Origin of the sequence: Pseudomonas sp. KnCO4 (assembly GCF_045344305.1) — a bacterium.
GTDB lineage: Bacteria > Pseudomonadota > Gammaproteobacteria > Pseudomonadales > Pseudomonadaceae > Aquipseudomonas > Aquipseudomonas anuradhapurensis.
This window is the reverse complement of sequence record NZ_CP174199.1, coordinates 337,332-395,002: the sequence shown is the minus strand read 5'-3', so window position 1 is coordinate 395,002 and position 57,671 is coordinate 337,332. Positions and strand designations below refer to the sequence as shown.

At 63.5% G+C, this 57,671-nt stretch carries 44 protein-coding genes and 3 pseudogenes (2 of these 47 cut by a window edge); 19 read left to right on the top strand and 28 right to left on the bottom strand.

Annotated features, from left to right (window positions below):
- The 8 genes from ACJA3S_RS01745 to ACJA3S_RS01710 all read left to right on the top strand — a co-directional run.
- A protein-coding gene (locus tag ACJA3S_RS01745) for a DUF294 nucleotidyltransferase-like domain-containing protein (protein WP_406820666.1) crosses the window boundary here: on the top strand, positions 1-1,602 show its 3' portion. It extends 336 nt beyond the left edge of the window; 1,602 of the gene's 1,938 nt are visible here — the last part of the coding sequence; its start codon lies off the left edge, out of view; the stop codon is at positions 1,600-1,602.
- Positions 1,599-2,309: a PolC-type DNA polymerase III gene (locus ACJA3S_RS01740; RefSeq protein WP_406820665.1), complete on the top strand. Its 711-nt coding sequence runs from the start codon at positions 1,599-1,601 to the stop codon at positions 2,307-2,309. Before ACJA3S_RS01745 ends, ACJA3S_RS01740 begins: the two co-directional genes overlap by 4 nt.
- Before the next feature lie 198 nt (positions 2,310-2,507).
- Positions 2,508-3,026 carry an RNA polymerase sigma factor gene (locus tag ACJA3S_RS01735; protein WP_170027905.1) on the top strand — a complete coding sequence of 173 codons (519 nt, stop codon included), beginning with the start codon at positions 2,508-2,510 and terminating at the stop codon, positions 3,024-3,026.
- Positions 3,023-3,979, top strand: a complete 957-nt coding sequence (locus ACJA3S_RS01730; protein ID WP_406820664.1) for a FecR domain-containing protein — start codon at positions 3,023-3,025, stop codon at positions 3,977-3,979. The genes ACJA3S_RS01735 and ACJA3S_RS01730 overlap by 4 nt, the downstream gene beginning before the upstream one ends.
- A 197-nt stretch (positions 3,980-4,176) precedes the next feature.
- On the top strand, positions 4,177-6,606 hold the full coding sequence (locus ACJA3S_RS01725) for a TonB-dependent siderophore receptor (protein ID WP_406820663.1): 2,430 nt from the start codon (positions 4,177-4,179) through the stop codon (positions 6,604-6,606).
- Between the two features lie 56 nt (positions 6,607-6,662).
- Positions 6,663-7,775 carry a PepSY-associated TM helix domain-containing protein gene (locus tag ACJA3S_RS01720; protein ID WP_406820662.1) on the top strand — a complete coding sequence of 371 codons (1,113 nt, stop codon included), beginning with the start codon at positions 6,663-6,665 and terminating at the stop codon, positions 7,773-7,775.
- Complete coding sequence (locus tag ACJA3S_RS01715) at positions 7,772-7,948, top strand: hypothetical protein (RefSeq protein ID WP_406820661.1); 177 nt, start codon at positions 7,772-7,774, stop codon at positions 7,946-7,948. Before ACJA3S_RS01720 ends, ACJA3S_RS01715 begins: the two co-directional genes overlap by 4 nt.
- A gap of 70 nt (positions 7,949-8,018) precedes the next feature.
- On the top strand, positions 8,019-11,042 hold the full coding sequence (locus ACJA3S_RS01710) for a dermonecrotic toxin domain-containing protein (protein ID WP_406820660.1): 3,024 nt from the start codon (positions 8,019-8,021) through the stop codon (positions 11,040-11,042).
- Here the strand turns inward: ACJA3S_RS01710 and ACJA3S_RS01705 are convergent.
- From ACJA3S_RS01705 to glnE, 8 genes are all read right to left on the bottom strand, one after another.
- Positions 11,003-12,445 (bottom strand): lipopolysaccharide kinase InaA family protein, encoded by a 1,443-nt coding sequence (locus ACJA3S_RS01705; RefSeq protein ID WP_406820659.1) that lies wholly within the window; start codon positions 12,443-12,445, stop codon positions 11,003-11,005. The two genes, ACJA3S_RS01710 and ACJA3S_RS01705, sit on opposite strands and share 40 nt — an antisense overlap.
- Positions 12,445-13,197, bottom strand: coding sequence for a lipopolysaccharide kinase InaA family protein (locus ACJA3S_RS01700; protein WP_406820658.1), 753 nt, complete (start codon positions 13,195-13,197; stop codon positions 12,445-12,447). The genes ACJA3S_RS01705 and ACJA3S_RS01700 overlap by 1 nt, the downstream gene beginning before the upstream one ends.
- Positions 13,194-13,928, bottom strand: coding sequence for a lipopolysaccharide kinase InaA family protein (locus tag ACJA3S_RS01695; RefSeq protein WP_406820657.1), 735 nt, complete (start codon positions 13,926-13,928; stop codon positions 13,194-13,196). The genes ACJA3S_RS01700 and ACJA3S_RS01695 overlap by 4 nt, the downstream gene beginning before the upstream one ends.
- Positions 13,928-14,734, bottom strand: a complete 807-nt coding sequence (rfaP, locus tag ACJA3S_RS01690; protein WP_406820656.1) for a lipopolysaccharide core heptose(I) kinase RfaP — start codon at positions 14,732-14,734, stop codon at positions 13,928-13,930. The genes ACJA3S_RS01695 and rfaP overlap by 1 nt, the downstream gene beginning before the upstream one ends.
- Complete coding sequence (locus tag ACJA3S_RS01685; RefSeq protein WP_170027895.1) at positions 14,731-15,855, bottom strand: glycosyltransferase family 4 protein; 1,125 nt, start codon at positions 15,853-15,855, stop codon at positions 14,731-14,733. Before ACJA3S_RS01685 ends, rfaP begins: the two co-directional genes overlap by 4 nt.
- Positions 15,855-16,913 carry a lipopolysaccharide heptosyltransferase I gene (gene waaC / locus ACJA3S_RS01680; protein ID WP_170027894.1) on the bottom strand — a complete coding sequence of 353 codons (1,059 nt, stop codon included), beginning with the start codon at positions 16,911-16,913 and terminating at the stop codon, positions 15,855-15,857. The genes ACJA3S_RS01685 and waaC overlap by 1 nt, the downstream gene beginning before the upstream one ends.
- Positions 16,914-17,963, bottom strand: a complete 1,050-nt coding sequence (gene waaF / locus ACJA3S_RS01675; RefSeq protein WP_406820655.1) for a lipopolysaccharide heptosyltransferase II — start codon at positions 17,961-17,963, stop codon at positions 16,914-16,916. It abuts the gene before it with no gap.
- Between the two features lie 203 nt (positions 17,964-18,166).
- Positions 18,167-21,100 carry a bifunctional [glutamate--ammonia ligase]-adenylyl-L-tyrosine phosphorylase/[glutamate--ammonia-ligase] adenylyltransferase gene (gene glnE, locus ACJA3S_RS01670; RefSeq protein ID WP_406820654.1) on the bottom strand — a complete coding sequence of 978 codons (2,934 nt, stop codon included), beginning with the start codon at positions 21,098-21,100 and terminating at the stop codon, positions 18,167-18,169.
- A 383-nt stretch (positions 21,101-21,483) separates the two neighbouring features.
- Between glnE and aceE the strand changes: the two genes are divergently transcribed.
- From aceE to ACJA3S_RS01645, 5 genes are all read left to right on the top strand, one after another.
- Positions 21,484-24,129, top strand: a complete 2,646-nt coding sequence (gene aceE / locus ACJA3S_RS01665; RefSeq protein ID WP_170027891.1) for a pyruvate dehydrogenase (acetyl-transferring), homodimeric type — start codon at positions 21,484-21,486, stop codon at positions 24,127-24,129.
- A 13-nt stretch (positions 24,130-24,142) separates the two neighbouring features.
- On the top strand, positions 24,143-25,783 hold the full coding sequence (aceF, locus tag ACJA3S_RS01660) for a dihydrolipoyllysine-residue acetyltransferase (protein WP_406820653.1): 1,641 nt from the start codon (positions 24,143-24,145) through the stop codon (positions 25,781-25,783).
- 316 nt (positions 25,784-26,099) lie between these two features.
- Positions 26,100-28,790 (top strand): putative bifunctional diguanylate cyclase/phosphodiesterase, encoded by a 2,691-nt coding sequence (locus tag ACJA3S_RS01655; protein WP_406820652.1) that lies wholly within the window; start codon positions 26,100-26,102, stop codon positions 28,788-28,790.
- 165 nt (positions 28,791-28,955) lie between these two features.
- The gene (gene msrA / locus ACJA3S_RS01650) at positions 28,956-29,621 is read left to right on the top strand and encodes a peptide-methionine (S)-S-oxide reductase MsrA (protein ID WP_406820651.1); all 666 of its coding nucleotides are present in this window, start codon (positions 28,956-28,958) and stop codon (positions 29,619-29,621) included.
- A gap of 2 nt (positions 29,622-29,623) precedes the next feature.
- On the top strand, positions 29,624-30,247 hold the full coding sequence (locus ACJA3S_RS01645) for a glutathione S-transferase (protein ID WP_406820650.1): 624 nt from the start codon (positions 29,624-29,626) through the stop codon (positions 30,245-30,247).
- A 76-nt stretch (positions 30,248-30,323) separates the two neighbouring features.
- Here ACJA3S_RS01645 and ACJA3S_RS01640 read toward each other — a convergent pair whose 3' ends face one another.
- A complete protein-coding gene (locus tag ACJA3S_RS01640; RefSeq protein WP_170027886.1) occupies positions 30,324-30,824 on the bottom strand; it encodes an ATP-dependent zinc protease in 501 nt (166 codons plus the stop codon).
- Between the two features lie 182 nt (positions 30,825-31,006).
- Between ACJA3S_RS01640 and ACJA3S_RS01635 the strand changes: the two genes are divergently transcribed.
- On the top strand, positions 31,007-31,894 hold the full coding sequence (locus tag ACJA3S_RS01635; protein ID WP_406820649.1) for an acyltransferase: 888 nt from the start codon (positions 31,007-31,009) through the stop codon (positions 31,892-31,894).
- A 139-nt stretch (positions 31,895-32,033) separates the two neighbouring features.
- Here ACJA3S_RS01635 and ACJA3S_RS01630 read toward each other — a convergent pair whose 3' ends face one another.
- From ACJA3S_RS01630 to ACJA3S_RS01585, 10 genes are all read right to left on the bottom strand, one after another.
- Positions 32,034-32,489: a hypothetical protein gene (locus ACJA3S_RS01630; protein WP_406820648.1), complete on the bottom strand. Its 456-nt coding sequence runs from the start codon at positions 32,487-32,489 to the stop codon at positions 32,034-32,036.
- 665 nt (positions 32,490-33,154) lie between these two features.
- Positions 33,155-33,607, bottom strand: a complete 453-nt coding sequence (locus ACJA3S_RS01625) for a hypothetical protein (protein WP_406820647.1) — start codon at positions 33,605-33,607, stop codon at positions 33,155-33,157.
- Between the two features lie 338 nt (positions 33,608-33,945).
- Positions 33,946-34,515: a DUF2780 domain-containing protein gene (locus ACJA3S_RS01620; protein WP_406820646.1), complete on the bottom strand. Its 570-nt coding sequence runs from the start codon at positions 34,513-34,515 to the stop codon at positions 33,946-33,948.
- Between the two features lie 133 nt (positions 34,516-34,648).
- Positions 34,649-35,848, bottom strand: a complete 1,200-nt coding sequence (fdhA, locus tag ACJA3S_RS01615) for a formaldehyde dehydrogenase, glutathione-independent (protein WP_186687513.1) — start codon at positions 35,846-35,848, stop codon at positions 34,649-34,651.
- Positions 35,849-36,150: 302 nt separating this feature from the next.
- Positions 36,151-37,008: a formyltetrahydrofolate deformylase gene (purU, locus tag ACJA3S_RS01610; RefSeq protein ID WP_186674975.1), complete on the bottom strand. Its 858-nt coding sequence runs from the start codon at positions 37,006-37,008 to the stop codon at positions 36,151-36,153.
- 11 nt (positions 37,009-37,019) lie between these two features.
- Complete coding sequence (locus ACJA3S_RS01605) at positions 37,020-37,652, bottom strand: sarcosine oxidase subunit gamma (protein WP_013970521.1); 633 nt, start codon at positions 37,650-37,652, stop codon at positions 37,020-37,022.
- A gap of 182 nt (positions 37,653-37,834) precedes the next feature.
- The gene (locus ACJA3S_RS01600) at positions 37,835-40,852 is read right to left on the bottom strand and encodes a sarcosine oxidase subunit alpha (RefSeq protein ID WP_170027882.1); all 3,018 of its coding nucleotides are present in this window, start codon (positions 40,850-40,852) and stop codon (positions 37,835-37,837) included.
- Positions 40,849-41,184 carry a sarcosine oxidase subunit delta gene (locus ACJA3S_RS01595; protein ID WP_170027881.1) on the bottom strand — a complete coding sequence of 112 codons (336 nt, stop codon included), beginning with the start codon at positions 41,182-41,184 and terminating at the stop codon, positions 40,849-40,851. Before ACJA3S_RS01595 ends, ACJA3S_RS01600 begins: the two co-directional genes overlap by 4 nt.
- Before the next feature lie 14 nt (positions 41,185-41,198).
- Positions 41,199-42,449 carry a sarcosine oxidase subunit beta family protein gene (locus tag ACJA3S_RS01590; RefSeq protein WP_225780064.1) on the bottom strand — a complete coding sequence of 417 codons (1,251 nt, stop codon included), beginning with the start codon at positions 42,447-42,449 and terminating at the stop codon, positions 41,199-41,201.
- A gap of 15 nt (positions 42,450-42,464) precedes the next feature.
- Positions 42,465-43,718, bottom strand: a complete 1,254-nt coding sequence (locus tag ACJA3S_RS01585; protein WP_406820645.1) for a serine hydroxymethyltransferase — start codon at positions 43,716-43,718, stop codon at positions 42,465-42,467.
- Between the two features lie 340 nt (positions 43,719-44,058).
- On the opposite strand from ACJA3S_RS01585, the gene ACJA3S_RS01580 reads away from it, so the two are divergent.
- Positions 44,059-45,099 carry a low specificity L-threonine aldolase gene (locus ACJA3S_RS01580; protein ID WP_186674971.1) on the top strand — a complete coding sequence of 347 codons (1,041 nt, stop codon included), beginning with the start codon at positions 44,059-44,061 and terminating at the stop codon, positions 45,097-45,099.
- A 90-nt stretch (positions 45,100-45,189) separates the two neighbouring features.
- Here the strand turns inward: ACJA3S_RS01580 and ACJA3S_RS01575 are convergent.
- Positions 45,190-45,669, bottom strand: a pseudogene (locus ACJA3S_RS01575) (methyl-accepting chemotaxis protein); the annotation flags it as partial.
- A 320-nt stretch (positions 45,670-45,989) separates the two neighbouring features.
- On the opposite strand from ACJA3S_RS01575, the gene ACJA3S_RS01570 reads away from it, so the two are divergent.
- Positions 45,990-46,430 (top strand): hypothetical protein, encoded by a 441-nt coding sequence (locus tag ACJA3S_RS01570; protein WP_406820644.1) that lies wholly within the window; start codon positions 45,990-45,992, stop codon positions 46,428-46,430.
- Positions 46,431-46,538: 108 nt separating this feature from the next.
- On the opposite strand, the gene ACJA3S_RS01565 is transcribed toward ACJA3S_RS01570, so the two are convergent.
- The 4 genes and pseudogenes from ACJA3S_RS01565 to ACJA3S_RS01550 all read right to left on the bottom strand — a co-directional run bounded on the left by ACJA3S_RS01565 (position 46,539) and on the right by ACJA3S_RS01550 (position 49,218).
- Complete coding sequence (locus ACJA3S_RS01565) at positions 46,539-47,243, bottom strand: methyl-accepting chemotaxis protein (RefSeq protein ID WP_406822188.1); 705 nt, start codon at positions 47,241-47,243, stop codon at positions 46,539-46,541.
- A 207-nt stretch (positions 47,244-47,450) separates the two neighbouring features.
- Positions 47,451-48,293, bottom strand: a pseudogene (locus ACJA3S_RS01560) (cache domain-containing protein); the annotation flags it as partial.
- 395 nt (positions 48,294-48,688) lie between these two features.
- Positions 48,689-48,991 (bottom strand): cell division protein ZapA, encoded by a 303-nt coding sequence (locus ACJA3S_RS01555; RefSeq protein WP_170027875.1) that lies wholly within the window; start codon positions 48,989-48,991, stop codon positions 48,689-48,691.
- Positions 48,988-49,218, bottom strand: a complete 231-nt coding sequence (locus tag ACJA3S_RS01550) for a hypothetical protein (RefSeq protein ID WP_170027874.1) — start codon at positions 49,216-49,218, stop codon at positions 48,988-48,990. The genes ACJA3S_RS01555 and ACJA3S_RS01550 overlap by 4 nt, the downstream gene beginning before the upstream one ends.
- Positions 49,219-49,492: 274 nt before the next feature.
- On the opposite strand from ACJA3S_RS01550, the pseudogene ACJA3S_RS01545 reads away from it, so the two are divergent.
- Positions 49,493-50,215 (top strand): annotated as a pseudogene (locus ACJA3S_RS01545) (MCP four helix bundle domain-containing protein); the annotation flags it as partial.
- Between the two features lie 30 nt (positions 50,216-50,245).
- On the top strand, positions 50,246-51,118 hold the full coding sequence (locus ACJA3S_RS01540) for a methyl-accepting chemotaxis protein (RefSeq protein ID WP_406822187.1): 873 nt from the start codon (positions 50,246-50,248) through the stop codon (positions 51,116-51,118).
- A gap of 122 nt (positions 51,119-51,240) precedes the next feature.
- On the opposite strand, the gene gbcB is transcribed toward ACJA3S_RS01540, so the two are convergent.
- Positions 51,241-52,341 carry a glycine-betaine demethylase subunit GbcB gene (gbcB, locus tag ACJA3S_RS01535; protein WP_170027872.1) on the bottom strand — a complete coding sequence of 367 codons (1,101 nt, stop codon included), beginning with the start codon at positions 52,339-52,341 and terminating at the stop codon, positions 51,241-51,243.
- 293 nt (positions 52,342-52,634) lie between these two features.
- Between gbcB and gbcA the strand changes: the two genes are divergently transcribed.
- Complete coding sequence (gene gbcA / locus ACJA3S_RS01530) at positions 52,635-53,927, top strand: glycine-betaine demethylase subunit GbcA (RefSeq protein ID WP_170027871.1); 1,293 nt, start codon at positions 52,635-52,637, stop codon at positions 53,925-53,927.
- 705 nt (positions 53,928-54,632) lie between these two features.
- Here the strand turns inward: gbcA and ACJA3S_RS01525 are convergent.
- The 3 genes in view from ACJA3S_RS01525 to dgcB are tightly spaced (at most 10 nt apart) and all read right to left on the bottom strand, a layout consistent with a single transcriptional unit that may run on beyond the window.
- The gene (locus tag ACJA3S_RS01525) at positions 54,633-55,403 is read right to left on the bottom strand and encodes an electron transfer flavoprotein subunit beta (RefSeq protein WP_170027870.1); all 771 of its coding nucleotides are present in this window, start codon (positions 55,401-55,403) and stop codon (positions 54,633-54,635) included.
- A gap of 10 nt (positions 55,404-55,413) precedes the next feature.
- A complete protein-coding gene (locus ACJA3S_RS01520) occupies positions 55,414-56,646 on the bottom strand; it encodes an electron transfer flavoprotein subunit alpha/FixB family protein (RefSeq protein WP_406820643.1) in 1,233 nt (410 codons plus the stop codon).
- Positions 56,646-57,671 carry the 3' portion of a dimethylglycine demethylation protein DgcB gene (gene dgcB, locus ACJA3S_RS01515; protein ID WP_186687525.1) on the bottom strand. It continues 927 nt past the right edge of the window, so only the last 1,026 of its 1,953 coding nucleotides appear in the window; its start codon lies off the right edge, out of view; its stop codon occupies positions 56,646-56,648. Before dgcB ends, ACJA3S_RS01520 begins: the two co-directional genes overlap by 1 nt.

The window sequence follows — 57,671 nt, the reverse complement described above, 5'->3', positions numbered from 1 at the left end:
CGCACGGAGCACCTGGCCGGTGAGGACACCTTCTGCCTGCAATTGAACAAGGCAGCGTTCATCCGCGTGTTCTCGATGTCGGAAGTGTTTCGCGATTTTGCCCTGCGCGGCGTCAGCAGCCTGCTCGACCAGGTCAACCAGCAGGTGCGCCAGCGTGCGGTGGAAACCCTCGGCACCCAGTACTCATTGAACACACCCTTGGGTGAACTGGCCATGCGCCACCCGGTGGTGTGCAGCGCCGACACCCCGCTGCGCGATGCCGTGCGGCTGATGCACGAGCAGCAGGTCGGCAGCATCGTGGTGGTCGATGCGCAGCGCTACCCGACCGGCATCTTCACCCTGCGCGACTTGCGCCAGGTGGTGGCCGCCGCCGATGCCGAGCTGGGCGCACCGATCGAACGACACATGACCGCCCAGCCGTTCTACCTCAGCCCCCAGGCCAGCGCCTTCGACGCGGCCATGGCAATGACCGAGCGGCATATTGCCCATGTGTGCCTGGTGGAAAACCGCCGCCTGTGCGGAGTGGTTTCGGAGCGCGACCTGTTTTCCCTGCAGCGGGTCGACCTGGTACACCTGGCGCGCACCATCCGCCATGCGCCACGGCTGGAGACCCTGGTCTCGCTGCGCGGCGAAATCAGCCAGCTGGTCGAACGCATGCTGGCGCATGGCGCGTCATCCACGCAGATAACCCAGATCATCACCCTGCTCAACGACCACACCGTGTGCCGGGTAATCGAGCTGGCGCTGGCCGAGCGCGGCGACCCCGGCGTGCCGTTCAGCTGGCTGTGCTTTGGCAGTGAAGGACGCCGCGAGCAAACCCTGCACACCGACCAGGACAACGGCATCCTCTTCGAGGCAGCCGACAGCGCCGAAGCCGACGCCATCCGCACCCGCCTGCTGCCGCTGGCGCAGTACATCAATCAGTGCCTGGCCCAATGCGGCTTCACCCTGTGCAAGGGCAATGTCATGGCCGGCAACCCCGAGCTCTGCCTGTCACGCAGCGAATGGGCACGGCGCTTCGCCGCTTTCGTCCGCGAAGCCAGCCCGGAAAACCTGCTGGGTTCGAGCATCTACTTCGACCTGCGGGTGGTGTGGGGCGACGAACAGGGTTGCGAGCAACTGCGCCAGGGCTTGCTCGAACAAGTGGCCGACAACCGCCTGTTCCAACGCATGATGGCTGACAACGCGCTGCGCCAGCGCCCGCCGGTTGGCCGCCTGCGCGAGTTCGTGCTGACCCGCCAGGGTAACGACAAGGCCGCCACCCTCGACCTCAAGGTGCAGGGCCTGACGCCCTTCGTCGATGGTGCCCGGCTACTGGCCCTGGCCAATGGCATTGCTGCCTGCAATACCCTGGAGCGCCTGCGCCAGCTGGTGGCCATGGGCATCATCGAGGCGCAGGACGGCGCCGCGTATGAGGAGGCCTACCACTTCATCCAGCAAACCCGCATGCAGCAGCACCAGCGCCAGACCCGCGATAACCTGCCCTACTCCAACCGGCTCGACCCGGACAGCCTCAACCACCTTGACCGGCGCATCCTGCGCGAATCCCTGCGCCAGGCCCAGCGCCTGCAGAGCAGCCTGGCGCTGCGGTACCAGTTATGAGCCTGTTCGCCTGGCTGCGCCCCAGCGCGCCCGAGCTGGATGCGGCCAGCCGCCAGCGCCTGGCCCGGCTGCCCAAACCCGCACCATTGGGGGTGTGTACCCTGCGTGAGCAGCGCTGGGTGGTGCTGGACCTGGAGACCAGCGGCCTCAACCTCAACCGTGATCAGGTGCTGTCGATCGGCGCCGTGGCGATCGAAGACGGCGCCATCGACTTTGCCCAGCAGTTCGAACGCACCCTGCACCGGCCAACGCAGAAGACCAACGCCAGCGTGCTGATCCACGGCCTGGGCCCAAGTGCCTTGGCTGCCGGTTGCGACCCGGCCGAAGCCTTGCTCGATCTGCTCGACTTCATCGGCAATAGCCCGGTGCTGGCATTCCACGCCCCCTTCGACCAGCGCATGCTGGCCCGCGCATTGAAGGACAGCCTGGGCTATCGCCTGCAGTCGCCGTTCCTCGACATCGCCGAACTGGCCCCCATGCTCAACCCCGACACGGTACTGCGCGAAGCCGGTCTCGATGACTGGGTAGCGCGCTTCGGCCTGCAGGTGGAAGAGCGCCATCATGCCAGTGCCGATGCGCTGGTGACCGCCGAACTGGCGCTGATCCTGTTCAGCCAGGCCCGGCGCCAGCAGCTGGATAGCCCGTTGCAGCTGGAACAGCGGCTGCGCGGATGGCGGCGGCGCAAGGTGCAGAGTCACGGCTTGTGAGGTTTGAGTAGTGCGGCGCCTGTGAGATCGCGCGCCGCCCGCGCGCGATCACACAGGCGCTGCACCACTCACGCCCAGCCCCTGCGAGCCCCAGCCATACTGGCCATCCGATAAGCGCCCATTGCACCCTCCCCTTGCCTCTGCAACAATCGCGAATAATTATCGTTAGTTAATGCATACGTTCCGGGGGGACGCTGCTTGTCTTCTGCACAGAGCCCACACGCCGATCTGGTCGGTGCACTGTACCGCGACCATCGCGGCTGGCTGCTCGCCTGGCTGCAGCGCAGCATGGCCTGCCGCCAGCGTGCCGAAGACCTGAGCCAGGACACCTTCGTGCGCCTGCTCGGCCGCGAGCGACTGGACACCCCACGTGAGCCACGCGCCTTCCTCGCCGCGGTGGCCAAGGGGCTGCTGTTCGATCACTTCCGCCGCGCCGCGCTGGAGCAGGCCTACCTGGCCGAGCTGGCCCTGATGCCGCAAGCCGAGCAACCTTCTGCGGAACTGCAACACCTGATCCTCGAAGACCTCAAGGCCATCGACCGCCTGCTGGGCAAGCTGTCGAGCAAGGCCCGCGCAGCCTTCCTGTACAACCGCCTGGATGGCATGGGCCATGCCGAAATTGCCGAGCGCCTGGGCGTTTCGGTGTCGCGCGTGCGCCAGTACATCGCCCAGGGCCTGCGCCAGTGCTACACAGCCCTGTATGGGGAGCCGACGTGAGCAGTGCCCCGGTTTCGTCCCGCGTGCTGGAAGCCGCGATTGCCTGGAAACTCAGCCTCGACAGTGGCAGCAGTACGGCCGATGAGCGCAGTGAATTCATGCGCTGGCATGCTGCCAGCGAAGAGCATGCCCGCGCCTGGCGCCAGCTGGGCGCGATGGACCAGCGTGTCGGCAGCGCCGTTGGCCCGGCACGCCAGGCCCTGCTGCAGTCGCGCGTCGGCCTGCGCCGACGGATCGGCAAGGTTGGCAGCGGGCTGGCTGGCATGTTCCTGCTCGGCGCGTTGCTGGCCTGGGTTGGCGCACCGTCGCTCGCGCCCAGCTACTGGCTGGCTGACCAACGCACCGCTACCGGCGAACTGCGTACCTTGCGCCTGGAAGACGGCACATTGCTGAGCCTGAACAGCCATACCGCCGTCGATATCGACTATGCGGGCGAACAACGGGTCATCGTGCTGCATCAAGGCGAAATCTCGGTACAGACCGGCCATCAGGACCCCCGCCCGCTGCTGATCAGCACCGCCGACGGGCGCCTGCGCCCATTGGGCACGCGCTTCCTGGTACGCCGTGAAGCCGACGGTACACGCCTGGAGGTGCTGCAGGCCGCGGTAGCCGCCCAGCCGTTGGCCAGCAGCGAGGAACAGGTGCTGCGCGAAGGCCAGCAAGTGCTGATGCACGCCAACGGCCTTGGCCAGGTCGGCGCGGTAGCCGCCGGTGCCGACGCCTGGACCCGCGGCATGCTGGTGGTGGACAACGTGCGCCTGGCTGACCTGCTGGCGGCGCTGGGCCAGTACCGCAGCGGTTACCTCGGGGTGGACGACAAGGTCGCCGACCTGCGGGTGACCGGCAGCTTCCCGCTGACCAACACCGACCTGGCCCTGGCGTCGTTGCTGCCGGTACTGCCGGTGCAGATCGAGCGGCATACCCAGTGGTGGGTGAACGTGGTACCCAAGTAAGCAAAGGCTAGCTCCCACGGTAGTCATGCAGGTTGTGAGCTTCGTGGAGTAACCGTGGGCATGGGTCCCCACGAAAAGGCCATGACAGCAACAGCCAATTTCAAATAATTCTCGATATTTTTCAGATTCGCCCTGTCACTTTTCCAATCTCGCTCGGCAAGGAAGCAGTAAGCACTTACCCGTCGAGGAGCCGCTGCATGTCCCGTGCTGTTGAACGTATCCTGCGCCCCAGCCTGGTGGCCCTGGCCATCGCGGTAGCCGCGCCATTGGCCAGCCCTGCCCTGTGCGCCGCCGAGCAATCCGCCCCACGCGGCTACGACCTGCCGAGCGCCCCGCTGGCCGCTACCCTCAACCAGATCGCCAGCCAGGCCGGCATCGCCCTGGCCATCGACCCGGCGTTGGTCAGCGGCCGCAGCTCGGCGCCGGTGCATGGGCAGTATGACGGCCTGGGCGCGCTGCAGGCGGCCTTGCGCGGCACGGGGTTACAACTGCAACAGAGCAATTCAGGCAGCTACAGCCTGGTGGCAGTCGCGGAAGGTGCCTTGGCGCTGCCGGCAACCACCGTGGAGGCGGCCAGCATCAGCGAAAGCGCGTGGGGCCCGGTCGAAGGCTACGTGGCCAAGCGCAGCGCCGCCGGCACCAAGACCGATACCGCACTGGTCGAGCTGCCGCGTTCGGTCTCCGTCGCCACCCGCGAACAGATGAAAGACCGTGGCGTGCATAGCCTCGACGATGCCGTGCGCTACATGCCGGGTATCGTGTCGGCCAGCTTCGGCAGCGACACGCGCTATGACTGGATGCGCGTGCGGGGCTTCGAGCCGACCCAGTTTCTCGATGGCCTGCCGTTGCCACGTGGCGTATACGCCAACCCTAAAGCCGAAACCTGGAACCTCGACCGCCTTGCCCTGCTGCGCGGGCCGGCTTCGTCGATCTATGGCCAGACCCCGCCCGGCGGCCTGCTGGACATGGTCAGCCGGCGCCCGCAGGCCGACAGCGCGCATGAGATCGAGCTGCAATATGGCAGCGACAACCATCGCCAGATCAACTTCGCCAGCACCGGCAGGATCGATGACCAAGGCCGCTTTCTGTATGGCGTCAGCGGGGTCATCCGCGACGGTGGCACGCAGATCGACCATATCGACGACAAGCGCTACAACATCGCCCCGAGCCTGACCTGGAACATCGACGAAGACACCTCGCTGACCTTGCTCACCCAGTTCACCCGCGACGATACCGGTGCCACCAGCCAGTTCCGGCCGATCCAGGGCACCAAGATCGACATGCCGTTCGGCAAGATCTCCCACCACAAGAACCTGGGCGACCCTGACTACGAGTTCTACGACCGTACCTACTACGCGCTGGGCTACGCCTTCGAGCACCGCATCAACGATGTGTGGCAGTTCCGTCAGAACCTGCGCTACACCAAGTCGGATCTGGCCTTCCAGACCATCACGCCCGGCAGCTACAACAAGGACAATCCGCCGGTGAAGGACGACGGCACGGTCAGCCGCATGTCCACCAACACCGACGAAGACATCAGCCAGTTCGCGGTGGACAACAACTTCCAGGCCGACTTTGCCACCGGTGATATCAGCCACACCTTGCTGCTCGGCCTGGACCACCAGCGCATCAACACCAACTACCTGTCGATATTCGGCTTCGTGCCGGACAGCAACGTCAACAACCCGGTCTACGGGCTGCCGATCACTCGTCCGGACCGCGCCACTGCGTTCTATGACTACAACCAGAAAACCCGCCAGACCGGCGTGTATGTTCAGGACCAGATGGCACTCGGCAACTGGCGCCTGACCCTGGGCGGGCGCGAAGACTGGGTGCATACCGGCACCAAGTTCTTCAACAAGGGCGATGCCACCAATACCCAGCGCGACCAGCAGTTCAGCGGCAACGCAGCCATCAGCTACGTGTTCGACTCGGGCTTCGTCCCCTACCTGTCGTATGCCGAGTCGTTCCAGCCATCCAGCAATGCCAGTGCCTCGGCAACCGACTCGTTCAAGCCCACCGAAGGCAAGCAGTGGGAACTGGGCGTGAAGTACCAGCCGCCGGGCTCCAGCACCCTGCTGTCGGCAGCCGTGTACGACCTGACCCAGAAAAACGTTGCGGTGACCGACAGCGTCGGTGGCGTGACCATCACCAGCCAGACCGGCGAAGTGAAGGTGCGTGGCCTGGAACTTGAAGCGGTTTCCGATGTGACCGAGAACCTCAAGGTGATTGCTGCCTACACCCTGGCCAAGTCGGAAGTGCAGGACGGCGATTTCAAAGGCAACCGCCTGCAACTGATGCCCAACCAGCAGGCGTCGGTGTGGGGCGACTACACCTGGCATGCAGGCGTACTCGATGGCTTCGGCATCGGCCTGGGTGCGCGCTATACCGGCAATACCTATGGCGACCAGGCCAATACCTACCTGGGCAAGGCCAACGCCTACACGGTATTCGATGCAGCGGTGCATTACGACCTGGGGCGCCTGGACAACAGCCTCAAGGGCGCGTCGGTGGCGATCAACGCAACCAACCTGCGGAACAAGGACTACCTGTCGACCTGTGATTCCTACTACTGCTACTACGGCGACGAACGTAGCGTCGTGGCCAGTGCCACCTACAAGTTCTGAGTGAGCCGGGGCTGCTGCGCAGCCCCATGCCCCATTCGGCAGATATCGGTACCGTGATGAAAAGCCCAACCATCCGCCGCTGGTCCACGATCCACACCTGGAGCAGCCTGGTCTGCACCCTGTTCCTGCTGTTGCTGGCGCTCACCGGCCTGCCGCTGATCTTTCACCACGAGCTCGAACAGCTGCTCGGCGACGCGCCGAAGCTGCGCGACATGCCGGCCGGTACCCCGCACCTCGACCTGCAACAGCTGGTGATCAAGGCCGAGCAGCACCGCCCCGGCGAGGTCGTGCAGTACTTCGGCTATGACGAAGACGAACCCAACGGCGTGGTCGCCATCACCGCGGCCACTGCCGGCACCGAACCCAACTCGTCGCACACCTTCATGCTCGATGCACGCACCGGCGAAGCAGTCGCCATGCCGGCGGCCAACGGCGGCTTCATGATGCTCATGCTGCGCCTGCATGTAGACATGTTCGCCGGGCTGCCGGGCAAACTGTTGCTGGCGTTGATGGGCTTGCTGTTCGTCGTCGCGATCGTTTCCGGCACCGTGCTGTATGCGCCGTTCATGCGCCGCCTGGCGTTCGCCACAGTCCGCCACGACAGGTCGCGGCGCCTGCGCTGGCTCGATCTGCACAACCTGATCGGCGTGGTCACCCTGACCTGGGCCTTGACGGTAGGGGTAACCGGAGTGATCAGCGCCCTGTCCGACCTGGTCATCGCCGCCTGGCGCAACGACAGCCTGGCCGCCATGGTCGCGCCGTACCGCGACGCACCAGCGCTCAGCGAGCGCGCCCCGGCCAGCCGCCTGCTGGAAATCGCCGCGCAGGCCGCGCCTGGCATGCGGCCGGATTTCATCGCGTTCCCTGGTACGCGCTTCTCCAGCGAACATCACTACGCCGTATTCATGAACGGCGCCACGCACCTGAGTTCGCACCTGTTCACACCAGTGCTGATCGACGCCCGCACCCTTGAGCTGACCGCAGTTGGCGAGCGCCCCTGGTACATGGACGCCATGGGCTTGTCGCAACCGCTGCATTTCGGTGATTACGGCGGCAGGCCGATGCAGATCCTCTGGGCGGTGCTCGATGTACTGACCATTGTGGTGCTGTGCAGCGGGCTGTACCTGTGGTGGGGTAAACAACGCAAAGCCAGGGAGGCACGCGCATGAGCCATAAATCTCAATCCACCGCGCGCATCTTCGCCTGGCCTGCGCTGGTCGCCGCGCTGGCCGCACTGGGGCTGTTCGCCGCCTTGCTCGGTGACGGTTGGTGGGACAGGCTTTCCTGGCTAGGCCTGGGCCTGCCCGCGTGGTTCTCGCTGCGGGGGCTGTGGCGCTGCTGAGGTAACCGGCTAACACAGCAGCCCTGGCGCCTTGGCGCAGCATGGTCCGCCCCGCTAGAGGAGACGGACCATGACAATCCCACCCGATTTCCAGACCCTGGATAACCAGCTTGATGCATTGCTACCACCCCTCGATGGGGTCGAGCACAGCCTGGATCTGACGTTGAAGCGACTGTTCCCGGGCCCTTCCATCAATGCCCGCACGTTGTACTTCGGGCCCCAGTCACTGTTGCAGCTAGTGGGTTTTCATCTGTTCGACGGCGGTACCTTCCGCCTGCCGGCAGGCAGTCCGCCCAGGCACGCCGATCACCCGGCACTTAGCCTGCCACTGGCATTCAACGGCCATATCGACAGCTTTTGCAAAACCATTCGGCAGACGCTCCATGCCCGCCTGGCAGCGTACTGGCTCGAGCAGGACAGCAAAGGCCTGAGCCGTACGGTACGCCTTGCCGTGCTGTATCGCGAGCAACTGCAGGCAGAGATCCGCCTGCGCCACACCGACCAGACCCTGTCTGCCGAGCATGCGCAAATACTCAAAACCTACCTGGAGATGCCACAGCCCTGGCAACGTCGCCACCTGCCTAGCGCCGCCCGGCCCCAGGCCTATCGCCTGTTGCTCGACAGTACAGCGCCCAACTGGCGCGGCCATGTACCAGGTTTCCTGGTGCTTACCGAACACGGGGCCGAGGGACGGATGCTCGATCACCTTGAACCGGTTGGCCGGGTACTGCTGTGCAGTGCCGCACACGGCATCGAAGCCTTCGATAACCTGGCCGACCTGCACACGGAGGTATGCGAGCGCCTGGAAGACCCGCAGCAGAGCGAACACTTGCTGAACCTGATGGTTGACCCCGACGACCAGCAAAGCGCCCGTCGTTCAGAGCGCCTGCGCTACGACTGGTATACAGAAGACCTGGCCGACTACCTGGCGACAACCCTGCGCGATGCCCAGACCAGGCAGCTGAGCCATAGCTGGCAACAAGCCTGGAAGCTCGGCAAACAACGCGATATCGAGCAGCTGGACCTGGCTCTGGCCACAGCGCTCGACATACGACGCTACGTTGGTAGCCGCGGCCCGCTGGCCAACCGCTACGGCCTGCTGCTCGAAAAGCATCTACCCAACTGGCTACGCGCCACCTCGCAGCAGGGCGTCGCCCACATCATGCAGACCCTGCAGGAACTGATCGTGGCCATCGAAGCGGCCAGCGCTCCCGGCATCCTCAGCCTGGAACAGTTCAACCACAGGCATTCCCTGCTGAACTGGGTCAACCTGCGCCTGCGCGAATACTTGCAACGCGATCCGGGCCTGGACTGCGACCCCCGTGACGTCACCATCAGTGTCACCCTGGCCCGACAGGTCGGGCCGATCGTCAATCCGCTGCCCCTGGGCAGTACCACGGGCTACATTCCGGTGGCCAGCCGGCGCCAGGCAGGCGACACCATCGAATTGGTCAGGCACACCTACCGGCTCGATGAGCTGGCCTTGCTGAACATTGCCTGGTTCGACGTGGACTACTGGCTGACCGCGCATGTCTACCTGCACGGTGAAACGCTGCCGGCGCTGACACCGCTGCGGGTGAAACAGATCGTGAGGCGCCTGAATGCAGGCAGTGGTTATCAGGCTTACCTGCGCACCCAGCTGCTTGATTCACCTGAAGGGCGCTGGCGCCAGGCAGCCTATGCGCAGGTCGCCCAGGCACGGATGAATGCCGAGGCCGTGAAAGCACGCTACGTCGGGCATTTTCTCAGCGACACATTCGAACAGGGGTATGGTTGGGCCAGCACGGTCATCCGCGCCCCGGACAGCGCTGCCCGGCCACATTTCAACGAGCAGCAGGTCATGGCCCAACAACTGCTGGTGCAGGGCGACACGCTGATGGGCGTAGTGCTGCTGGTTTCGCCAGAAAGTTCGAAGCGCATCGTCGTCTATTGCCCCGACGTTCCCGACCGGCGCTACTGGCGCGAGTACACCGATACCAAAGCACTGATCCGGGCCTTGCGGAGTGACCAGCCCCTGCAGGACTACCTGGCCCAGCGCCTGCCCCAGGCCAGCGCAAAGAAACTCAAGGAACGCCTGCACAAAGGCCGGCTGGGCGCGTTGGTCTCTCGTCATACGATTACGGGCAACCTGTATCAGGCGCTTTACCGCGCAGAGGTGAAAAGCCTGATGGCCCACACCGATACCGTCACCCGCAGTAATGAAGAACTGCTGGGCGAGTTCTCGGTCAACGTGCTCAGGCTCGTGCTGGACATCGTCACCTTGGTACTGCCGCAACGGGCATTGATCGCCCTGGCGTTCGGCCGCATGGCAATTTCCATATGGGACGGTTTCGAAGCATTCGAGCAAGACGACCATGCAAGCGCCCTGCACCATGCCGTGGCTGCCCTTGGCCATGCCACCGCCGGGCTGAACGAAATGGCGGGTTCCAGCCTGATGCGCCGCGCGTTGCGCGGGCTGCCCAAACCACCACCAGTGCCGCTGCCAGGTCACTACGAAACGACGCCAGCCGCTGCCCGGCTGCGTTACCGGATCGACTCGGTGCATGGCGAGGCGGTCTATGAACTACCGTCGAGTTCTCCCGGCCTGAGCCAGTACTTCGTACGCGATAACCTGGGCCGTTACTTCAACGTCAGCTTTGACGGCGCCCGCTGGCGCGCCACCGACCCCGACCAGCCCTATGCCTACCTGAAGCTGCCCACCAGGCGTAACCAGGATGGCAGCTGGGTCGTTGATTCTCCAGTGCTCTGGCACGATGGCTTACCCGATATCACCCACCTGCTCGAGCAGTGCCGGCTGAAAACAGCGCTGCAAGGCACGGCCGATGGCACGGACAACAACCTGTTCAATGACAACGGCAGGTACTACCTGCAACTGCATAACCAGCAGCTGCCGGTGCGGCGCCATCTGCTGGCCGGGCATTATCACCTGGTTCTCCCCGACGCCTTGTCTGGCGCAGTACCTGCCTGGGCGGTGCTGCGTCATCAGGACGGCGAATGGCGCATCCGGGTGCGCCAGGTCGGCCGTGGCAGCGATTGGCTGGCGTTACCGCAGGACTATTCGGCCAGCTTGGGCAGCAGCCGGTCCAGGCGCTGATGCAAGGCACTGCCGCTAGGCCAGTTGCGCAACAACCGCGCCCGGTCACGGGCGTAGGCCGGGGCGAAGCTGAGCTGAGTGGCGTGCTGGCACATTGCATCAAGGTCGATCAGCGACCAGCGGCCGTTGTCCCAGAACAGGTTGTGGCCCTTGAAGTCGCCATGGCTGATGCGTTCCCGAATCAGCTGCTGCATGACCTGGACCAAGGCATCCACCTGCTCTTCAGGGGCGTCGCCATTTTCCACATAAGGCGCGAAACAAGCAGCCAGGTCCGGGCCATTGATGTACTCGGTGACCAGGTAGGCGCGGCTGCGCAGGCCAAGCACGCGCTGCTCCAGCACTGCCAACGGGCGCGGCGTGGCGATATCGAGGAACGCCAGGCGGTGCCCTTCGATCCATGAATGCCAGGCCCGGCTCGGGCGCCAGAAGCGCTTGAACCAGTGCGCAGTGTTCTTGATGTTGTATCGCTTGAGCACCAGCTGGCGACCCTTCACCTCGATGCGCGCCACGCTGGCGGCACCGCCGGTCTTGTACAGGTGGCCCTGGTCGAGCAACTGGTCGGCTTGCTCCAGCACCGGCAGCATGGCCTCGACCTCATCACGGCGGATCGCGCGCAGGCCTGACAGGCTGCGCTGGACGCTGAACAGGCTGCATTCGCGACCGGCCTTTTCCAGGTAGTCCTTCTGCCGCCAGCTGCGCACCTTGTCCACTTGCTTCTGCAAGGCTTCCAGCGGCAGCGCATGTTCGGCGTTGGCCAACAGGTAGTGCACCAGCAGTTCTTCGATGAACGGTTCCAGGCGCTTGGGCAGCTGGGCGAAGAACACCCCGAGGTTTTCCAGCACACGTGGGCGCGACAGCTGCTGGCCAGGTGTTTCGGCCTTGATGCCAGCGCCGTCGATCAGGTATAGCTTGCCGCCGTGGCGCAACAGGTTGTCCAGGTGCAGGTCCTCCTGCCAGAGGCCCTGGGCATGCATGTGCGCCACCGCAGTGAGCGCCTCGCCCAGCACCAGGTGCTGCTCGTCGGCCAGCACCGGCAGGTCTTGCACGGCCGCCCAGGCATCGGCCAGGCTTTCGGCACCGTCGAGAAACTCGAACAGCAACCAGCCGCCCTCGCCTTCCTTGAGGCCATCGGCCAGCAGCTTCGGCGTGGTCAGGCCTTGCTCGGCGAGCAGCTTCACGCCCTGCAGTTCGCGCTGGAAATGCCGCGCGGCGTTACTACCGACCAGCAGTTTGGCCAGCACCGGAGTGCCGCGCCATACCCCGGCGCCCACATAGCGCTGGCCCGGCAGCACGCGCAACAGGCTGAGCAGTTGCAAGTCAGCGCTGCCGGCGGCGTCGGCCAGGGTAATGCTCAGGGGCAGCGACGGGTTGCGCCCGGCTTCTTTCAATTCGGACAAGCGCATCAGCGGGCCTCTTTTTCACGACGGCGTTGCGTCAGGCGTTGCAGCCAGGTATCGACCAGCGAGCCATCGGCCGGCTGTGCCAGGTAACTGGCCAGCAATGTACGAACATCGTGCTCGCTCCAGGCCGGGGCGCGACGCAGCAGCGGCTCCAGGTCCTTGAGGCGGTCACGCATGCCGAACAGCAGGGGTCGGGTCTTTTCCAGGTCGATCAGTTGCGCGTCCCAGCCGTCACGGCGCTGGCGCAGGAAGATGTGCTTGGGGTAGAAGCAACCATGCACCTGCCCGGCGCTGTGCAGGGTACGCGCCAGCTGGCCGCAGGCCTGCAGGATGCCATTGCGATCGCCATCGCCCAGTTGTGCCCAGCGCGCCAGCAGGCTGTCGAGGTCGGCCCATTCGTCCAGGGCGCGTGTCATCAGGATGGCCCGGTGCTGGCCGCCCTGCTTGCGCTCGCCATAGAACACCGCCTGCAAGGCCGGAATGCGCAGCTTCTGGTAGCGGCTGATATTGCGGAACTCACGGGCGAAGGTTGGCTCGCCGAACGGCCGGTGCAGGGTACGGGTCAGGTAGTCGCTCTGGCGCTTGAGGTAGTAGCCCTTGCCTTCGAGTTCCAGGCGAAACACGCTGCTCCAGCCGCCACGGCCGGTATTCGGCTCGTCGACGGCGTCCAGCTGCAGTGCCCACAGCGCCTCGAAATCATCCAGGCCATGGCGTTTGAGCAGCGCGAGGTCCGCGCTGGCCAGGTAATCGGTCATTCCCTTCCCTCGAAAAAGCCCACTACCTGGCGAATGCGCTTCTTGTCGCGCTCATTCAGCCGGTCGCGGCCACGGTATTGCAGGTAGAACCGCAGGCGCTGGGTTGCCGACAGCTGGTACTTGGCCACTTTGTCCAGGCACGCCAGGTCCTTGATCATCCGGTGCCGCCACATGAAGCCGCGCCAGAAGTCGCCGGTGGGGCAATCGATGAAGAATAGCGTGCCCTGGTCATCGACCAGCAGGTTGCGCCATTTCAGGTCGTTATGGGCGAAGTGATGCTTGTGCATGACCCGGGTATGGCGCGCCAGCTGGCTGCTGACATGCCCGACCCAGGCGCGGTCGGCCAGGCGCGCATCGTTGCGCTCGGCCAGCGCCGACAGGTCTTCGGTACGCGGCAGTTCGCGTGTGATCATGGCCCCCCGAGCAAAGGCCAGGCCATTGCGCTCCAGGCCCCAGGCCACCACATCGGCGGTGGGGATGCCCCACTTGGCGAACAGCTTCAGGTTCTGCCATTCCGCCTTGATCCGCGGCCGGCCCAGGTAGCGGCGCATGTGCTTGCCGGCCCCGGTGTAGCGCTTGACGTAGTAATTGACCCCATCACGCGTGATACGCACCACTTCGCTGAGCGGGTCGCGAGTCAGGCGTTCGCCTTGCAGGGCAAATACCGCCTCGAGGCTGCCGAAGTCCGCCGCCAGGTGCTCATAGCCCGGCGCCAGTGTCCAACCCGACATCAGAGTGCATCCCCATAGCGTTGCTTGCGGTCGTAGAGTTTCTGCGCCTTGCGCTCCAGCCAGGCGAGCAGCGCGGCCTCGTCCTTGAGGACCTGCCGCAGCGGGCGCTGGAAGTAACCCCGCAGGAAGCGCAGCTTGTCGCGCTGGGTGAGGCCGATGTCCAGCGCCGAGAAGTACAGCGCGGCCAGGTCCTTGTCGCGCCAGCGGCGGCTTATTTTCGCCCGGGTTTGCGCGCGGTGCAGGTCGATAACCGACAATTTGAAATCATCCGCCGTCACCGGGCGGTCGGTATGCAGCAGGAAGTGGCAGATGTAGCAGTCGCGGTGGTTGACCCCGGCGCGGTGCATGCCGCCGGTCATCCTGGCCACCTCGGCGATGAGTGCGCGCTTCAGGCGTGGCTCGGGCGGTTGCCTGAGCCAGTCGATGCTGAAGTCTTCCAGGCTGACGGTCGGCGCCAGCTCTTCGGTAATGATAAACGAGTGCTGCGCGGCCGGGTTGCTGCCACGCTCGCCATAGGCCACCGCGGTCATGGTCGGCACGCCAGCCTGGTGCAAGCGCTGGATCGCCTGCCATTCCTGGCCGGCACCGAGCACCGGCAGCTTGGCGGTAAACAGGTTCTTGAAGATCTCGCCCCAGCCGATGCCGCGGTGGATCTTGACGAAAAAGCCGGCGCCAGCGACCTCGGTGCGCAGCGTGCGGCGCCCTTCCAGCTCGCGGTAGACCTCGCCTTGCAGCGCTTCCACCGCATCGAAGGCATCGCGCCCCGCCCACAGGCGCTTGAACGGCTCGGCCAGTATCAGCTTCATGCGGACTCCTGCCCCAGGATCACGTCGGCGGCATGCTGCGGCATGCTGTACAGGTCGGCGGTTTCAGCAAACGCCAGGCCGTTGCGCGCCCAGCTGGCACGGGCCGGCTGGTCTTCGAGCATGCGCTGCAGGTAGGTATTGAGCTGCTCTTGTTCGAACGGCTCGTCCAGCACCAGGCCGCTGTCGGCCTCGGCAATGTAGTGGGCGTAGCCACACACCTTGGACACCAGCACCGGCAGGCCGGCCACCAGCGCTTCGAGCAGCACCGTGCCGGTGTTCTCGTTGTACGCCGGGTGGATCAGCAGGTCGGCGCCCAGCAGGAAGCGCGGAATATCGCTGCGCCCCTTGAGGAACTGCACCTGCTCGCCCAGGCCCAGGGTAGCGCTTTGCAGCTGGAACACCTTGGGGTCGTCCTGGCCGATCACCATCAGCCTGGTCCGCTTGCGCAGGGCCGAGGGCAGTGCCGCCAGGGCCTTGAGGCTGCGGTCCACGCCCTTGGTCTTGAAGCCAGAGCCGATCTGCACCAGCAACAGGTCGTCATCGCCGAGGTTGAACTCCTTGCGGAATTCGGCGCGGATCTCGGCAGCGTTGGCCGGCGCGCGGCGGTCCTGGGAAATGCCTGGCGGCAGCAGGTGGAAGCGTTCCACCGGGGTGCCATAGTGCTTGATGAACAGCGGCTGCTGCACTTCGGAAATCATCAGTACTTCGGTATGCGCGTCCTTGGCGAACACCGCGCGCTCGTACTCGGCAAAGTGCCGGTAGCGGCCCCAGCGACGGTACAGGCCGCCACGCAGGGTCTGCGCCTTGTCCTCGAAGCAGCCGTCGGCGGCGTAGTACACGTCCAGCCCCGGCATCTTGTTGAAGCCGATCAGGCGATCGACCGGGCGCTTGGCCAGGTCGGCAGCCATCCAGGCGCTGAGCTTCTCGTTGCGGCGGTGGTTGAAGATTGCCTTGACCGGCGCCACCAGCACTTCGAAACCCGGCGGAATGTCACCCTCCCAGATCAGCGTGTACACACGGATCTGGTGGCCCCGCTTCTGGCACTCCAGGGCAATGCGCATGAAGTCGCGCTGCAGCCCGCCGAAGGGGAAATATTTGTACAGCACGAAAGCCAGTTGCATCAACGGACATCCTCAGCCAGCAGCAGCGCGCTCAAGCGGCTCGCCACATGCTCGGGATTCAGGCGAGTGAAGCACAGTGGCCACTCGCGTTTCAGATCGTACCGGCGCAGGTCATCGGCGCTCGGTTTGTAAGTGCACTTCTTCTGCAGGCAGGGAGCGCATGGCCAGTCACTGGCCTGGTGAATCTGGGTCCGTCCGTAGGCGCCGGTCAGCCCCGGGTTGGTCGGGCCGAACAGCGAAATGGTGGGTACATCGAGTGCCGCCGCCAAGTGGCCAAGGCCAGTATCGACGGCCACACAGGCCTTTGCCGCCGCCAGTACGCGGGCGACGCCAGCCAGGTTCAATTTGGGGAGCACCTGGCAATTGTTCAAGCCCTGGGCAATGCGCTCGGCCCGCGCCTTCTCGGCCGGGTTGCCCCACGGCAGGCGCACCTCCAGCTTGCGCCGGCCCATGCGTTCGGCCAGTTCGCGCCAATAGGCTTCGGGCCAGTGCTTGGTCGCCCAGGTGGTGCCATGCAGGAACACCACGTACGGGGCCGCCGGCGGTAGCTGCAGGCGGTCGAGGTCGAGGCCGTAGTTGCCAATGCCCTCCGGCAGGTCATAGGCCAGGGCCATGGCGAACAGCTGGCGTACCCGCTCCACCGCATGCTGGCCGACGGCAACCGACAGGCGTCGATCATAAAAGCGGCTGGCCCAGCCCTCGCGGGCCGAATAGCGATCCAGGCCGGCGACCGGCGCCTTCACGTAGCGGGTCAGCCAGGCCGACTTGACCAGGCCCTGAGCGTCGATCACCAGGTCGTACTGGCGCTCGCGCACGCGTTGCTTGAACGCTTTCCACTCGCCACTCTTGATGGTTTGCCAAAGGTTCTTGCGCCAGCGGCGGATGGCCACCGGAATGACCTGGTCGACCGCCGGGTGCCAGCTGGGGATTTCGGCGAAGCCTTCTTCCACCACCCAGTCGAAGCGGATACCCGGAATGGCATGGGCGGCATCGGTAAGCGCCGGCAGGGTGTGAATCACATCACCCAGCGACGAGGTCTTGATGATCAGTACCCGCACTTAGTCGACCTCGGCCACGGTATCGATCAGCTCCGGCCCGCTCAGGCTGTGCAGGGCGGCGATGACTTTGCCCGGTTCCAGCAGGCGCAGGCAGTTGTAGTGGCCGAAGCGGCAGGTACGGTCGAAACACGGGCTGCATTCGATACCAGTGCGCACCACTTCGACATGCTCGGCCAGCGGCGGGGTAAAGCCCGGCGAGGTCGAGCCGTACACCGCTACCAGCGGGCGGTTCAGCGCTGCAGCCACGTGCATCAGGCCAGAGTCGTTGGAAACCACGGCGTCGGCGCAGGACATCAGGTCGATGGCCTCGGCCAGCGAGGTTTCCCCGGCCAGGTTGGCCGATTCTTCACGCAGGCCCGGGATCAGCCGCTCGCGGATCTGCTCACCGACCGGGTGATCGTTCTTCGAGCCGAACAGCCACACCTGCCAGCCTTGGCGGATCATCGCATCGGCGACGCTGGCATAGTGCTCGGCCGGCCAGCGCTTGGCCTCGCCGAACTCGGCACCGGGGCACAGCGCCAACACCGGGCGGTCCAGCTCCAGGCCGAACTTGGCCAGGGCGGCGTCGCGGCTTTGCGCTTCGATCTGCAGGCTGGGGCGCGGATACGGCTGCGGCAACTCGGCGCCAGGCGCGTAGGCCAGGGCCATGAAGCGCTCGATCATCAGCGGGTAGCGGGCCTTGTCCAGCTTGCGCACGTCGTTGAGCAGGCCAAAGCGCATTTCGCCGCGCCAGCCGGTACGTTTGGGGATACCGGCGAAAAACGGCACCAATGCCGACTTCAGCGAGTTGGGCAGCAGGATGGCCTGGTCGTACTGGCCGGCCAGCGACTTGCCGATGCGCCGCCGCGTCGCCAACTCCAGCGCACCGTGGCCGAGCGGGAAGCTCAGGGCCTGACGTACCTCGGGCATGCGCTCGAGGATCGGCCGGCTCCACTCGGGAGCGAGCACATCGATCACGCAGTCGGGGTGCTGCTGTTTCAGGCACTGGAACAGGGTCTGCGCCATCACCATGTCGCCGACCCAGCTGGGGCCAATGATCAGTATTCTCATGCTTGGTCCAGAAACACTCGGGGAGGCAACAGGCTGCAGTACAGCCTGGCCTCCCCTCTTTATATTCAGGCTATGTGGCCGACAGTGTACCACTCACATGGCCCATTCGCGGGCACGCCCGCTCCCACAGGTATTGCACAGCCATCCGGCCCTGCGCTTTCCCTGTGGGAGCGGGCATGCCCGCGAACGAAGCCAGCTCGATATCAAGTCAAGCCCAACTCACCCCAGATCCGCCGCACCTCGCGGCGTTCATCGGCAAACTGCGCGGCATCGATCACCCCGGCCTGCTTCTGCAGGGCCTGGCGGTGCGAGGCAGAACGGAACGCCTTGTACACTTCACGCAACAGCACCGCGTCGCTGGCCGGCATCAAACCTGCCTGCTCCAGCTCTTCCAGAATGCGGATGTTATCGGTCCATCGCAGCAAGGCCGGATGGTCATGCGACCAGGCCAAAGCCGCGTATTGCACCATAAATTCGATATCGACGATACCGCCGGCATCCTGCTTGATATCGAACGGCACACCGGGTTCGAAGGCGTTGGCCGCGGTGCCGGCAGCGGTGGCCTTGGTGCCCAGGTTGTCGCGCATCTTGGCGCGCATTTCGCTCACTTCGCTGCGCAGTTTCTGCAGGTCGCGCGGCTGGCCCAGCACCTTGGCGCGCACGCCTTCGAACGCTGCCCCCACCTGCGGGCAGCCCACCAGTACACGGGCCCGCACCAGGGCCTGGTGTTCCCAGGTCCAGGCTTCGTTCTGCTGGTAGCGCTCGAACGCGCCCAGCGAGCTGACCAGCAGCCCGGCGGCACCGGACGGGCGCAGGCGCATGTCGACATCATACAGCTGGCCGGAGTTGGTCTGGGTGGCCAGCAGGTGGATGATGCGCTGGCCCAGCCGGGTGAAGAACTGCGCACCGTCGATCGGCTTGGCGCCGTCGGTTTCCGCCTGCGGGTCGCCGTCATGGATGAATACCAGGTCCAGGTCCGAGCCGTGGCCGAGTTCCAGCCCGCCGACCTTGCCATAGCCAATGATGATGAAGCCCGGGTCGCACAGGCTGCCGTCGCTGCGCCTGGGTTGGCCGTGACGGGCCACGGTCTGGCGCCAGGCCAGCGCCAGCACCTGGTCGAGGATGGCTTCGGCCAGCCAGGTCAGGTAGTCGCTGACTTTCATCAAGGGCAGGTTGCCGCTGATTTCCGAGGCCGCCACGCGCAGGCTGTGGGCCAGCTTGAAATGGCGCAGCGCCTCCATTTGCTGCTCCAGGTCGTCCTCGGGGATGCGCGTCAGGCGCTCGCGCAGCTCGCTGGCAAGCTCCGGCGCCAGCGGCGGGCTGTACAGGCGGCCTTCGTTGAGCAGTTCGTCGAGCAGCAGCGGGTAACGGGCAATCTGCTCGGCGATCCACGGGCTGGCGGCGCAAAGGGTCAGCAGGCGGCCCAGGGCGCCGGGGTTTTCGGTCAGCAGCACCAGGTAGGCAGAACGTCGCGCCACGGCTTCGACCAGCGGCAGCACGCGCTCCAGCACCAAGTCGGGGTCGGCATGTTCGACCGTCTGGGCCAGCAACCGTGGGATAAAGGCATCCAGGCGCTCACGGCCAATGCGCTGCATCGAGCGCAGCTGCGGGCTCGAGCGCAGCGCAGCCAGGCGCCGCAGGGCGTCGGCGGGCTGCTTGAAACCGGCCTCTTCCAGTTGGCGGCCCGCAGCCTCTTCATCCTGCGCCTGCTCCCATAGCGGCGACCACTCGCCGCCTACCACCAGCTCGCCTTCGCCGTCTTCGTCATCCGGGTCGGCAATCACCTGGCGGAAGTGCCAGTCGATACGGCCGCGCCAGTACACCAGCTGGTCCTGGAAGCTCTGCCAGTCGGCAAAACCGAGCATGTAGGCCACCCGTGCCTGGTCAAGCTCGCTGTCCGGCAGCATCTGCGTCTGGCGATCGGCGATGGCCTGGATGGCGTGCTCGGTATAACGCAGGAATTCGTAGCCCTCGCGCAGCTCGGTGACCACCGCCGGTGGCAGGTAGCCCTGGCCTTCGAGGGTGGCCAGCACTTTCAGCAATGGCCGCTGCTGCAGGCTGAGGTCGCGCCCACCATGGATCAGCTGGAAGGCCTGGGCGATGAATTCCACCTCGCGAATGCCGCCAGCGCCCAGCTTGATGTTGTCGGCCATGCCCTTGCGCCGCACTTCCTGCTGGATCAGCTGCTTCATGGTGCGCAGCGCTTCGATCGCGGAAAAGTCCAGGTAACGGCGATACACGAACGGCCGCAGCATCTCCTGCAGCTGCGCGCCGGCGGCCTGGTCACCGGCCACCACGCGCGCCTTGATCATCGCATAGCGTTCCCAGTCGCGACCCTGGTCCTGGTAATACTGCTCCAGCGCATTGAAGCTGAGCACCAGCGCGCCGGCCGAGCCGTAGGGGCGCAGGCGCATGTCGACGCGGAACACGAAGCCGTCCACGGTGACCGGGTCCAGGGCCTTGATCAGGCGCTGGCCCAGGCGGGTGAAGAACTCCTGGTTATCCAGCGAGCGCTTCACCCCTTCGGTTTCGCCGCCTTCGGGGAAGGCGAAGATCAGGTCGATGTCCGATGACAGGTTCAGCTCCACCGCACCCAGCTTGCCCATGCCCAGCACCACCATGTGCTGTGGCTGGCCGCTGCGGTTGCCGATTGGCGTGCCGAACTGCTGGCAATGGCGCGGGTACAGCCATTGATAGGCCTCATCGATGGCGGCATCGGCCAGGTCGGACAGGTCGCGGCAGGTTTCACCCAGCGCGGCCTGGCGGGTGATGTCGCGCCAGATGATGCGCAACTGCTGGCGGTTGCGCTCGCGACGCAGGTTGCGCGCCAGCTCGTCCTCGCTCTGTGCTGCCTGGGCAGCAGCGGCAATGTGCCCACGCAGCTCGCCCAGGGCGTACGGCCGGTCCAGCTCGCCACTGGCCAGCAGGCCGAACACCATGGCCGGCTCGCGTCGGGCCAGGCCAAGCACGAAGTCGCTGGCAGCGGCTACCTGGTCGAACTGTTGCCAGTGCGCCGGGCTCCAGGCCTGCAGGTCGAGTTCCGGGTGAAAAGCCACGGCATCGCGAAGGAATTGCTGGTTGCGAGCGACCAGCGGTTGCAGGGTGGCGGGCAGATCGGACGGCAAAGGCAGGCGCATGGTCTATCCTTGATCGGCGTGAAATGGAGGGGAAAAAGCGGTCAAGGGGAAGCCGGACCACGGTTGGACTGTCGTACAAAAGTTGGAAATAGCTGAAACAGCCTTAAAATTGGCAACAACCATCAAGAATTACCCGTTCGCGACACAATGCCAACCAACATGAACGTTTTTCCTCACAAGCCAGCATGCGACGAAACGTCGCACAAATGTAGTTTTACTACTACCCCTGTCGTGTAAAAGCATGAAATGCGAAAGCAAATGTAGTAAAACTACACGGCGCCGGAGGACACCCCGGTAATCCAAGAATTCACGACGTCTGCCCATAAGGCCAGTCGCAAACTCAGGCAATCGATTCTGGTTGCCTTTCCGCCCTGGAGCAAGCCATGCAAGACCTCGATCCAATCGAAACCCAGGAATGGCTGGATGCCCTGGAGTCGGTCCTCGACAAAGAAGGCGAAGACCGCGCTCATTACCTGATGACCCGTATGGGCGAGCTGGCCACCCGTAGTGGCTCCCAGCTGCCATACGCGATCACCACGCCATACCGCAACACCATCCCTGTCACCCACGAAGCACGCATGCCTGGCGACCTGTTCATGGAACGCCGCATTCGCTCGATGGTGCGTTGGAACGCCCTGGCCATGGTCATGCGTACCAACCTGAAAGACTCGGACCTGGGCGGACACATCTCCAGCTTCGCCTCCAGCGCCACCCTGTACGACATCGGCTTCAACTACTTCTTCCAGGCCCCGACCGAAGAACACGGCGGCGACCTGATCTTCTTCCAGGGCCACGCTTCGCCAGGCGTCTACGCCCGCGCCTTCATGGAAGGCCGCATCAGCGAAGAGCAGATGAACAACTTCCGTCAGGAAGTGGACGGCAACGGCCTGTCTTCGTACCCGCACCCTTGGCTGATGCCTGACTTCTGGCAGTTCCCGACCGTATCGATGGGTCTGGGCCCGATCCAGGCCATCTACCAGGCACGTTTCATGAAGTACCTGGAAGCGCGCGGCTTCATCCCGGCCGGCAAGCAGAAAGTCTGGTGCTTCATGGGCGACGGCGAGTGCGACGAGCCGGAATCCCTGGGCGCGATCGCCCTGGCCGGCCGCGAGAAGCTGGACAACCTGATCTTCGTCATCAACTGCAACCTGCAGCGCCTCGACGGCCCGGTTCGCGGCAACGGCAAGATCATCCAGGAACTCGAAGGCGTGTTCCGTGGCGGTGGCTGGAACGTCAACAAGGTCGTCTGGGGCCGCTTCTGGGACCCACTGTTCGCCAAGGACACCAACGGTGCCCTGCAGCGCCGCATGGACGAAGTCATCGACGGCGAGTACCAGAACTACAAGGCCAAGGACGGTGCGTACGTCCGTGAGCACTTCTTCAACACCCCAGAGCTCAAGGCCATGGTCGAAGACCTGTCCGACGACGAGATCTGGAAGCTCAACCGTGGCGGCCACGACCCGTACAAGGTCTACGCAGCGTACCACCAGGCGGTCAACCACAAGGACCAGCCTACCGTCATCCTGGCCAAGACCATCAAGGGTTACGGTACCGGTGCCGGCGAAGCCAAGAACACCGCGCACAACACCAAGAAGGTCGACGTCGACAGCCTGCGCCACTTCCGTGACCGCTTCGACATCCCGGTCAAGGATGCCGACCTGGAGAACCTGCCGTTCTTCAAGCCGGAAGAAGGTTCTGCCGAAGCCAAGTACCTGGCCGAGCGCCGTGCTGCCCTGGGCGGTTTCGTGCCACAGCGCCGCGCCAAGAGCTTCAGCGTGCCGACCCCGCCACTGGAAACGCTGAAAGCGATCCTGGACGGCTCGGGCGACCGCGAAATCTCTACCACCATGGCCTTCGTGCGTATTCTGGCGCAGCTGGTCAAGGACAAGGAAATCGGCCAGCGCATCGTCCCGATCATCCCGGACGAAGCCCGTACCTTCGGTATGGAAGGCATGTTCCGCCAGCTGGGCATCTACTCGTCGGTTGGCCAGCTCTACGAGCCGGTCGATAAAGACCAGGTGATGTTCTACCGCGAAGACAAGAAGGGCCAGATCCTCGAGGAAGGCATCAACGAAGCCGGCGCCATGTCGTCGTTCATCGCTGCCGGTACCTCGTACAGCTGCCACAACCAGCCGATGCTGCCGTTCTACATCTTCTACTCGATGTTCGGCTTCCAGCGCATTGGCGACCTGGCCTGGGCCGCTGGCGACAGCCGTACCCGTGGCTTCCTGATCGGCGGTACCGCCGGCCGTACCACCCTCAACGGTGAAGGCCTGCAGCACGAAGACGGTCACAGCCACATGATGGCGGGCACCATTCCGAACTGCCGCACCTACGATCCGACCTACGGCTACGAGCTGGCGGTGATCATCCAGGACGGCATGAAGAAGATGACCGAAGAGCAACAGGACATCTTCTACTACATCACCGTGATGAACGAGTCGTACCAGCAGCCAGCCATGCCGGCCGGGGTCGAGGAAGGCATCATCAAGGGCATGTACCTGCTCGAGGAAGACACTCGCGAAGCCGCGCACCACGTACAGCTGATGGGCTCCGGCACCATCCTGCGCGAAGTCCGCGAAGCGGCGAAGATCCTGCGTGACGAGTTCAACATCGGTGCCGACGTGTGGAGCGTTACCAGCTTCAACGAACTGCGTCGCGACGGCCTGGCAGTGGAACGCGCCAACCGCCTGAAACCTGGCCAGAAGCCACAGCAGACCTACGTCGAGCAGTGCCTGAGCGGCCGCAAAGGCCCGGTCATCGCCTCTACCGACTACATGAAGCTGTTCGCCGAGCAGATCCGCCAGTGGGTGCCGAGCAAAGAGTTCAAGGTCCTGGGTACCGACGGTTACGGTCGCAGCGACAGCCGCAAGAAGCTGCGTCACTTCTTCGAAGTCGACCGCCACTTCGTGGTGCTGGCTGCGCTGGAAGCCCTGGCTGACCGTGGCGAGATCGAACCCAAGGTTGTGGCTGACGCCATCGTCAAGTTCGGCATCGACCCGGACAAGCGCAACCCACTGGACTGCTGAGGAGTATTTTTAAGTGAGCGAACTCATTCGCGTACCTGACATCGGCAGCGGTGAAGGTGAAATCATCGAGCTGTTCGTCAAGGTCGGTGACCGTATCGAGGCTGACCAGAGCCTGCTGACCCTGGAGTCCGACAAGGCCTCCATGGAAATCCCGGCGCCGAAGGCCGGCGTCATCAAGGAACTGAAGGTCAAGCTGGGCGACCGCCTGAAAGAAGGCGACGAGCTGCTGGTTCTGGAAGCCGAGGGCGCCGCAGCTGCGGCCCCCGAGGCACCTGCCGCCGCTCCGGCGCAGGCTGCTGCACCGGCTCCGGCCGCTGAAGCCGCCCCGGCTCCTGCTGCGGCCGCAGTCCCGGCTGCCGCCAGCGTGCAGGACATCCACGTGCCGGACATCGGTTCGTCGGGCAAGGCCAAGATCATCGAAGTGCTGGTCAAGGCCGGCGACACCGTCGAAGCCGACCAGTCGCTGATCACCCTGGAGTCCGACAAGGCCTCCATGGAGATCCCGTCGCCAGCCGCTGGCGTGGTGAAAGAAGTGATCGCCAAGCTGGACGACGAAGTCGGCACCGGTGACCTAATCCTCAAGCTGGAAGTCGCCGGCGCTGCCCCGGCTGCCGCCCCGGCATCTGCCGCTGCTGCCCCGGCCAAGGCTGAGGCGGCTCCGGCCGCCGCACCTGCCGCTGCCGCTCCGGCTGCTGCTCCTGCACCGGTCGCCACCGCACCGGCTGCCGGCAGCAACGCCAAGGTTCACGCCGGCCCGGCAGTTCGCCAGCTGGCCCGTGAATTCGGTGTCGACCTGGGCGCAGTTGCTGCCACCGGTCCGCACGGCCGCATCCTGAAGGAAGACGTGCAGGTCTACGTCAAGGCGATGATGCAGAAGGCCAAGGAAGCCCCGGCAGCCGCCGGCGCGACCGGCGGCGCCGGCATCCCGCCGATCCCGGCCGTGGACTTCAGCAAGTTCGGTGAAGTGGAAGAAGTGGCCCTGACCCGCCTGATGCAGGTCGGTGCCGCCAACCTGCACCGCAGCTGGCTGAACGTGCCGCACGTCACCCAGTTCGACTCCGCCGACATCACCGAGCTGGAAGCCTTCCGCGTGGCGCAGAAGGCCGTGGCCGAGAAGGCTGGCGTGAAGCTGACCGTGCTGCCACTGCTGCTCAAGGCCTGCGCCTTCCTGCTCAAGGAACTGCCGGACTTCAACAGCTCGCTGGCACCAAGCGGCAAGGCCATCATCCGCAAGAAGTACGTGCACATCGGCTTCGCCGTGGACACCCCGGACGGCCTGCTGGTACCGGTGATCAAGAACGTCGACCAGAAGAGCCTGCTGCAACTGGCTGCCGAAGCGGCTGCGCTGGCTGAAAAAGCCCGCACCAAGAAGCTGTCGGCTGACGAGATGCAGGGCGCCTGCTTCACCATCTCCAGCCTCGGCCACATTGGCGGCACCGGCTTCACGCCGATCGTCAACGCACCGGAAGTGGCTATCCTGGGCGTCTCCAAGGCGACCACGCAGCCAGTCTGGGACGGCAAGGCCTTCCAGCCGAAGCTGATGCTGCCGCTGTCGCTGTCCTACGATCACCGTGTGATCAACGGCGCTGCCGCCGCGCGCTTCACCAAGCGCCTGGGCGACGTGCTGGGCGATATCCGCACCATGCTGCTGTAAGGCAGCACACTGCCCCTCCCAGCGAGGGGCAGTACCCTTTTCGAGCTGCCACGCTCGTACCTCAACCCCGTCGATTGGCGGGGCTTTTTTTTGCCTGGCGATAAACGTTTGGCGCCTGTGCGGTCGAGCGCCGCCCGTGCGGCGCTCGACCGCACAGGCGCCGAAACAATCAAGGCGAACTACAGAATCCAGCCCACAAGCCGATAACCCGTACACAGCATCACACATGGCGGCTTGCCAGCCCCCTGGACATGATGCAACCTTGCCAGATCTGCCGCCGCCCAAAGGCCGCGTTCCCTCTTCAAGCGAGTCTTCGATGAAAAGCCAACCCGATGCCGCCAGCCGTGTGGCGGCCGAGGTCGTCACGCAGTTACCCGTGCCCTCGCGGCTCGGCATGCTGCGTTTCGAAAGGCTCAACGAAGCCACTTGGGCCATGCTCTACCTCGACCCGGCTTGCGAACGCCAGTTCGGCCTGCACGCCAGCGACCTGTGCGCGCTGATCGACGCCCCTTACGCCAGCCTGATGGAACCCGAGGTCCGCTACCGGCTACACGACGAGATCCAGTTGCAACTGGCCCAGCGTGGTTACTACCGCGTGCGCTACACCTTGCACACGCCCACCGCATCGCTACGCCTGCTGGAAGTAGGGGAAACCTACAAACAGCACAATCGCCAACTGCTGCACGGCTACCTCAGTGTGCTCGACGACCAGCCCGAAGACAGCGGCGATACCGGCTCCAGCGACCTGGAATCGCGCAACAACCGCCTGCAACTGGCCCTGCAGCTGAACCAGCGTGCGCAGCAGGAACAGCTCGAACACCTGGAGCGGGTACGTGGCCAGCAGGACCTGATCCTGCGCCTTGCGCGCCAACGCTACAGCGGCGGCAACTCGCTGCTGGAAGCTGCCCAGCTGATCACCCAGAGCGCTTGCGAAATCTACAAGGTCGACTGCGCCAGCATCTGGCACCTGGACGGCCAGCAGTTGGTGCCGATCACTGCCTGGTACCGGGACACACAAGAGCATCGCCAGCCCGAAGCCATCGATGCCAGCCGCTTCCCCGACTACCTTGACGCGCTGCATGCCAGCCGCGCCATCGACGCCCACAATGCCGGCCATGACCCGCGCACCCGCGCGCTCGCGCAAAGCCTGCGCCCGGCAAACAAAGCCATGCTCGATGCCAGCATCCGCGTCGATGGCCAGGTAGTCGGCGTGCTGTGCCTGGAGCAGACCGGCCAGCCACGGGCCTGGCAGTCGGACGAAATCGCCTTTGCCGGCGAGTTGGCCGACCAGTTCGCCCAGGCCATCACCAACCACAACCGGCGCACTGCGGCCAGTGCCCTGCACTTGTTCCAGCGCGCGGTCGAGCAGAGCGCCAGCGCCTTCCTGCTGGTCAACCGCGACGGCGTGGTGGAGTACGTCAACCCCAGCTTCACCGCCATCACCCAGTACAGCACCGAGGAAGTCCAGGGCCGCCACCTGGGTGAGCTGCCCGCCCTGGAGAACCTCAGCGAACTGTTGTTCGACTCGCCGTCGAGCCTGGCCATGGGCAACAGCTGGCAGGGCGAGTTCAGAAGCCGGCGCAAGAACCTCGAGCCCTACTGGGGCCAGTTGTCGATCTCCAAGGTATATGGCGACAACCGCGAGCTGACCCACTACATCGGCATCTACGAAGACGTCACCCAGACCAAGCTGGCCCAGCAGCGCATCGAACGGCTGGCCTACACCGACAACCTGACCAACCTGGGCAACCGCCCGGCGTTCATCCGCAGCCTGGACGAGTGCTTCGCCCGTGACGGCGAGAACGCCATGTGCCTGCTGCTGGTGGACATCGATAACTTCAAGCGCATCAACGACAGCCTGGGCCATCAAACCGGCGACAAGTTGTTGATCAGCCTGGCCCGGCGCCTGCGCAACAGCCTGCACGCCGGTGGCATCCTGGCGCGCTTCGCCAGTAACGAGTTCGCCGTGCTGCTCGACGACACGCGTCTCGAAGATGGCCAGAGCATCGCCATGCAATTGCTGCGGACCCTCGACAAACCGATGTTCGTCGACAACCAGCTGATCAACGTCACCGCTTCGGTAGGCCTCGCCTACGCGCCACTGCACGGTGCAGACCCGGCCAGCCTGATGAAGAACGCCGGCCTGGCGCTGCACAAGGCCAAGGCCAACGGCAAGCACCAGGTGCAGGTGTTTACCGAAGTGCTCAATGCCGAAGCCAGCTACAAGCTGTTCGTCGAGAACAACCTGCGCCGCGCCCTGACCCAGAACGAGCTGGAGGTGTTCTACCAGCCCAAGCTGTGCCTGCGCAGTGGTCGCCTGCTGGGGCTGGAAGCGCTGCTGCGCTGGAACCACCCCGAGCGCGGCATGATCCGCCCGGACCAGTTCATCAGCGTGGCCGAGGAAACCGGCCTGATCATCCCCATCGGCAAATGGGTGGTACGCCAGTCGTGCCGCATGAGCCAGCAGCTGCGCGAGGCCGGCATGGGCAACCTGCATGTGGCCATCAACCTGTCGCCCAAGCAGTTCTCCGACCCGGATTTGGTGGCCTCGATCAGCAGCATCCTCAAGGAAGAAGCCCTGCCCCCGCATCTGCTCGAACTGGAACTGACCGAAGGCCTGCTGCTGGAAGCCACCGATGACACCCACCGCCAGCTGGAGGAATTGAAGGCCTTGGGCCTGACCCTGGCCATGGACGACTTTGGTACCGGTTATTCGTCGCTGAGCTACCTGAAGAAGTTTCCCATCGACATCCTCAAGATCGACCGCAGCTTCATCAACGAAATCCCGGACAACCAGGACGACATGGAGATTACCTCGGCGGTGGTGGCCATGGCCCATAACCTCAAGCTGAAGGTGGTGGCCGAGGGCATCGAGACGCCTGAGCAGCTGGCGTTCCTGCGCCGGCACCGCTGCGACGTCGGCCAGGGTTACCTGTTCGACCGGCCAATCCCGGGGCGCGAGCTGGCCGAACGGCTGAAGCGCTATCCGCGTGGTCCGCTGGCCTGACAGCGGCGTAAACCTCGGGCACTATAGAAACCATTCGGGCCCTTTCGCGGGCACGCCCGCTCCCACAGGTACCCCACAACATTCAGACCCTGTGGTGATCCTGTGGGAGCGGGCATGCCCGCGAAGGCCCCAACACCTATTCAACTGACACACAGAGGAACGGCCATGGTCCTGCGTTCGGAAATCCTGGTGAACAAAAACGTCATGCCTACCGCGGAACAGGCCCTGCCTGGCCGCGAAACGCCAATGAGCCTGCCCGAGTTCCATTACGTGTTCAAAGACACGCCGCTGCTCGGCCCGTTCTTCCAGAACGTCGACTTCGCCATCTTCGGCCTGGGCTGCTTCTGGGGTGCCGAACGCCGCTTCTGGCAGCGTGAAGGCGTGGTCAGCACCGTGGTCGGCTACGCCGGCGGCTTCACCCCGAACCCCACCTACGAAGAAGTCTGCTCGGGCCTGACCGGCCATACCGAAGTGGTGCTGGTGGTGTTCGACAAGGACAAGGTCAGCTACCGCGAGCTGCTGGCAATGTTCTGGGAACTGCACAACCCGACCCAGGGCATGCGCCAGGGCAACGACATCGGCACCCAGTACCGCTCGGCCATCTACTGCACCAGCCCGGAACAGCTGGAACAGGCCAAGGCCAGCCGCGACGCCTACCAGGCCGAGCTGAACAAAGCTGGTTTCGGCGAAATCACCACCGAGATCGCCCAGGCACCGACCGTCTACTTCGCTGAGGCCTACCATCAGCAATACTTGGCGAAGAACCCGGACGGCTACTGCGGTATCGGCGGTACCGGCGTGTGCCTGCCACCCAGCCTGCAAGGTAACTGAGCGTGAGCACGATGACCCTGTTCCATGCCCCGCTGTCGCCTTTCGTGCGCAAGGTCATGGTGGTGTTGCACGAAACCGGCCAGCTGCAGCGGGTCAAGCTGCAGCCGGTGAACATCAGCCCGGTGAGCGGTGACCCGCAGCTGAACCAGGACAACCCGATCGGCAAGATCCCCGCCCTGCGCCTGGACGACGGTACCGTGCTGCACGACAGCCGGGTGATCTGTGAGTACCTCGACCTGCAGCATGTCGGCCAGCCGCTACTGCCGCGCGAGGGTTCGGCACGCTGGCGGCGCATGACGCTGGCCTCGCAGGCGGATGCGATCATGGATGCGGCGGTTTCGAGCCGCTATGAGAGCTTCCTGCGGCCGGAGGACAAACGCTGGGATGGCTGGCTGGAAGCACAAGGCGAGAAGATTCGCCGCAGCCTGGCCAACCTGGAGCAGGAGCACCTGGCCGAGTTGGCCAGCGGCTTCGACCTCGCGGCGATCGGCGTGGCCTGTGCGCTGGGGTACCTGGATCTGCGTCAACCCGAGTTCGGTTGGCGCGAGCGCCAGCCTGGCCTGGCGGCGTGGTATGCCGAAGTGGCCAAGCGGCCGTCGATGGTCGCTACAGCCCCGACAGCCTGACAGACCCATCGCGGATGAATCCGCTCCTACACGTATTTGTAGGAGCGGATTCATCCGCGATGAGGCCAGCACAGCATCAGCAGTCCGGCTTGCCAGCGGTGAACTTCTTCGCCGGGTTGACCGCAGCCTTGAATTCGCGCAGCGCCTTGGAACCCACCAGCAGCGGGTAGTTGAAGCTGCTGCGGTCCACCAGGTTCACTTCCACGGTGCGCTTCACGTCACCCAGGCACAGCTCTAGGTCCACCACCGGGCGCTTGGAGATTTCCGGCCCGTCGCCTTCGTCTTCCTCGTCGGCACGCCCCTTGATCTTGCTGATACGCGAGACTTTGTGCTCGTACACCTTGCCGTCCGAGTCCTTGGTCGCCAGGCGGAAGCGCACCCACTCGTCGCCATCACGGGTGAACAGTTCGATGTCCTTGGCCGACAGCGACGCGGTGAAGGCACCGGTGTCCATCTTGGCTTTCAGGGTTTCGCCCAGTTCGGGCAGGGCAATGTTTTCGTAACGACCGTAAAGGGTTGGCTCGGCAGCCATTACCGGCAGGGCCAACAGCGACAACATGGCAAAGAGATATTTCACAGGCAGGCTTCCTTGAGAAGTGTCAGTGCTTAGACTGCACTGGCAGGATAGGTTCGCTGTCACAAGCCTAACCAACATAATGTGAAACATTTGTCTCCGCCGCCGGGCATTGGAAATTTGGCGTAGGCCACGGCCCTGCTTATGATTGCCAACCGTTTTCATCCCACAACAAGAGTCTCCTTATGCGTCGCCTGCTGACCGGCATCCTCACCACCACCCTGCTGCTGCTCAACACCTTGGTGCTGATCGGCCCACTGCTGGTCTTCGCCCTGCTCAAGCTGGTATTGCCAGGCCGCGGGCGGGACTATGCCTCGTGGGCGGTAATGTGGGTGGCTGAAACCTGGTCGGAGATCGACAAGGCCATTTTCGCCCTGTGCATTCCTACCCGGTGGGATATACGCGGTGTCGAGAACCTGCGCAGGGACACTTCCTACCTGGCGGTCAGCAACCACCAGACCTGGGTCGACATCCCGGCGCTGATCGAAAGCCTTAATCGCCGCACACCATTCTTCAAGTTCTTCCTGAAAAAGGAGCTGATCTGGGTACCGCTGCTGGGCCTGGCCTGGTGGGGCCTGGACTATCCGTTCATGAAGCGCTACAGCAAGGCGTTTCTGCAGAAGCACCCAGAACTCAAGGGCAAGGATCTGGAAATCACCAAGGCCGCCTGTGAACTGTTCAAGCGCCAGCCGGTGACCGTGGTCAACTACCTCGAAGGCACCCGCTTCAGCGAGGCCAAGCGCCTGGAGCAGCAATCACCGTATCGCCACCTGCTCAAGCCCAAGGCCGGCGGCGTGGCCTTCGTGCTGGCGGCGCTGGGCGAGCAGCTGGACGCATTGCTGGACGTGACCATCGTCTACCCCGGCAACCGGGCGCCAGGGTTCTGGGAGCTGCTCAATGGCAGCATCAGCCGGGTGATCATCGACATTCAGGTCCGTGACCTGGACCCGGTGCTGTGGGCTGGGGACTATGAGAATGATCCCGCCTTCCGGCAGACGGTGCAGGCATGGGTGAACCAGTTGTGGGTGGCCAAGGATCAGCGGATCGAAGAGCTGCGGGCGGAGATGGGCTGAGGCTTCTGCTGTACGAGCCGGCCTCTTTGCCAGGTAAGCGCGCGAAGAGGCCCGCACAGATTACAGCAACCCGATCAGAACCGGGCTGATCATCAGCAACCAGACAGTGAAGTACAGTAGCTATTACATGAGCGAGGCACTAGTCATAGAGCCTGAAATTATCCAGTGCAGTACCATCCCGGTAGGCAAAAATATCAAGGCTTTTAATAGTTAATTCGCCAGGGGCAGTGTAATCAAAGTGCAGATCTTTCGTGACCACTTGCACTGTGCTATTGTCAGACAGATGAACCATAGCCGACGTATTTTCGAGGCCGTTGCTTGGGTAATACGCATCGTAAGAGATCCTGCTCGCAGGTTTGGTCGGCTCTAACTGCACGAAGTTCCCCTGTACCGTAGTGACGACATATAAATGCTCACCATCAATGTCAATCGGTGGAGGGGTGCCTTCAGCCGGTGGGGGAAGGTCTTTTTTGACCGAAATCGTTCCTGCGTATTCAGGTATCCAGCGAAAGGTACCATGCTCCGTCTTAATTTCTTGTTTCTCTTCTTGTTCTGGTAAATTGCTGAAATCTATAACACGAGGATTCGTTTTCATGATTAGGCACTCATCAGTCAAAAGAAGTTAAGGCCGCGGCAAGGTGGTTTTTACGCCGTACCCGAGTCATGATCGATGCGGGTTCCACTGGCCTGCCTTTAATCTACTGAGTTCGGCGCTGCGAAGTAACTGGTAAAAATGATAGGTCCGGCGCTGCTGAAAGCGTGCATCTGTTCAATACTGATTGGCTCGCACAGCGCGATTGGCGATTTGACGAGCCTGGCGAGATGATGAAATACGGATACCTGGCAGAACCGCCAGATGTAACGCTGGCCAACGCTTTTAGTAACGGGACATCTATCGTCGGCCCGGCCTAAATCTCGATAGGTAATGACATCATACCGAGGGAATTTCAAACCGGGCGGCAATGAAGCGGTAGCCAAAGCCTCACTACACAAAAGCCTGGAAGGCTGATAGCTTGAACCATCTGGCGTACCTGCTTTTGATAACACCCCTGAGGTCGGTGTTATCCAACCTCAGGGGTGCGGTCCATCAGCGGATCGAGCAATTGCGGGTGTAGATGGGGCTGACGCTTGTCTGAACCGGTCTCTTAGCCGGGCAAGTCCGTGAAAAGGTCAATACAGGCCTACAACAACGCGATTAGACCCTAGGCTGATCATCAGCAGCCAGACCTGAAGGATTGAAGATATTCACTGGATCAAATGTTATTCATAGAGTTTGATATTATCCAGTGCTGTACCACGCGACGACATAAGAAAATCAACACTCTTGATACTCAGCTCGGCAGGGGCGGTGTAGTCAATGTATAGATTACCCGCTTCGGTGCTTACCGTCGCTGTCGAGTCATCGGACAAATGAACGAGTGCCGCCGCATTAGCCAGCCCGCCGGCTCCTTCGGTTGGATACTCCGGAGCGTAAGAAATTCTGCTCGCAGGTTTTGCCAGCGCTAATCGCACTGCGAACTTATGCGTATTCAATTCGTAGGCATAAAGGTAGTGATCGGGGTTACCATTCGATGAGGTGCGCTCACGAACGTCAAAAAATCCACTGCCTTCGATTATCCAGCTGAACATTCCATGCAGGGTCGAAACTTCTTTTACCCTGTCTTGTAAAGCTACATCTTGAAAATCTATGACTACGTAGTTTTCCCGTGGCATGATCAGGCCTCCCATCAGTCAAGAAACGTTCAGGCCGCGGCAAGTTGGCTTGCGTACCGTCCCCGAGTCACGACCGATACGGGTTCGATTGGCCTGTCGTGAATCTAATGAATTCGGCGCTGCGGAGTAACTGGTAAAAATGATAGGTCCGGCGCTGTTGAAAGCCAGCATCTGTTCGATACTGGCTGGCTCGCACAGCGAGATTGGCGGTTTGACAAGCCTGGCGAGATCATGAAATACGGATACCTGGCAGAGCCGTCAGATGTAACGCTGGCCAACGCTTGCTAGTAACGGGACGTCTATCGTCAGCCCGGCCTAAATCTCGATAGGCAATGGCGTCATACCGAAGGTGTGGACAATGGCGTCGACCACAGGCTGCCCAGATTCTGCAGCAACGACCCGGCAATACCCTGTTGCCCAAGGTACTGCAGCAGCAGCGGGGCGAACTGCCCGATCATGCCGGTATCCATGCCCAACGCCTTGAATGCAGCGTCCAAGTCGGTGCGGCTCTGCACATCGTTGCCCAGCGCCTTGTCCAAGGCCGACTGGCTATCCTTGTCATTGCCCAGCAACTGCCCCAACCCACTCAGCCCACCCAGGAGATTGGCGCCCGACAGCAGGTCGAGGCCAGGCACGGCCTTGGTCAGCTGGCCGTAGTCGTCGCTGCTGAGGTTGTTGCGCGCCAGCCCCAGCATGGCCCCTGCGCCACCCACCGCCTGTTCCGGGGTGATGTTCAGCTGGCTGCCCAGGATGTTGAGCAGGTTGGCCTGCGCCGCCGGTGCCTGCACCTGGCCTTGCTGGCCCTGTTGCTGCATGGCGGCAACGGCATTGGCCGCATCGCTGAGGTTATAGGCGAACACCGGGCTTGCGGCCAGGGTCATCAGGGTAGCCAGCGTGAATGCTTTCATCGGGAGGGACCTCGTCGGCCGGGATGGCCGGGGAAACGAGGCATTGGACTGGAGTGGCAGACGTTTGTTCCTGGCCGGTTATCGGCCTGCTGTAAGCACAACGCCCCCGGGGCGGGGGCGTTGCTCCATCAGGTTAAGCTGCGCCCCACATCTTGTGCGGGTCGATGACGAATTTCTTCGGCACGCCAGCATCGAACTCGCCATAGCCTTCCGGTGCCTGGTCGAGGTTGATGACCTGCACGCCTACCACTTCGGCAATGTTGATGCGGTCCCACATGATCGCCTGCATCAGCTGGCGGTTGTACTTCATGGTCGGGGTCTGGCCGGTGTGGAAGCTGTGCGACTTCGCCCAACCCAGGCCAAAGCGGATGCTCAGCGCGCCGATCTTGGCCGCGGCATCCACCGCACCCGGGTCTTCGGTCACGTACAGGCCCGGGATACCGATCTTGCCGGCAACACGGGTCACTTGCATCAGCGAGTTCAGCACGGTAGCCGGCGCTTCATGCTTGGCCCCTTCGTGGCCGTGGCCGCGAGCCTCGAAGCCAACGGCGTCGACGGCGCAGTCCACTTCCGGCTCGCCGAGAATGTCGACGATCTGCTCGTGCAGCGGGGTGTCCTTGGACAGGTCGACCACTTCGAAGCCCTGCGACTTGGCGTGGGCCAGGCGGGCCGGGTTGAGGTCACCGACGATGACACAGGCCGCGCCGAGCAGGCGCGCCGAGGCGGCAGCGGCCAGGCCGACCGGGCCGGCACCGGCAACATACACGGTGCTGCCTGGGCCTACGCCAGCGGTGACAGCGCCGTGGTAGCCGGTCGGCAGGATGTCGGACAGGCAGGTCAGGTCACGGATCTTCTCCATGGCCTTGTCGCGATCCGGCAGCTTCAGCAGGTTGAAGTCGGCGTACGGCACCAGCACGTATTCGGCCTGGCCGCCGGTCCAGTCGCCCATGTCGACGTAGCCGTAGGCACCACCGGCGCGGGCCGGGTTGACGGTGAGGCAGACACCGGTGTGCATTTCCTTGCAGGAGCGGCAGCGGCCGCAGGCAACGTTGAACGGTACCGATACCAGGTCACCGATTTTCAGGCGTTCGACATCACGCCCCATCTCGACGATTTCACCGGTGATTTCGTGGCCCAGGACCAGGCCGACCTGGGCAGTGGTGCGACCGCGGACCATGTGCTGGTCGGAGCCGCAGATGTTGGTGGAGACCACCTTCAGGATCACGCCGTGCTCGATCTTGTTGCCGCGTGGGTCCTGCATTTTCGGGTAGTCGATCTTCTGCACCTCGACCTTGCCGGCGCCGAGATATACCACTCCACGATTGCCAGACATGCTCTTACCTCGCTTGATTTGTATTTATGCAGCGGTGGTTGAACGCGCCGCCATCCGTGGGCGGCATGTGTTTCTGGAATGCAGGGAATTGTGGGCCTGATACAGCGACTTGCACTGACTGGGAGCGACAGGGAGATGCCTTTTAGCGGCAGGTTTGTCGTTGACAGAAATGGGGAACAAAGGTGGTGGCCTGTGCCGACCTCTTCGCGGCTAAAGCCGCTCCCACAGGGGTTGACGCAAGGCTCAACGCCAACGCTGTACCTGTGGAAGCGGGCTTGCCCGCGAATGGCCGGTGCAGGTTGTTAGAGAACGACCGTCCGGTTGGCGTTGAGGAATACTCGCCGTTCGATGTGATAGCCCACCGCCCGCGCCAGGGTCAGGCATTCGATGTCGCGCCCCTTGGCGATCAGGTCTTCCGGGTAGTGGCTGTGGTCCACCACCTCCACGCCCTGGGCGATGATCGGCCCTTCGTCCAGGTCGTTGTTGATGTAGTGCGCCGTGGCACCCACCATCTTCACGCCCTTGTTGTAGGCCTGGTGGTAAGGCTTGGCGCCTTTGAAACCGGGCAACAGCGAGTGATGGATGTTTATCGCCCAGCCATCCAGGCGGCGGCACAGCTCCGGCGACAGCACCTGCATGTAACGGGCAAGCACCACCAGCTCCGCGCCAGTTTCCTCGATCACCTGGATCACCTTGCGCTCTTGCGCCGGCTTGTCCTTGGGGTCGAGGGCAAAGTGGTAGTAGGGAATCTTGTGCCACTGTGCCAGGGGCTCGAGGTCGGGGTGGTTGGACACCACTGCGACCACGTCCATGGCCAGCTGGCCGATGCGCTGGCGGTACAGCAGATCATTGAGGCAGTGGTCGGCCTTGGACACCATGATCACCACCTTCGGGCGGTGGTTGGGTGCGGTCAGCTCGAAGGCCATGCCGAACGCTTCGCTGCGCTCGGCAAGGCCGGCGCGGAAGCCTGCCTCGTCGAAATCGTCCGGCTGGCGAAACTCCACGCGAATGAAGAAACGCCCCGACAGCCGGTCATCGAAGGAGTGGTGCTCCGTCACGTAGCAGCGCTGCTCGAAGAGGTAACGCGTCACCACGTCGACGGTACCGAGCATGCTCGGGCAGTCGGCGGTGAGAATCCAGGTATCCGGTGCCCGACTCATGTTCGCTCTCCTTAAGCTTCGATGCTCAGGCCGTACTCGGCCGAAGCGTCCTGCAGCCACAGCCACCAGTAGTCGGCGAAGCTGCGGCGGATCACCAGCTCCCAGGTGTCTTCGGCGGTGCGGCGGATCACCAGTTGCGACTTGGCGAACACGGTACCGACGGCCTTGCCCACCGGGAAGTTGTTCGGGTGAACATCATAGCTGGTGGACTTCATCAGCACTTCGCGCACGTTCGGGCCGCGCAGTTCCAGCAGGCTCTGCCCACCGCTGACGTTGACCACCTGGATGTGCTGGCCTTCGAGGGCGGCGCGCAGCTTTTGCTCGACGGCAAACTCCTGGCCGCCGGGGACGATCAGCAACCACTCGTCAGGGCCCATCCATTGCAGCGACATTTCGTTGTTGGCGACCACGGTCAGCGCCACTGGCAGCTCCAGGCCCAGGGCCTTGTGCACGCCGGCGGCGAACTCTGGGTCGTGGCCATCGCCACGAATGGTCAGGTGGCCGAGGAACTTGCGTTCACGCAGGGTCACGCCTGCGTTCTTGCGGCCTTTGCCAACCAGGCTGGCCAGGTCGGCGTGGTGCAGTGGCGACTGGGCCTTGGCCTCGGCGCCGGGGTTTTGCTGGAAGACGTTGATAGCGCTCATTTCTTACCTGCCTTGAATTCTGTTGATCGCGAAGACCTGAGGTAGAACCTGTAGTCAAAGTCTGTGGAGATCCAGTGTGGGAGCGGGTTTACCCGCGAAGAGGGCGGTGGACCCACCATCGCATTCGCGGGTGAACCCGCTCCCACAAGGACCGCATGCCAATCAGAGCTACTGGTGAAGCCTCAAACGTTCTGCCGCTCACCCTTCGGATCGAAGAACACCGAAGACACGATCTCTGCCTCGATCACGCTGCCATCGGCCTGCGGCGAGTACACGCGTTCGCCCATGCGCTTGAGGCCGCCCTTGACCACACCCATGGCGAACGAATAGCCCAGGGAGTTGGCTGCGTAGCTGGAGGTGACGTGGCCAACCATGTCCATCGGGATCGGTTGCTTCGGATCGAACACCAGCTGGGCACCTTCCGGCAGCCACTTGGTCGGGTCGACCGGCTTCAGGCCCACCAGCTGCTTGCGGTTCTCGCGCACGCAGTCTTCGCGGTTCATGCCACGCAGGCCGATCCACGAGTACGGCTTGTTGCGGCCCACGCACCAGCTCATGTTCAGGTCATCCGGGGTCATCGAGCCGTCGGTGTCCTGGCCAACGATGATGAAGCCCTTCTCGGCACGCAGCACGTGCATGGTCTCGGTGCCATACGGGGTCAGGTTGTACTTCTTGCCCGCCTCGATGATCTGCTCCAGCACGCCCATGGCGTAGTTGGCCTGCACGTTGACTTCGTACGACAGCTCACCGGTGAACGAGATACGGAACACCCGGGCTGGCACGCCGCCGACGTTGCCTTCCTTCCAGGTCATGAACGGGAAGGCTTCCTTGTCCATGTCGATGTCGGTCAGCTCGCTCAGCAGCTTGCGGCTGTTGGGGCCGGACAGGGTCATGGTGGCCCAGTGGTCGGTGACCGAGGTGAAGTACACCTTCAGCTCCGGCCATTCGGTCTGGTGGTACAGCTCCATCCACTGCAGCACGCGCGCAGCGCCGCCGGTGGTGGTGGTCATGATGAAGTGGTTGTCGCCGACGCAGGCGGTCACGCCGTCGTCGAAGACCATGCCGTCTTCCTTGCACATCAGGCCGTAACGGGCCTTGCCCACGTCGAGCTTGGTCCAGGCGTTGGTGTAGATGCGGTTGAGGAACTCACGCGCATCCGGGCCCTGGATGTCGATCTTGCCCAGGGTCGAGGCGTCCAGCAGGCCCACGCTGTCGCGCACGGCCTTGCATTCACGGGCCACGGCGGCATGGATGTCTTCACCGGCCTTGGGGAAGTACCAAGGGCGTTTCCACTGGCCGACATCTTCGAACTCGGCGCCGTTCTTCACGTGCCAGGCATGCAGGGCAGTGAAGCGCACGGGCTCGAACAGGTGGCCACAGTGCCGGCCAGCTACCGCACCGAAGGTTACCGGCGTGTAGTTGGGGCGGAACATGGTGGTGCCCATTTCCGGGATGGTGATGCCCATCGAACGGGCGGCGATGGCCAGGCCGTTGATGTTGCCCAGCTTGCCCTGGTCGGTACCGAAGCCCAGCGCGGTGTAGCGCTTGACGTGCTCGACCGACTCGAAGCCTTCGCGGGTGGCCAGTTCGATGGCGGCCGCGGTAACGTCGTTCTGCTGGTCGACGAACTGCTTGGGCGCACGGGCAGTGCCCTTGTCGTGCGGCACCTGGAACAGCGCCACGGTGGCCTCTTCCTTGCGCGCCACGGTTTTCGGCAGGCTGCCGACAGTGGCCTTGAAGCCAGCTTCGGTGGCTGCGCGCACGCCGCCTTCGAAACCATCGGCAATCGCGTCGCCGAGCGGGTATACGCCATTGATACCGCCGACACATTCACGCTTCTGCGGCGCATCGCCCGGTACGAAGCCGAGGATGTCTTCGCGCCAGATCGGGCGGCCGCCCAGGTGCGAAGCCAGGTGCACGACCGGGCTGTAACCGCCGGAGGTGGCGATCAGGTCGCAGTCCAGGGTTTCGCCAGGGCTGGTGACCTTGTGCGCCTGTACGTCGATGGCGGCCACGCGGGCGCCAGTGACATGCTTGCTGCCCTTGGCCTCGATCACGGCGCTGGAGGTGAGAATGCGGATGCCCTTGGCACGTGCTTCTTCAACCAGCGAACCACGCGGGTTGTGGCGAGCGTCGGCGATCGCGACCACCTGCAGGCCGGCATCGTGCCAGTCCAGCGCGGCACGGTAGGCGTGGTCGTTGTTGGTCGACAGCACCAGCTTGCGGCCTGGGGCCACGCCGTAACGGCGCACGTAGGTGGAAACGGCACCGGCCAGCATGTTGCCCGGCACATCGTTGTTGCCGTACACCAGCGGGCGCTCGTGGGCACCAGTGGCCAGCACCACGCGCTTGGCGCGGACGCGGTGCACGCGGTGGCGCACCTGGCCGATCGGGGCACGGTCACCGAGGTGGTCGGTGAGGCGCTCGTGGATGGTCAGGAAGTTATGGTCGTGGTAGCCGTTGACCGTGGCGCGTGGCAGCAGGGTCACTTCCGGCAGGCTTTCCAGCTCTTTGACCACGGCGTTGACCCAGTCGGTGGCAGGCTTGCCGTCGAGGGTTTCGCGGGTGTCGAGCAGGCTGCCGCCGAACTCTTCCTGCTCGTCTGCCAGGATCACCCGGGCACCGCTGCGCGCAGCGGCCAGGGCCGCAGCCAGGCCAGCAGGGCCGGCACCGACGATCAGCACGTCGCAGTGCTGGTTCATGTAGTCGTAGCTGTCCGGGTCGTTCTGCAGCGGCGCGCGGCCAAGGCCGGCGGCTTTGCGGATGTACTTCTCGTAAGTCATCCAGAACGATTTCGGGTACATGAAGGTTTTGTAGTAGAAGCCCGGCGGCATCATGCTGCCACCGACCTTGCCGAGGATGCCCATGACGTCGTTGTTGACGTTCGGCCAGCCGTTGGTGCTGGTGGCGACCAGGCCTGCGTACAGGGCCTGTTGGGTGGCACGCACGTTAGGGATCTGGGTGGCTTCGCTGGAGCCGATCTGCAGGATGGCGTTCGGCTCTTCGGTACCGGCAGCGATGATGCCGCGCGGGCGCGAGTACTTGAAGCTGCGGCCAACGATGTCGACGCCGTTGGCCAGCAACGCGGCGGCCAGGGTGTCGCCGGCATAGCCCTGGTAGGTCTTGCCGTTGAAGCTGAAGTTAAGGACCTTGCTGCGGTCGATACGGCCGCCGCTGGCGAGGCGATAGGTCTGGCTCATACTTTTTCCCCTTGGCCTTTGACGGTCGACGGTGCACTGCTTTGCTTGCCGTTGGCGGTCACTTGCGGCTTCTCGCCAATCTTGTAGGTTTCCAGAATTTCGTAGGTCACGGTGTCGCGGGTGACGTTGAAGTACTGGCGGCAGCCGGCAACGTGGTCCCACAGTTCGTGGTGAATACCGCGCGGGTTGTCACGGTAGAACATGTAGGTACCCCACTCCTCGTCGGAGCAGGCGTTGGGGTCCAGCGGGCGGGCGATGTGCGCCTGGCCAGAGGCGTGGAACTCTTCTTCGGAGCGCAGCTCGCCGCAGTGGGGACAGAAAATATGCAACATGACGGTGTCTCCGGTTAGTGGGCGACGGCGGCAGCGCCGTGTTCGTCGATCAGTGCGCCGCTGTAGAAGCGGTCCATGGAGAATGGCGCGGCCAGTGGGTGCATTTCGCCCTTGGCCAGGCTCGCGGCGAAGACGTTGCCCGAACCCGGGGTCGCCTTGAAGCCGCCGGTACCCCAACCGCAGTTGAAGAACAGGTTCTTCACCGGGGTCTTGGTGATGATCGGGCAGGCGTCCGGCGAGGTATCGACGATGCCGCCCCACTGGCGGTTCATGCGAACGCGCGAGAGGTTGGGGAACATTTCGACGATGGCCTGCAGGGTGTGCTCGATCACCGGGTACGAACCGCGCTGGCCGTAGCCGACCCAGCCGTCGATGCCGGCACCGATCACCAGGTCGCCCTTGTCCGACTGGCTGATGTAGCCGTGTACGGCGTTGGACATGATCACGCTGTCGATGATTGGCTTGATCGGCTCGGATACCAGCGCCTGCAACGGGTGCGATTCCAGCGGCAGGCGGAAGCCGGCGAGCCTGGCCATGTGCCCGGAGTTACCGGCGGTGACCACACCAACGCGCTTGGCGCCGATGAAGCCCTTGTTGGTTTCCACACCGATGACCGCGCCGTTTTCCTTGCGGAAACCGGTCACTTCGGTCTGTTGGATCAGGTCCACGCCCAGGGCGTCGGCAGCACGGGCGAAGCCCCAGGCCACGGCGTCGTGACGGGCCACGCCGCCACGACGCTGTACGGTGGCGCCAAGGATCGGGTAGCGGGTGTTCTTCGAGCAGTCCAGGTACGGGATCTCGGCCGCCACCTGGGCAGTGTTCAGCAGCTCGCCGTCCACGCCATTCAGGCGGTTGGCGGAGACGCGGCGCTCGGAGTCACGCATGTCCTGCAGGGTGTGGCACAGGTTGTAGACGCCGCGCTGGGAGAACATCACGTTGTAGTTGAGGTCCTGGGACAGGCCCTCCCACAGCTTCATGGCGTGCTCGTACAGGTGCGCCGACTCGTCCCACAGGTAGTTGGAACGCACGATGGTGGTGTTACGGGCGGTGTTGCCGCCGCCCAGGTAGCCCTTCTCGATCACCGCGACGTTGGTGATGCCGTGTTCCTTGGCCAGGTAGTAGGCCGTGGCCAGGCCATGCCCGCCACCGCCGACGATAACCACGTCGTAGACCTTTTTAGGGGTTGGCGTGCGCCACATGCGCTGCCAGTTCTCGTGGTGGCTGAGGGAGTGCTTGAAAAGGCCGAAGCCCGAGTAACGTTGCATGGTGTGTGGCTCCACTCAGCGGTAAACAGGGAAATCTGCGCACAGCGCCGCGACGTTCTTCGCCACATCGGCTTCGACGTCTGCGTCACCGAGGTTGTCGAGGATGTCGCAGATCCAGCCGGCCAGGGCGACACATTGCGCGACCTTGAAGCCGCGGGTGGTGACGGCCGGGGTGCCGATGCGCAGGCCCGAGGTGACGAACGGCGACTGCGGGTCGTTCGGCACGGCGTTCTTGTTGACGGTGATGTGCGCACGGCCCAGGGCGGCGTCGGCGTCTTTGCCGGTGAGGCCCTGGCGAATCAGGCTGACCAGGAACAGGTGGTTGTCGGTGCCACCGGAGACCACGTCGTAGCCACGCTCGATGAACACCTGGGCCATGGCCTGGGCGTTCTCGATCACTTGTTTCTGGTAGGCCTTGAACTCAGGTTCCAGCGCTTCCTTGAAGCACACCGCCTTGGCGGCGATCACGTGCATCAGCGGGCCGCCCTGGGCGCCGGGGAATACCGCGGCGTTGAGCTTCTTCTCGATCTCTTCGTTGGCCTTGGCCAGGATCAGGCCGCCACGTGGCCCGCGCAGGGTCTTGTGGGTGGTGGTGGTCACCACGTCGGCGAACGGGATCGGGTTCGGGTACAGGCCAGCGGCAACCAGGCCGGCAACGTGGGCCATGTCGACGAACAGCAGCGCCCCGACCTTGTCGGCAATGGCGCGGAAGCGCGGGAAGTCGAGGGTCTTGGAGTAGGCCGAGAAGCCGGCAACGATCATTTTCGGCTTGTGCTCGAGCGCCAGGCGCTCGACTTCGTCGTAGTCGATCAGGCCGGTGTTGGTGTCGATGCCGTACTGCACGGCGTTGTACAGCTTGCCCGAGGACGACACCTTGGCGCCGTGGGTCAGGTGGCCACCGTGGGCCAGGCTCATGCCGAGGATGGTTTCACCAGGCTGCAGCAGGGCCAGGTAGACCGCGCCGTTGGCCGACGAGCCGGAGTGCGGCTGGACGTTGGCGTAGTCGGCACCGAACAGCTGCTTGGCGCGCTCGATGGCCAGGGCCTCGACTTTGTCCACATGCTCGCAGCCACCGTAGTAGCGCTTGCCCGGGTAGCCTTCGGCGTACTTGTTGGTCAGGCCGCTGCCTTGGGCCTGCATCACGCGCTTGGAGGTGTAGTTTTCCGAGGCAATCAGCTCGATGTGGTCTTCCTGGCGCTGTTCTTCGGCATTCATCGCCGCCAGAAGTGCATCATCGTAACCCTGGATCTGGTCTTGCTTGCTGAACATCGTGTATCTCCCGGCGGCGATCATTTTTTGTCGTGGGGCACTGTGGCCCTTTGTGGCGATGTTATGACTGGCCGGGGCGGGTCAGATGCCTGCGCACGCCTTGCAATGGCGCGTTTACGACATTCGTTGCGGTGCTGGCTTGTTCGCGGGCACGCCCTCTCCCACAGGGATCTGCACAGGCCCATGGTTGCTGGCCTGCGCGGTCCTTGTGGGAGCGGGCGTGCCCGCGAAGAGGCCGGCACAGACAACACAGCCATCAGCCCATGCACAGCTTGTATAGGCAACCGCCGAATCGATGGTTTAGAGTGCTGCTCTGCGTCGTTCACAGGACAGAAGTGCCATGACAGACAAGAGCCAACAATTCGCCAGCGACAACTATTCCGGCATCTGCCCCGAAGCCTGGGCCGCGATGGAAAAGGCCAACCACGGTCACGACCGCGCCTACGGCGACGACCAATGGACCGAGCGCGCCGCGGAATACTTCCGCAACCTGTTCGAAACCGATTGCGAAGTGTTCTTCGCCTTCAACGGTACCGCCGCCAACTCCCTGGCCCTGGCCTCGCTGTGCCAGAGCTACCACAGCGTGATCTGCTCCGAGACCGCCCACGTCGAAACCGACGAATGCGGTGCACCGGAATTCTTCTCCAACGGCTCCAAGCTGCTCACCGCAGCCAGCGTCCACGGCAAGCTGACCCCACAGTCGATCCGTGATGTGGCCTTGAAGCGACAGGACATCCACTACCCCAAGCCACGCGTGGTGACCATTACCCAGGCCACCGAAGTGGGCACGGTGTATCGCCCCGAAGAACTGAAGGCGATCAGCGCCACCTGCAAGGAGCTGGGCCTGAACCTGCACATGGACGGCGCGCGCTTTTCCAACGCCTGCTCGTTCCTGGGCTGCAGCCCGGCCGAGCTGACCTGGAAGGCCGGCGTCGACGTGCTGTGCTTTGGCGGCACCAAGAACGGCATGGCGGTGGGCGAAGCGATCCTGTTCTTCAACCGTCAGCTGGCCGAGGACTTCGATTACCGCTGCAAGCAGGCCGGCCAGCTGGCATCGAAGATGCGCTTCCTGTCAGCGCCATGGGTGGGCCTGCTGGAAGACGGCGCCTGGCTGCGTCATGGCGCGCATGCCAACCGCTGCGCGCAGTTGCTGGCCTCGCTGGTCAGCGACCTGCCTGGGGTGGAGCTGATGTTCCCGGTGGAGGCCAACGGGGTGTTCCTGCAGATGCCGGAGCATGCGATCGAAGCGCTGCGTAGCAGAGGCTGGCGGTTCTACACCTTCATTGGCAGTGGTGGGGCGCGCTTCATGTGCTCGTGGGATACCGAGGAAGAGCGCGTGCGCGAGCTGGCTGCGGATATCCGTAGCATCATCACCGCCTGACAGGCCGTATTCGCGGGCACGCCCGCTCCCACAGGGATCGCGTGATGAACCTGTGGGAGCGGGCAAGCCCGCGAAGAAGCAAACGCCGATCTAGAGCCTGAACCCGCCCATCTGCCGCGCCAGGTCATCGGCCAGCCCACGCAATGCCCGGCACTCCTCGCGACAGCCCTGCACCTCCGCCGCCGTCTCCCGCGCCAGGTCGGAAATCCCCTGCACCGTGCGGTTGATTTCCTCGGTCACCGCCGACTGCTCTTCGGTCGCCGTCGCGACCTGATGGTTCATGTCGCTGATGTGCTCGACCCGGTCGGTAATGGCTCCCAACGATGCGCCTGTGCGCTGGCTCGACTCGACACCACTACCGGTAGCCTGCTGCCCCGCCTGCATCGAACTCACCGCCACGCCCGCGCCCTGCTTCAGGCGCTGGATCATCTGCTGCACCTCGTCGGTGGACAGCTGCGTGCGCCGCGCCAAGGTGCGCACTTCATCGGCCACCACGGCAAACCCGCGCCCTGTCCGTGCGGCCTCGATGGCAGCATTCAGCGCCAGCAGGTTGGTCTGTTCGGAAATGCTGCGAATGCTGAGGTCACCCGCGTCGGAGCCAATTTGCACCGGCGCAGCCGTGACGCGACGGATCGGCCGCACCAGGCCGCAGGCCAACAGCACCACCAGCAGCAGCGAGACCAACGCGACGGCGCCACCGATCAGGCTGGTCAGCAATGCCGGCGACGCCGACCAGTCGGCCATGCTTTCCACCTTGTCCTTACAGATCTCCCGTCGTTCATCCTAATGCCGTACTCATTCACAGCGATACTGTCATTTTTGTCAGTCGTTCATCCTCAATTTACGGGGTACCCTCGAGCCGCAATCCAATCCTCTGAGGGGCACAAGCAATGAACGTTACTTTCCGCTTCGGCACTGATCCGATCACGTTTAACGACATTATAACCAGCGACTTGCTTCACATCAGAACTGGAGATGGAATTGTCGTATACGAGATGGCTTTTCCATACGAATATCCGAAAGTCAGTCACATTGTTGAGGGTTCAGACCTTGTAGTTCAATTCAGCGAGAATCAGAGTAGGCAGGGCAAACCCAGAACTATTGCTACTACCCGCCTCACGAAAGAAGTCAATCGATTCCTAGTCTTGGACATGTATGGCAAAGCCCAGGAAGTCATCACCGATCAAAATGTAATTAGCTTCCTAATACATATCCCTGCCAACAGTGACTTTGAATGGAATGGGAAACGCCTACACCTTAACGAAAAGTTTCTTTTTATCGAGAAAATACCTAATGTATGCTGGTGGACATTCAATACTACTGTGCTCTAACCAAGCCCATAACAAACTAGAGCAACCTGACGTATCGCAATGATTTATAGCTATCCACAGAACCGCCCTTTAGTTTTGAAAGGGCGGTTTTTTCAAGATAAAGCGTGATTAGAGCTTGAATCCCTTCATCTGCTGGGCCAGGTCATCCGCCAATCCACGTAGCGCCTTACATTCCTCACGACACCCTTGCACCTCGGTTGCCGTCTCCCGCGCCAGGTCGGAGATTCCTTGAACCGTGCGGTTGATTTCCTCGGTCACCGCCGACTGCTCTTCGGTCGCCGTCGCGACCTGATGGTTCATGTCGCTGATGTGCTCGATCCGGTCGGTAATGGCTCCCAACGATGCGCCTGTGCGCTGGCTCGACTCGACACCACTACCGGTAGCCTGCTGCCCCGCCTGCATCGAACTCACCGCCACGCCCGCGCCCTGCTTCAGGCGCTGGATCATCTGCTGCACCTCGTCGGTGGACAGCTGCGTGCGCCGCGCCAAGGTGCGCACTTCATCGGCCACCACGGCAAACCCGCGCCCCATATCCCCTGCCCGTGCGGCCTCGATGGCAGCATTCAGCGCCAGCAGGTTGGTCTGTTCGGAAATGCTGCGGATCACCGCCAATACCTCATCGATCGAGGCGACTTCACCGGCCAACTGGCCCACAGCCTCGGCCGCCTTGCCAATATCGCCCGACATGCCCTCGATACCCTGGACCGAGCGCCGTACCACTTCGCGCGCCTGCACGGCTTCATCGCGCGCCGCCTGCGAGGCCTGGGCCGCATCGCCGGCATTGCGGGCAATGTCCTGCACGGTCAGGCCCATTTCGTGTACGGCAGTAGCCACCATTTCGGTCATTTCCTGCTGGCGAGCGGAACGTTCGGCCGTGTTGTCCACCACCACGGTCACCTGTTCAACCGCCTGGCGCAGCCGCTCGGAGGTCTGCAGTACTTCACCGATCAGCCGCCGCTGGCTGTCGAGGAAGCGGTTGAAACCGCGTGCCAGGTCACCCAGTTCGTCCAGGCGTGAATCGTCCAGGCGCTGGCTGAGATCACCCGCACCACTGCCAATTTGCACCAGCGCAGCGGTGACGCGACGGATCGGCCGCACCAGGCCGCGGGCCAACAGCACCACCAGCAGCAGCGAGACCAGCGCCACGCCGCCACCGATCAGGCTGGTCAGCCACACTGCCTGGTGCATTTGCGCGTAGATCTCCTGCTCCGGCACCTCGGCGACCAACGTCCAGTTCAGGTCGCGCAAGGGCAAGCCGAGCGCCAGGTAGCTTTCGCCGTCTCGGCTGAAACGGCTGCTGCGCAGGCCCTGCGCCCCGCTCAGCACCGCCTTGGCGGCGTCCGCACCGAGCTGCTCGGCCAGCTGGCGCTTGCCGCTGAAGGCGTTATCCGGGTGCACCTGGATCAGGCCATCGTTACGCACCAGAAACACCTTGCCGTGTTCGCCAAAGCTGAAGTCGTGGATCAGCTGCGACAGCTCGGTCATGCGCAGGCCCATACCGGCGACGCCGACCAGTTGGCCATGCTTTTCCACCCGGTAGTCGATGAACAGGGCCAGCTCGCCCGTGGCGCCATCAATATCGATATTGATGAACCGCTCGGCACCGCTGTCGATGTAGCCGTAGAACCACTGGTCCTTGGGGTTGCTGCGGCTGAGGGTACGGTCCAGCCCGTTCTCGTTGTAGTAGTGGCCGGTCTCGGTGGAGACAAACAAGGTGGTGAACGCCTGGTTGCGCTGCTTGGCGGCGGTGAGGTATTCGATGAACTGCGGGGCCTGCGCGGGGTTCTCACCTGCGGCAAGCCAGTCGCGCAGCAGCGTGTTGCCAGCGATGTCTGCCGCCGCTACCAGCGGCTGGCCGAGCATGCGTTCGATATCGTTGCGGATGGCCTCGATGCTGGCCGGCAAGGCACTGCCCACCAGGTAGCGTTCGGTGAGGCGATTGAGCGCCACGGTGAAAATGATGACTACGACCAGAATGCTCACCAGCAGGGCGGCGCCCATGCTGGTGATCAATTGCCACTGGATGCTTTTACGCCAGATACGCATGCCCCTGCTCCCCGCATAATTATTGTTTTGCGGAAAGTGTATACACTTGCGTATCCAGTTAATCCAGTGATCTAGAACAACAGCTTCCCGCCTGTGCCAGCGGGGATGCCCAGGATTGCTTCATCACTGTGTCTGGCACCGGCTGCGCCGATGGTTGCGGGGCTTCGACGCCTCGACACGCTCGCTCTCACAGGCACCTCGGTATCGGGCCGTCATTGTTCGGCGATAGTCCGGACGATGGTGTCCACGGTGGCATCTATCTGCGCCTGGGTACGCTCCAGCGTCTTGCGGTGCTCATCCTGCAGTTCGATCTGTCGCGAACACAGGTTCAACGCGGCCAGCACCAGCAACTTGTCACCGATCAGGGTCGGGTACTGACGCTTGGTCTGGGCCAGGGCGGTGTTGAGCATTTGTACAGCCTGGGCCAGGGTTGCCTCCTGGCCTTCAGGCGCCTTGATCGAATAGTCGTTACCGAGGATCGACACGACATTGATCGGCTGAGCCCGTAGTGTCATGCGCCGACAACGCCAGCGGTGGCGCGCTCGACCAGCGCCTGCAGGCGCGCGGCGGTGCTGCCGTGCTTCTCTTCCTGCTCCATCAGCGACAGCTGCAGGGTCTCGTTTTCTTCCTTGGCCTGGGCCAGTTCCTGGCCGAGGGCGGCGTTCTGCTCGGTGAGTTGGGCGTTCTTCTGCAGCAGGTCGTTGACCAGTTGCTCGATTTGATTCAGGGAAGCTTCCAGCATGGGTCTATCTCAGGTTGTTGCGGGGGGCGCACACGATAAAGAAAAGTGCCGCCCGTCGCCATTAAATATCGGATTCACAACGTGTCGAACCCGCAGATTGACAGGGTAACCGGCCCCTTGTTCCGACCTGGGTCAACCGCCGGTCAGGAACACCTGGGCCAACTCCGAATTTTGTCAGGCGCAGACTCAAGACTGGTCGGTCACGACCGATACTCAAAGAGACACATTCTGTCGCACTGGGTGCCTCCCCTTCACTTCCCTGGATCTGCCCTCCATGTCATTACGCAACATCAATATTGCCCCACGCGCACTGCTGGGCTTTGCGCTTATCGGCCTGCTGATGCTCGGCCTCGGTATTTTCTCCCTGATGCAGATGGGCAACATCCGCCAGGCCGGCCTGGCCATCGAAGAGGTCAGCGTACCCGCCATCAAGACCCTGGATGAGCTCAACGCACTGAACCTGCGTATGCGCAGTCTCGCCTACCGCCTGCTGGTGAACCGCGAACCGCAGAGCCAACAGGAAATCCTCAAGCTGATGGACCAGCGCAACCAGGAGATCGACCGCGCGCGCCAGGTGTACCTGCCGCTGATCACCGCCGCCGACGAGCAGGCCGCATACGATCAGTACGTCCAATCGCTCAACCAGTACCGCCAGCTGGAGGCCCGCATGCGCAGCCTGAGCCAGGCCGGCAGCCTCGATGAGCTGAGGGAGGTTCTCAACCGTGACGTGATAGCCACCTCCGAACAGATCAACAAGATCATGGAGACCCTGGTGCGCATCAATACCGAGCAGACCCGTGACACCAACGCGAAAGCCGCCAGCCAGTACGACGCGGCTTTCTCTCTGGTGATCGGCCTGCTGGTTGCCGCCACCGTGCTGACGTTTGCCTGCGCCATGCTGTTGACCCGCAGCATCACCAAACCGATCGACGAGGCGCTCAGATGCGCCGAACAGATCGCCGACGGCGACCTGACCCACGTCATCCATGCCGAGGGTACCGACGAAGCTGCCCGCCTGCTGCGCGCCATGGCCCGCATGCAGGACAAGCTGCGCGACACCTTGCAGCTGATCGCCGGCTCGGCCACGCAGCTGGCCTCGGCTGCCGAGGAGCTGAACGCCGTCACCGACGAAAGCGCCCGTGGCCTGCAACAGCAGAACAACGAAATCGAACAGGCCGCCACGGCGGTGACCGAAATGACCAGCGCCGTCGAAGAGGTGGCACGCAATGCCGTCAGCACCTCGGAAGCCTCCAGCGAAGCCAGCCGTTCGGCAGGCGATGGCCGCGACCTGGTCATGGAAACCGTGGGTGCCATCGAGCGCATGAGCGGTGACGTACAAGCCACCGCCAAGCTGGTTACCCACCTGGCCGAACAGTCGCGCGATATCGGCAAGGTGCTGGATGTGATCCGCGGCCTGGCAGACCAGACCAACCTGCTGGCACTCAACGCGGCGATCGAGGCGGCCCGTGCCGGCGAGGCCGGCCGTGGCTTTGCCGTGGTCGCCGATGAAGTGCGGGCGCTGGCTCACCGTACCCAGCAGTCGACCAGCGAGATCGAGCGGATGATCGGCAGCATTCAGGGCGGTACCGAAGAGGCCGTGAACTCGATGCGCACCAGCACCGAGCGTGCCGAATCGACCTTGAATATCGCCCGTGGCGCAGGCTTGGCGCTGGATACCATTGCCGGGGCGGTGGCGCAGATCAACGAGCGTAACCTGGTAATTGCCAGCGCTGCGGAAGAGCAGGCGCAGGTGGCGCGGGAAGTGGACCGCAACCTGGTGAACATCAACGACCTGTCGGTGCAGAGCGCTACTGGGGCGAATCAGACCAGTGCGGCGAGCGCCGAGTTGTCGCGGTTGGCGGTGGACCTGAATGGGTTGGTAGCACGGTTCCGTACCTGAAAACCCTGGGGCCGCTTTGCGGCCCATCGCGACACAAGGCCGCTCCTACAGGAAGTACGCGATCCCCTGTAGGAGCGGCCTTGCGTCGCGATGGGCTGCAAAGCAGCCCCTGCAATCGCGGATCAGTAATCGATCCGCACGTCCCCTTTCGGCACACTGCAGCACGACAGGATGTAGCCCTCGGCTTCGTCCTCTTCGGTGATGCCACCGTTGTGCTCCATCTCCACTTCGCCGCCCAGCTTGAGCACCTTGCAGGTGCCGCAGATGCCCATGCCGCAAGCTTTGGGGATCATCAGGCCAACCTTGGCCGCCGCTGCATGCACGGTCTCGCCCGGGGCGATGCGGATACTCTTGTCGCTGCCGATGAATTCCACCAGGTTGAGGTCGGCGGCATCCAGTTCCGGCGCATCGGCAGCCTGTTCGGCATGCTCCACCGCGTCCGCCTTGGCTTCCGGAGGCGTGGCACCGAACGACTCCTCGTGGTAGTTCTTCATGTCGAAGCCCACCGCTTCGAGCATGCGCTTGACCGCGCTCATGTACGGCGTCGGGCCGCAGCAGAACACCACGCGCTCCATGTAGTCCGGCGCAATCAGCTCCATCAGGCGCTGGTTCAGGTAGCCGCGGTAACCCGCCCACGGCTCACCCAGGCCATGCTTTTCGCAAATGATGTGCAGGCTGAAGTTGGGGATGCGCGAGGCCATCTGCTCCAGCTCGCGATGGTAGATGATGTCCTTCGGCGAACGGGCACTGTGCACGAACACCATGTCGACATTGCCGTTGGTGTCGTAGAACCAGCGCGCCATCGACATCACCGGGGTGATACCGACACCGCCGGAAAGGTACAGCACCTTCTGCGCCGGGAAATCGATGGCGTTGAACAGCCCCACCGGGCCGTGCACCGGCAACTCGGCGCCTTCGTGCATGGTGTCGTGGAGGAAGTTCGACACCAGGCCGCCCGGTACGCGCTTGACCGTGATCGAGAAGCTGTAGGGCACCGAAGGCGAGCTGGAGATGGTGTAGGAGCGCATCACCGGCTTGCCTTCGATCTCCAGCTCCAGGGTGACGAACTGCCCGGGCTTGAAGAAGAACATGATCGGCTGGTCGGCCATGAAGCAGAAGGTGCGCACGTCCCAGGTCTCCTGGATGACCTTGACGCAGCGCACGATGTGGCGGCCGTTGGCCCAGGTCTGGGTGGTGACCGGATTGAGGAAGGTATCGGACATGTTCATCTCCAGCAGCCGACTATTGGCCTTTTATGGCTTGGATAATGCGCAAGCTGAAGACGACGTACATTCCTGCCAGCGACATCGGCGTGCTTATCGCGACCAGCCCCGCACCACAAGGGCTGCGGAGTCGTAATTCAATTCGGCCATGTCGCCCATGGATACGGTTCACGACGTCTTCGGACGCACACTCCACGGCAAAACAACCGCTGTTTCTTGATAAGCAGCCTTGCGGCACCACAACAACGATTAGCCACCTTTTGCCGGCCGCACACGGCCCCGAGGAATACACGATGGACGTCACCGCAACCCTGAGCCTGGGCGATCCACTGGAACCTGCACGCAAGGCGACAGCCGAAATGCTGCAGACCCGCGAGCGCACCTTCTCGCTGCCCCAGCCTTTCTACAACGACGAGCGTCTGTTCCAGATCGACATGCAGGAGATCTTCCACAAGGAGTGGCTGATCGCCGGCATGACCTGCGAGATCCCGGCCAAGGGCAACTACATCACCCTGCAGATCGGCAAGAACCCGATCATCGTGGTGCGTGGCGCCGAAGGCAAGGTGCATGCCTTCCACAACGTCTGCCGCCATCGCGGCTCGCGCCTGTGCGTCAGCGACAAGGGCAAGGTGGCCAAGCTGGTCTGCCCGTACCACCAGTGGACCTACGAACTGGACGGCCGACTGCTGTTCGCTGGCACCGAAATGGGTGCCGACTTCGACATGAACCAGTACGGCCTGAAGCCGGTGAACGTGAAAGTCGCTGGCGGCTACATCTTCATCAGCCTGGCGGAAAACCCGCCTGCCATCGACGAGTTCCTGGCCACCCTGGACCACTACATGGAGCCGTACGACATGGAGAACACCAAGGTGGCGGTGCAAACCACCTTGATGGAAAAGGCCAACTGGAAGCTGGTGCTGGAAAACAACCGCGAGTGCTACCACTGCAACGGTTCGCACCCGGAACTGCTGCAAACCCTGCTGGAATGGGACGACACCAACGACCCGCGCGCCAGCCAGGAATTCAAGGACCACGTGGCCGCCTCGGCTGCCGCCTGGGAAGCTGAGAAGATCCCGTACCTGCACAAGAGCCATGGCCTGCGTAACCGCATCGTGCGCATGCCGCTGCTCAAGGGCACCGTGTCGATGACCATGGACGGCAAGCAGGCCTGCCAGAAGCTGATGGGCCGCATCAAGAACCCGGACCTGGGCTCGATGCGCATCCTGCACCTGCCGCACTCGTGGAACCACTGCATGGGTGATCACATGATCGTGTTCACCGTGTGGCCGATCAGCGCCCAGGAAACCATGGTCACCACCAAGTGGCTGGTGCACAAGGATGCCGTGGAAGGCGTGGATTACGATCCGGAGCGCATGCGCAAGGTGTGGGACGCCACCAACGACCAGGACCGCCGCCTGGCCGAAGAGAACCAGCGCGGGATCAACTCCACCGCATACCAGCCGGGCCCTTACTCGAAGACCTACGAGTTTGGCGTGGTCAACTTCATTGACTGGTACAGCCAGCGCTTGCTCAACAACCTGGGGGCTGAGCCGGCACCTTACCTGAAAGAAGTGCAGGCACAGTAAGCCCAACCCCCGCCACTGAACGATGTTTGGTGGCGGGGACTCCCCTTTCTACACTCCTCGCCTGACACCCGCTGTGTAACCCTTCCCCCTGCAACACTCGCCCCAGCGAATCACTGATCAGTATTTGACCAACTCGGTCAAACCCGCATGCGCGCTCGGGTGCAGCCGTGTTCATACACCTTATCCACAAAGCCACCAACAGAGTTTGTGAGCAACCACGCGAGTATTCGCAACCGAACTGTGGATAAGCGCTGCAAAGCCCTGATTATCAAGTTCGGAAGGTTATAAACAGGGCTTTGATCATTTTTCGAACAAATCCGTCAACGCCTTTGAATACGCGGCTCGCAGCCGATACCGAACATATTATCCACAGATGGGCTAACAGCGATTGTGGGCAAAAACAGGAGAGGCTGATGTGCTAGGCAAGCAAGCGCCCCGACAGAGCCTGACTGTTTTTTGATCAAATCATTGGAGGCAGCGTGATACGAGGCCTGCGGCCATGCGCCAACACTTTATCCACATGTTGGCGAACAGATTTGGTGGGCAAAGTACGCGGCCGATGCCTTGCCCCAAATGTAGGAGCGGCCTTGCGTCGCGATGGGCTGCGCAGCAGCCCCGACAGTCCTGAGTCTGGCTCAAGATCTGGGGGCTGCTGCGCAGCCCATCGCGACGCAAGGCCGCTCCTACATGGGACTGCGGGAGGCTCTAGCGCAGCACGCCTTCTTCCACCAGCAGCTTGAGGATGGCTTCGGCGCCTTCCTGCGGAGTAACGTCTTTCAGCACCTTGCCACCGCCACCACTGGCCTTGGCAGTCGCCGCCTTCATGCGGTCGGCGCCACTCTTGGCCTTGATCACCTTCAGCCGCTTGGGCCGTGGGCGCGCCGGCTGCAGCTCGGCCTCGGCCAGCAGCTGGTCTTCGACGATGGCCACGTTGCGCGCCGCCAGGACACCACGGCGCGCCGGCCCGAAGGCACTTTGGCGCGGCTTGGGCGCGGCGTTATCCACAGTCGCCAGCAGCGGCAGGCGCACCTTCAGCCGGCGCCGCTGGCCACGTGGCAGGGCCTGCAATACCTGGGCGGTGCCGTTGTCGATCGATTCCACTTCGGCCAGGCCGACGATCAATGGCCAGCCGAGTTTCTCTGCCAGCAGGAACGGCAGCATGCCCGACCCTTCGCCGGTCTCTGCCTGGCTGCCGGTCAGCACCAGCTGTGCCCCGGCGTCACGCAGGTAGTCGCCCAGCACGCCCAGCACATCGGCACCGGCCGGTTGCTCCAGCACATCCAGATGGTCCAGGCCCATGCCCAGGTAGGCGCGCAGCGCCTCTTCGCGTGGGTCACCGGCATGCACCACCTGCAAGTTATCCCCAGCCAGCTGCAAGCCCAGTTCCACCGCGCGGGCATCCTGCTCGGCGCGGCGCGCGCGGCCGGAGCTGGGGTGGGCACCGATGGAAACCAGGCTGATCACTTTCGTACTCATGCTCGTGCCCTTATGCCGCGTCGCGCTGGCCGCCGCTGCGGTAGTTATCCACAGCCTCGATCAGTGCCTTGAGAATTGCCGAGCTGTCACCAATCACCGACAGGTCGGCCCGTTTGATCATGTCGCAGCCTGGGTCCATGTTGATGGCCACCACCTTGTCGCAGGCGCCAATGCCCTGCAGGTGCTGGATCGCACCCGAGATACCCACCGCCACGTAGACCCGTGCGGTAACCCAGGTACCGGTAGCGCCCACCTGGCGGTTGCGCGGCATGAAGCCGTCGTCCACCGCTACCCGCGAGGCACCTTCGGTGGCGCCCAGCGCTGCGGTAGCCTGGTGGTACAGGTCCCAGTCCTTGACGCCGTTGCCACCGGAAACGATGAACTCGGCCTCGGCCATGGCAATGGTGGCCGGGTCGACGGCCACCGAGCCGAGGTCCTCGATACGCGACAGGCTGCGCGGAACGCTTGTGGACAACTCTACCGGCAGCGCTTCATGGCGGGTTTCGCTGACCGGCTCGGCGCATTCGGCTGCCGCCAGGATCAGGCGCGGCACGGCGCGTTGCAGGTCTTGCTGGCCGGCACCGGCACGGCCAATGCACTGGCCGTCCTTGACCTGCCATACCCGCGTCGCCGGGCGCTCGCCCAGCGCCGCGCCCAGGCGTCGGCCGAGTTCGCCGCCACCGGTGCGGCTGTCGGGCAGTAGCCAGTGGCGCGGCGCGAACTGGTTATCCACAGCGCGCAGGCCCTGCACCAGTTGCTCCGGTGCATAACCTTCGAAGGCCTCGCCCTCGATGACCAGCAGGCGGTCGACGCCCGCTGTGGAAAAGTTGCTTTCCTTGTGCTCACCGAATACCACCGCCAATACCGCGCCGTCGCTGCCGGCCAGGCTGTGGGCCAGGCCGAGCAGGTCGCGGTCGTGGCTGCTCAGGCGGCCACCGACCATGTCCGGCACTACGGCAATGTAGAACGCCGGCGCCGTTACCTGGTGCAGCGGCAGCTGCACCTCGGCCGCCGCCGTGCGCCGCCCGCCCACACCGGTGCCCTGCTGGGCGCCGCTGCGGTCGATGCGCTTGAGGCCGGCTGGGCCGATGAAGCCTGCGGCAATCGCATGAGGGTTCTTGCGGATCAGGCCGTTCGGCCCCATCCAGCGGGTTTGCTGGGTCTGCATCGCTGCGTGCAGCGGGTGCAGACGGTTACGGGCGATCCACTCGGCGCGCGGGTCGCGGCGGATAATGTCGCTCATCAGTGCACCTCCGCAGGTTCACGTTTGGCCGTTTGCGCCTTGGCGGCAGCAGGCGCGTCCTCTTCGATCAGCACGTCGGCGACCAGCTCGGCCAGGTCCTTGATCTGTGGGCGCGGTTCGACCACGCCTTCGAGCATCGCGGTGCACTGTGGGCAACCCACGGCCACCAGCTCGGCCTCGGTCTGGCGGATATCGTCCATGCGCATGTCGGGGATCCGCTGCTTGCCGGGGATGTCGGTAATCGGCGCACCGCCGCCACCGCCACAGCAGCGCGAGCGGAAGCCGGAGCGTTCCATTTCGCGCACCTCGATGCCCAACGCCTTGAGCACTGCCCGCGGGGCTTCGTACTCGCCGTTGTAGCGGCCCAGGTAGCACGGGTCGTGGTAGGTGACGCTGCCACCTTTGTGCTGGCCAAGGTTGAGCTTGTTGGCCGCGATCAGTTCGGCGATGTAGGTGCTGTGGTGCTGCACCTGGTACTCGCCGCCCAGGGCGCCGTACTCGTTCTTCAGCACATGGAAGCTGTGTGGGTCACAGGTGACGATGCGCTGGAACTTGTACTTGGCCAAGGTCTGGATATTGCGCTTGGCCAGCTGCTGGAAGGTCGCTTCGTCGCCCAGGCGGCGCGCCACGTCGCCGCTGTCGCGCTCTTCCAGGCCGAGCACGGCAAAGTCCACGCCAGAGGCCTTGAGCACCTTGACGAACGAACGCAGGGTCCGCTGGTTGCGCATGTCGAAGGCACCATCACCGACCCAGAACAGCACCTCGGTGGTTTTCACCTCCGACAGCAGTTGCAGGTTGAGGTCGGCGGCCCAGTTCATGCGCCCACCGGGGGCGAAACCGCCCGGGTTGTCGGTGGCGATCAGGTTGTCCAGTACCTCGGCGCCCTTGTTCGGGGTCGCGCCTTTTTCCAGGGTCAGGTGACGACGCATGTCGACGATGGCATCGACGTGCTCGATCATCATCGGGCATTCCTCGACGCAGGCACGGCAGGTGGTGCACGACCACAGCGTTTCGGCATCGACCAG

Excerpts from the sequence above, each read along its gene's own strand:
- ACJA3S_RS01710 (WP_406820660.1), top strand. The coding sequence starts at position 8,019 with ATGACAATCCCACCCGATTTCCAGACCCTGGATAACCAGCTTGATGCA.
- ACJA3S_RS01740 (WP_406820665.1), top strand. The coding sequence starts at position 1,599 with ATGAGCCTGTTCGCCTGGCTGCGCCCCAGCGCGCCCGAGCTGGATGCG.
- msrA (WP_406820651.1), top strand. The coding sequence starts at position 28,956 with ATGGTCCTGCGTTCGGAAATCCTGGTGAACAAAAACGTCATGCCTACC.
- aceE (WP_170027891.1), top strand. The coding sequence starts at position 21,484 with ATGCAAGACCTCGATCCAATCGAAACCCAGGAATGGCTGGATGCCCTG.
- ACJA3S_RS01525 (WP_170027870.1), bottom strand. The coding sequence starts at position 55,403 with ATGAGTACGAAAGTGATCAGCCTGGTTTCCATCGGTGCCCACCCCAGC.
- ACJA3S_RS01570 (WP_406820644.1), top strand. The coding sequence starts at position 45,990 with ATGAACGTTACTTTCCGCTTCGGCACTGATCCGATCACGTTTAACGAC.
- fdhA (WP_186687513.1), bottom strand. The coding sequence starts at position 35,848 with ATGTCTGGCAATCGTGGAGTGGTATATCTCGGCGCCGGCAAGGTCGAG.
- ACJA3S_RS01635 (WP_406820649.1), top strand. The coding sequence starts at position 31,007 with ATGCGTCGCCTGCTGACCGGCATCCTCACCACCACCCTGCTGCTGCTC.
- ACJA3S_RS01520 (WP_406820643.1), bottom strand. The coding sequence starts at position 56,646 with ATGAGCGACATTATCCGCCGCGACCCGCGCGCCGAGTGGATCGCCCGT.
- ACJA3S_RS01550 (WP_170027874.1), bottom strand. The coding sequence starts at position 49,218 with ATGCTGGAAGCTTCCCTGAATCAAATCGAGCAACTGGTCAACGACCTG.
- ACJA3S_RS01625 (WP_406820647.1), bottom strand. The coding sequence starts at position 33,607 with ATGCCACGGGAAAACTACGTAGTCATAGATTTTCAAGATGTAGCTTTA.
- ACJA3S_RS01725 (WP_406820663.1), top strand. The coding sequence starts at position 4,177 with ATGTCCCGTGCTGTTGAACGTATCCTGCGCCCCAGCCTGGTGGCCCTG.
- ACJA3S_RS01605 (WP_013970521.1), bottom strand. The coding sequence starts at position 37,652 with ATGAGCGCTATCAACGTCTTCCAGCAAAACCCCGGCGCCGAGGCCAAG.
- ACJA3S_RS01685 (WP_170027895.1), bottom strand. The coding sequence starts at position 15,855 with ATGCAACTGGCTTTCGTGCTGTACAAATATTTCCCCTTCGGCGGGCTG.
- purU (WP_186674975.1), bottom strand. The coding sequence starts at position 37,008 with ATGAGTCGGGCACCGGATACCTGGATTCTCACCGCCGACTGCCCGAGC.
- ACJA3S_RS01700 (WP_406820658.1), bottom strand. The coding sequence starts at position 13,197 with ATGACCGATTACCTGGCCAGCGCGGACCTCGCGCTGCTCAAACGCCAT.
- ACJA3S_RS01655 (WP_406820652.1), top strand. The coding sequence starts at position 26,100 with ATGAAAAGCCAACCCGATGCCGCCAGCCGTGTGGCGGCCGAGGTCGTC.
- ACJA3S_RS01705 (WP_406820659.1), bottom strand. The coding sequence starts at position 12,445 with ATGCGCTTGTCCGAATTGAAAGAAGCCGGGCGCAACCCGTCGCTGCCC.
- ACJA3S_RS01540 (WP_406822187.1), top strand. The coding sequence starts at position 50,246 with ATGGCCCGCATGCAGGACAAGCTGCGCGACACCTTGCAGCTGATCGCC.
- ACJA3S_RS01600 (WP_170027882.1), bottom strand. The coding sequence starts at position 40,852 with ATGAGCCAGACCTATCGCCTCGCCAGCGGCGGCCGTATCGACCGCAGC.
- ACJA3S_RS01630 (WP_406820648.1), bottom strand. The coding sequence starts at position 32,489 with ATGAAAACGAATCCTCGTGTTATAGATTTCAGCAATTTACCAGAACAA.
- rfaP (WP_406820656.1), bottom strand. The coding sequence starts at position 14,734 with ATGAAGCTGATACTGGCCGAGCCGTTCAAGCGCCTGTGGGCGGGGCGC.
- ACJA3S_RS01565 (WP_406822188.1), bottom strand. The coding sequence starts at position 47,243 with ATGGGCCTGACCGTGCAGGACATTGCCCGCAATGCCGGCGATGCGGCC.
- ACJA3S_RS01580 (WP_186674971.1), top strand. The coding sequence starts at position 44,059 with ATGACAGACAAGAGCCAACAATTCGCCAGCGACAACTATTCCGGCATC.
- gbcA (WP_170027871.1), top strand. The coding sequence starts at position 52,635 with ATGGACGTCACCGCAACCCTGAGCCTGGGCGATCCACTGGAACCTGCA.
- ACJA3S_RS01720 (WP_406820662.1), top strand. The coding sequence starts at position 6,663 with ATGAAAAGCCCAACCATCCGCCGCTGGTCCACGATCCACACCTGGAGC.
- ACJA3S_RS01695 (WP_406820657.1), bottom strand. The coding sequence starts at position 13,928 with ATGTCGGGTTGGACACTGGCGCCGGGCTATGAGCACCTGGCGGCGGAC.
- glnE (WP_406820654.1), bottom strand. The coding sequence starts at position 21,100 with ATGCGCCTGCCTTTGCCGTCCGATCTGCCCGCCACCCTGCAACCGCTG.
- ACJA3S_RS01590 (WP_225780064.1), bottom strand. The coding sequence starts at position 42,449 with ATGCAACGTTACTCGGGCTTCGGCCTTTTCAAGCACTCCCTCAGCCAC.
- gbcB (WP_170027872.1), bottom strand. The coding sequence starts at position 52,341 with ATGTCCGATACCTTCCTCAATCCGGTCACCACCCAGACCTGGGCCAAC.
- waaF (WP_406820655.1), bottom strand. The coding sequence starts at position 17,963 with ATGAGAATACTGATCATTGGCCCCAGCTGGGTCGGCGACATGGTGATG.
- ACJA3S_RS01555 (WP_170027875.1), bottom strand. The coding sequence starts at position 48,991 with ATGACACTACGGGCTCAGCCGATCAATGTCGTGTCGATCCTCGGTAAC.
- ACJA3S_RS01595 (WP_170027881.1), bottom strand. The coding sequence starts at position 41,184 with ATGTTGCATATTTTCTGTCCCCACTGCGGCGAGCTGCGCTCCGAAGAA.
- ACJA3S_RS01585 (WP_406820645.1), bottom strand. The coding sequence starts at position 43,718 with ATGTTCAGCAAGCAAGACCAGATCCAGGGTTACGATGATGCACTTCTG.
- ACJA3S_RS01715 (WP_406820661.1), top strand. The coding sequence starts at position 7,772 with ATGAGCCATAAATCTCAATCCACCGCGCGCATCTTCGCCTGGCCTGCG.
- ACJA3S_RS01620 (WP_406820646.1), bottom strand. The coding sequence starts at position 34,515 with ATGAAAGCATTCACGCTGGCTACCCTGATGACCCTGGCCGCAAGCCCG.